The sequence below is a fragment of the Proteus hauseri genome (assembly GCF_004116975.1).
GTDB classification, from domain to species: Bacteria; Pseudomonadota; Gammaproteobacteria; order Enterobacterales; family Enterobacteriaceae; genus Proteus; species Proteus hauseri.
The window spans coordinates 1,499,459-1,557,129 of record NZ_CP026364.1 but is presented as its reverse complement, the minus strand read 5'-3'; the positions used below and the strand labels follow the sequence as shown (position 1 = coordinate 1,557,129).

Here is a 57,671-nt window from a genome sequence, read left to right as displayed (position 1 = left end):
TTTAAAAATTGCCATTAGCCCTTCATCTCTACCTATCAACAAACCTTTAAGCTGTATTAATTATCAAGATTTAAAAGACGGTATGTTGGATATGATTAATAGTAACAACGACACGTTACCTTCCATTGTGGAAGATTTTAATCAGCAAGATCCTCTTAATGCCCCCATTGTTGTGGGTGAGGTTGTCGTTGGTCATATTATTGGTTTAATTCCTGTTGCTGGTGGCGTGTTATCAAAAATAACCTCAGCCCTCTTTGGTATGATTAATAAAAATATGAAAGATGATTCATTAGCAGAACAGATCATTGCACATATTTCTCAAATTATTGATGCCGAAATCACACAAAATAACATTAAGATTATTAAACTTTCTATTGAAGGTATTACTAGCGTTTATCAGCTTTTTTCTGACTCACTCAATAATTATCTTGAACCTAAAGTCTATTATTAAAATAAACAACAACAAGATTTAAGAGATCAAGTTCTTAATCGATTTGATGATGTAATAGCTGCAATTATTGCGCAGCAACCATTAATTTTGAATTTAGCGCAATCGGCTGGATTACCTTTTTATTGCCACAGTTGTGCACTGTTTGTTGCGGCACATAGTGATATTTTAACTAATAAGAAAGCGCTTGACCTTAAAGATGATTATTTTACAAGTAATTTAAAAACCCTAAGAGATAACATCGACAAATTTAATACCAATATTCATAAAGCAATTTATCAACAAACCTCACTCATATTTAAAGACGATTACACAAAATGTAATACATTTTTATCCAGTATTTATACATCGGGGCTCTCTTTTTACCAATCTTGGATAAAACGTAGTTTTGAAATTGAATTTTCAACACCATTAACGCGTTGGAATAGTCTAGAACTTTATGGCAAAGATTATAATTTTGATTATCAAAAAAGCTATTATCAAATGTATTTAGATATGGGACGAGATATGTTGCAACGAACATCGATGTTACAAAGTATTGAAACCTATTCGCATATTGATGCTGTTATTCGTATTAAACAAAACTATTTAACGACTGAAAAACAGCCTAATCATATTCAATATGAAGGTTGCTATGGTGTAACGGGTGATAGCCAAGATGTATTAAAAACAGAAATATTTTTCCAAGCTGATAGTAATAAAAGCTATTTATCACCCACTCAATTTTTGCCTTCGGTACGTTATATTTCAGACACCCCTTGGGGGGCATTAAAATATATGGTGCTTGATGATGTCAATAATCAAAGTTTTTCCATTGGACAAGGTAACCGAGAGAATAAGTCCTATTTTAATCTTCCTGGCTATTGTTTTAATGGCCTTAATCTTTATATGAGTCGACATAATGGCAAGCAATGTCACGATGACTCTGGTGCATGGCTAACAGAATCAGGGCCTATTTTTCGTTTTTATGATGGCTATGGAGCCATGTCATTAGAAATGGAGAACAATTTACCCATTAAACAAAAAAGCTATGAATTGGATTTAAACCATGGTTTTGACCCACAGCTCAGTAATGCACAATTTGCCTATGTCGATATGCTTGTAGGTAAAAACTGTATCCTACTTCATCAAGATGCTGTTTTTTGCCTACCTTCTGATGGCATTATAGGAAAAAGCAGTACACCACAACCTTTGATTATTTTATTGCAATGCGCAAATGAAAGTGAACAGTTACTATCACTATCAATTAGAACAGGCAATGCTTCAAAAGGTACACTTGTTGCTTCTGGTGATTTTTCTTTAGGCCAAAATCAAGACAATATTATCTATAAATTAACGCCACTTATTAATCATCCTATCAGTAATAACAAAACGTATTTTCGCACTTATCAATTAGCGTTAACTTACACTTTAACAGGTAGCCAAGAATCAAATCTGTATCTTCATTTACATTTTTCCAAGCCTGATACCTTATTAGCCGATATAACATTGCTATTTTAAATCGCAATCTCACTAAGAAATACACCTAGACAAATTGCAATATGTTTAGGTGTTACTTAACAAAATAATTAACGTAAATTAAAGTGAAGAGTGACGATGAGTGAATTATTTACATCGTCTGGCTTAGGGCCTATTGGCTTAACGCGTCTTACCGCAGCAATAGCAGCACTATCTAACGAAGGAATACCTGAAGTATTTTCAACAGCAACGGTTGAAATAATACCTTCATTAGTTAAAGACAGGCGCACCACAACATCGCCTTCGAGTAACATACGCTTTGCTTTGGGTGGATAACGTTTATGCCGTTCTATTTCTTTACGCAATAAGCTCATATAATCACTTTCAGATTCACCTTGCCCAATACTATTTTCGTTTAATGCTCGGCTTTTTCCCGCTTGAGAACTCGCACTATACTCTGTAAAGCTGGCTAAAGTAGGTGGAATCTGGGTTTGTAACTGCTCACTTTTGGGATCAGCTTTTTCAAGCGGTCGGGGTTTGGCTTGTTCCTCTTTAGCTGGCCGCTGCTTTTTAATTTCTGTTTGTTGTGGTTGTAACTGTGGTAACGGTTTTTCCTTTGGCAATATTTCTGGTTTTTTGTATTGTTGAAGAAGTTCTCCTGTCTCAACCACGGGCATAATAACTGGCAAGTTATCAGAGTGATATTCAATAATTTCTTCTTTTATTATCGCGGATTGTTGCTGAGGCGCTGAAAATGTTACTTGATACACGGATAACGAATTTTGTTGCTGCTGAGTAATATGATGTGCACTTTCTGTCACCAAAGCAGTACGTAATAACTCACTAAAGAACATCATGTAGATAAACGTGACGCCAATTAGCCAATAATTAAGATTAAGTGGTTGCCTAACAGAAAGTGCAAACATCAAAAAGCTCCTAATATATTTTCATTAAAATTGTGCGGTAACACCTAATTTAATTGTACGTCCTGGTGCTGGCATACCCGAACGCGTTAATGGGTCGATGTAATATTCGTTTAGTAAATTACTACCTACAATTTCAAAAGATAAATTGGGGGTATGTTGATATTTTAAATAAGCATCAACAGTAAACACACTAGCCCAACGCATTGGATTATTATTATTTCCATAAAATATATGGGGTAATTTTTCTTTTAACCATTTCTCATCTTTATTTTCCACTTCAGAGGAATATAAAAATCGACTACCTATTTCTAGTGTATTATTAAACCAACGAGTACCAATATGAAGATTAGCCGCATATTTTGGTTGAATAGAAGTACGTAAAAACCCACCTGGATATCCTCCGGTCATGCAGGTTTTTATATCTAATAAACCTGAAGGATCAAAGGAGCTATATGCATTTTTATCGCATACTTTATTTTTATGGTTATAAACTAAAGCTGCATCCATAAAAATAAAACCATTATCGAAACGTGCTTGTAATTCTAAACCTTCTAATATTTGCTTTTCTAATTGCCTCATTTGCCAAAATGAATCTCTATCGAATACATTTTCAATGTTGGTTTTAAAATAATTAAGTTTAATATCAGCATGATGCTCTACATTGAGCCAATCAGATAAATCAAGCACAACACCAAGCTCAGTACTTTTTGCTCGTTCCGGCTTTAATTTAAAACCGTAATAACTCGCTTTAGAGCCTGAAAAACCACTCGTATCTTCAAATAAACTAGGTAAACGTAGTTGTTCAGTATAACGTCCGTAAAAACGCAACATATCACTGGCATAAATAGTCGCTGAAATTAGTGGTGAAAATGCGCCATGATGATAAGCAGGTTGAGGTGAAAAACTATTTTCTATTTTCTCTTCAATATAAATTTCTTGTGGTTTTATTAACTCTATCTCATATTTATAAACAAGTTCTCCTGTTGTTGGATGAGAAACCTTTTCTTGCATATCTAAATAACCATTTAAAAGGATATTTTTACTTTTTAATAGATCACCATTTTTATTATATAGCCAAACAGTATATTCCGTTATCATAGGGATCTTGTTTGATGACTCTATTTGCATATTTCCTTGCGCATCGCGAATATAATCATTACGTAAAAAATCCACCTGTACTCTTCTTACTTGATTATAATTAGCAACAGCATTATTTATCTCTTCTGATAACTTTTCATACTCTGAATAAACAAACTTTGATTGTTGAAAATTACGTATTTTTTCATTTAACTCAGGGTGACGCCTATAATTTTTAAACTCTTCAGGTAATGTTTCCACATCAATTTTATTAATAGCACGGTAATATAAATATTCTTCAGAATTTAAAACTCGCTTATAAGAGACAATATAACCTCGAACTGGTGTTTTTTTCTCATAACCTGTTACTCTATTACGACGTTTATTATTTAAAAAATCATCGTTTAACCGATAATAGTTATATTTTCCACCCGCATTAACAGCTAACCAAGAAAGCGGTTTCCAATCGGTAGATAATGCTAAATTAATTTCATGACGTTGCCCGCCACGCCCAGCGGTAACAAAATCAAAACCTGCTGGCACATCAATTTCATCATTATCTAATTTTTCAAATTGATAGTTACTTGAAAATGAAATGGAAATTTGAGGTGATAATTTAAATATCGAAGATAAATCAATACCATAACGATTATTTTCTTGGTAAAGAGAAGCTGTATCAATAAAACGGACGTCTACTTTTGTATCCCATTTAGATAAATATTTTTCATCATAATCAATTTGCCGAGATACTCTAGGTTCACCACCACGAGTATTTGTATGTCCAGATGTTAAGTTACCCCATAGCCGTAACAGTAAATCCGCTTTATTATCTTCTGGTTTATATTGATAGGTTAATATTCCCGCCTGTTGATTAATCGTTGCTAATGGCCATTGAGTTACTAAATTTTTTTCATAACGAGCCCACTCTAATCGTAACGGCATAATATCGCCAAACAGTAAGTCAGTGTATCGGTAATTAATGGAAAAACGGTGTGCTGATTCAGGGAATAATGTCCCTTTGACTAAAAAAGAACGATTACGACTAGAGGTATTAGGAACTTCATTACCGGGACGATAAATATGGGCAATAAAAGGAACATAAGGTGTTAACCTTACTTTATAATCTATTGAATGGATAGATTCCATTTTATCGGTTTCGAGATAGGCTTTTGTATTTCTTTTTCCTGCTAAATAATTTCCTTTTTCTCGTAATGCATAAGCAAATAATAAATTAAAATTTTCTTTTTCAAATCCAACGCCTAGACGAAATGAGTGATCGCGAAAACTCAAAGCTTTATTTTTTTGAGGTGTTATTTCTAAGGCAGGATCAATAACTCTTGAACCATAATGATAAAAATAAGGATGATTACGGTAATCTCCTAGCATATCTAAATAAACTTCTTTATATCGTGTAGCGTTATTACTAATATCCCCTTTAAAGTTAATCCCAAAAGAGTCACCAATAGGCACAATATCTCGAATATCTAGGGTTTTTATTGCAATACCACCACCAATACCTGTTTTCATATCTGGGGTTAATGAAGGGCCTTTTTCAATATAGATACTACTAATCAGATTAGAATCAATATAGTTACGATTAGAGGCACCACTATACCCACGATAAACAGTAATCGCTTGCTCTGTCCCATCAACAGTAACAGGGATTCGCCCTTGTCCTTGAATACCGCGAATATTTGGGTCAAGTGCCCCACCATTACGTGCTTCACCACTATAAATCCCTATCGCACTTTTCAATAAATCAGCGGGAGAAACACCTTGGTAACGTTCTAGAAGCTCTTTGCCTAAATAAACGTTAGAGACATCTTTTTCATAAACTTGCGCATAACCTTGTTTATCTTCTTCTGATTTACTTTTCTCATTATTATCTGAAATTTGAATATGCCCTAAATCTGATTTTTTATCTTCTGCGCGTAGATAAAAACTAGGAGTTATCAGTGATATCGCAATCACTAAAGGTAACAATTTTCGTTTCCGAAAAAGCATTGGGTACATTATTTTAACCTATCCTTTTAGTTAATGAAGTTATTTATTTAATTAAAATTGTTTTTCTAATTTAAATATAACTTCCTGCTGCTGATAGCTATATAACCACGCTACATTGCTTAAATTTCGGGTATAACGTAATTCCGTTACAGGATAAAAACCCCAGAAAATAGGTACTTGTTTTTTAACAACAGCAGATAATGTAATTTCATTATCTTTTCTTTTTTTCTTTAATAATGGATTATAGTTATTAAAATAATTAATTCGATAGCGTAAAGATAAATCTATATGCCATTGCAAAGGCAGCTGTGAACTAACCCCTATTTTTATACCATATTGATGGTGATTTAATAAATTGTTTTTTTTCCTATTTTCTTGATAATTTATTTGACTGAGTAATAGTGAATTTTTGTTTAGATTATATTTAAGAGTAACAATAGCAGATAATTCTTTTGTGTTTAAATTCATTAAATTATCTCTATACTTTATATTTTTATAATTACCAGAAATATTAATAGCATGATTTCTTAATAAAGGGATAAATAAACTTGAATTTAATCCTATCGATTGATACTCATGCTGTTTATCTCGCATTTTTATTTTATAAAGTGGTGATAATTTAAATTGATAATGACTATATTGATACTGATAATTAAATTGAGTATAAAAATTAACATAATTATTGTCACGATAAGAGAGGTAATCCATATATTGAGCATGAAAATAAATAGAAACTGAGTGTATACGGTTAATAATATAAGGCTGATAAAGTGAAAAAAAATGTGAAATACCTACAGAGCCTTTTGCTCTTCCCCCTTTTCGAGTTACTTTAGCAAAAGGTATATCAAAAACTATCTGCTCTTGATAATCTGAGGCAAGATTAATGTTGTCATTATATATAAAACCAAGTTGATAGAACCTAGTACTATAAAAATAAGGTGATAACTTAGCTTGGTAATAAGCTACTTTATTATTAATGCTTTTTGACAAATTATCTGTTTCAGCTAATTTTTTTAGTTGGTTTTTAGCTTTAATATAATCTTGTTGATAGAAATAGAGATAAATTAATCCTATTTGTGCTGGAATAAAATCAGCTTTTTGTTTTAATTGCTGCTGATAATAAAATTCCGCCAATGAGAAATGATTTTCAGCCAATGCTAGCTGCGCTTTAGCGTAATAAACCAACAGTACTTCATGCCGTGGTAGCTGCTGATAATGTTGTAATAATACTTCTGCATCAATCCAACGTTGTTGCTGTAGGTTATAATAAAGTTGTTCACCTATAATGGATACATCATGATTAATTAACAAGTCTAAAATAGGATTATTTAATCTCTGCTTCGCCTCTCCTATTAATGGAAAAAATATAATGCTAGTTATAAAAAAAAACCTTATTAATTGCCACAAATAATGCATAGCATTTCCTTATTATTAAATATTCTTATTCCATTAAACCCATATTTTTATAAAAAAAACAGATAACCTTATTCAGATTATCTGTTGCTAATAGACAGCCTAATAACCACTAATACCACTTTAAGAAAACAGATTTCAATACTTAAAATAAGAACACCTTATTGAACGGAATTAATTACAATATCATTTCTATTACTCTGTTGATTCTGTTGATTCTACACTTTCAGTACTATTTTTAGCTCCACCAAAACCAATATCTTTAGTATGGTCTGAACTAAACACCACAATCCCGGCTAATACATTAGCTTCTTCACCAAAAAAGGCACCTTCAACACCTCCGGATGTTGTACCTTCTTTTGCAGCAGCAGAAAACGTAACTTGGTTATTGGTGGTATAAAGATTTCCACCTTCTAACTCAACCGTGCGTTGGCTATTCGCCAATGAACCTTCGATTTTCTTTTGTGAAAAATCAACATCAAACGTACCTGAAAGTAGGTTACTACCGCTGTATTGGCTAATACCCGTCACCGTATAAGTGGCGCTATCTGTCGGTAATGTGGTTGTCACATCTTTACCAACATAATAGGTTTGATGAGTGGCATCTGTTACTGAGGTAGTTTTTGCCCAGTCACCAAAATAGACATTAGCATCCGTGATTTTAGCAAAATGAAAAACGCCCATATTACTGTGACTTGAGGGAGAATTAGCATTAGGTTGGATAGTATAAACACCATGAGTATCCGCTCCACCACTCATTCTTGGCGATGTTAGCGAAACAAAACCAATTTTTTTTCCACCTCCTACTGTACTAATACCAACACCAGGTTCTCCACCAGGCATTTGATGATCACCACGTTGGATAGGATCACTTGCCCCCACTTCCATCGTTGTTAAAGAACCACTTTGATTAGAGTGAATGCCTGCCTGTACAGCACTGACGCTAAATAATATAATTAATGTAATTGATACTTTATTCAATATATCCATAGTAATTTCCTTATTATCTTTAGGGCATAATCACTTATTTTAAAATAAAAAAAGTAATTATATAATTAACCTATTTCTTAGGTTTTATTTTTAATAAAATTAATACCCACCTCCGTTTCTGATTTAATTAAAAACCAACAAACCCAAATTGTAAATAACTTTTTTAATAACGTACCTTTTAATTAACCCTGCTTAAGTTATGGTGATAAACTTAATTCTATGTTTTAAATTATCTTTTATTAAAACAGTTAATAAATAGATTATTTATTTATTTTTATTTTTGTGATTAAACTCGCAATTGTTATTTATAATTACTTTTATTAACAATGAAAAATAATACAAATCAAAAACAAAGCATTAATAAATTAAATAAGTAAATTAATTTAAAATTAAATAATCATAAAATATCTATTTCTCTGAATATTAATTCAATAAAGATATCACGCTCTTTATTTTCAATGTTATCATTCCAAATAACACCTATTTTACATTGAGTATACATACCAGAAAGTGGTAATAAGGTGACTCTTTTTTTGTCACATAATAGCGCTGCGCTTTTAGGCACAAATGCCACACCTAACCCAGCAGCAACAAGAGATAGCTGAGTTTGAATATTTGGTGACTGCTGCAATACGCAAGACGTAACTTGATGATATGTTAAATAATTATCTATTTGCTGATAAAATCGTCTCCCTTTTTCTGGCATTAATTTAATAAGCCCCAGTTTTTCAACATAATGTAATGGATGATAATCAATCTCTAGCACCGTAATATTTTGCGTAGGTATTGCTAACATTAATCGCTCTTCAGCTAATGCTATACCTTTTAATGGTTTTGGTACTGGTAACTGAGAACAGGCCAGATCAAGTGTGCCAGCGATAAGTTTCGCTTCCATATAATTAGAAGGCATATCTTTAATATTTACAACAGCATCAGGGTAACGCAGATTAAATTTATCTAATAAGGGTGTGATAAAACTTAATGCACAAAGTCCAAAGCCAACATTTAGAACTACTTTTTCAGGTGATGCTAATTGATAGGCTTTTTTTTCTAGAATATTTACTTCACGTAATACTGATAATGACTGGTTTAATAAATATTGTCCTTCTTGAGTTAATTTAGTCCCTTGTCTTCCACGCTGAAATAACACCACACCAAGTTGAGATTCTAATGTTTTAATCTGTTTAGTAAGTGCAGGTTGACTAATAAAAAGACGCGATGATGCTTCACCAAAATGTCCTATTTCTGCCAATACAACAAATGCATTCAATAAACGAGTATCCATTAATTATCAACCTTAAACTATTTGGTATTTTATTATTTTATCACAAAATAAATAAATAAAATTTATATCTAATAACATCATATCAATAAAATACAGGCGGCGAATAATGTTAAAAATATTTTCTCGCTAAAAATACGTCTTTCGATAACCATTTGGAATGAAATATATTGACGGCTAGAAATAAAGGGATTCTTCCGCTTTATTTCAGGGAATAACAACTTTATTTTCTGGCATCATAATGACAATAAAGGAGTGTTTATGTCAGCTAAGTCCCTATTTATAATTCTTTCATTATTAGGATTATCTTTCTTCTGTTTTGCAGAAAATGGTCTTGTGGATAGAACATGGACAGCATCTGGCTTAGATTCTCAAAGTTATCGACAAGCATTAAGACAACCCACAGCAAGTTCTCGTTACACACTTTTCAATATCACGCCGGATATGCCCGTTCCTGGTGGTTCTAGTCATGCAGAACCTCAAGGTATTCGTTATATTGCAATGAAATATGGCCCTTATGGCCAACCTGAATATTATAAAACCTACCAAATTATGTTTACTCACTATTCCAGCAACGGCACTCGTAAAATTCGCTATTTAGGTGAGTTATATACTGTCGTTGGTGATATTTATTTAGTCGATCCTTTTGCTACCACTAATGAATGGCAACGTGGACGTAGCCAAATTATTGAAGAATATTATGAGATATTAGATAGCCACGGAAATAGAACCGGGAAAGGGTTACGTTTTCATAGCTGGGATAGACCTATTAGCGTAACCAAATGGTCTACCAATTAATATACTCTTAATTTATATTTTTTTATTAATCATATCTTAATGTGATTACATTTTTTTATTTTACAATAAAAACATTGATAACATTCGAATATGACTCTAAATATTAAACTGATAAAAAACTTAGAATAAAAACTAATAAAAATATTTTTAAATATAAGGTTAACTAAATTTTCCACCAACACTTGGTTTTTATTTTAAATCATTTTTAAATCTTTTTTTATATAAAGCACATCTATTATCAACATATTAATTTACTTATATATTAAAATAAATATTAACCTATGAAACTATTAGAGTATTATTTCAAACAACTACGTACTGTTTTAGTATCTGATCAAAGCTATTTAAAATATAAATTTATACGTAATTTAGGCTATCAACCAAATTTCATTATACCTATTTCCCTTAATGAAAAAATTAACGCTCGTATGCTTTATGATAGAAATCCTATTTATACTCAATTAGCCAACAAGATAAAAGTACGAGATTATGTTACTGAAAAAATAGGTAAACAGTATCTTGTTCCTATTATTAAAATCTACGCCCATCCAAATGAAATAATATTAGATGAACTCCCTCCTCGCTTTGTTTTAAAATGTAATCATGACAGCGGTAGTGCGATTATTTGTCTTGATAAAAATAACTTTTCATTAGAAAAAGCAAAACAAAAGCTCGCATTTCATTTAAAACGCAATCTTTATCATGTTACTCGCGAATGGCATTATAAAAATATCAAACCACAAATAATTTGTGAAGAGTATATCGACCTCTTTAACACTCAGAGACCAATGGTGCCAACAACTTGCCGAATTCACTGTTTTCAGGGAAATACGCACTATGCTGAAATCGATATCAGCGATACAAAAGGCCATGAATATATCAATGTGTATAATACTCTTTGGCAGCTACAGCCCTTTACTTTAGAAGCGCCTAATACGCCAGTGCACATTGAAGTACCTTCTCAATTTAACAAAATGCTCTCACTAGCAGAAAAGTTAGCACAAGGTTTTATTTATTGTCGGGTAGATTTTTTAATGTCAGAACATACGTTGCTGTTTAGCGAAATAACATTTACTCCAAATGCAGGACGTATGCCGATTAAACCCAAAGAGTGGGATTATAAATTAGGTGAACTATGGTGATAAAAAATCAAATAGGTGCGAAGCGATTACATTAAGCCATTACACCTATTTATAAATCTGTCATTCGCTTTAATCACTCAGTCGTTGAGGATGAGTAAATATCGTTGCTCGCCCACGACGACAGAACCCCACCAGCGTGACATTATATTGATTGGCAACTTCGACAGCTAAAGAGGTTGCAGCCGAAACAGCAAATAGAATTTCCGCACCACACATAGCTGCTTTTTGTACCATTTCATAACTTGCTCGACTTGAAACCAATACCGCACCATCAGTCCATTCTTTTTGTGCTTTTAATCCTATCAGTTTATCAAGCGCCACATGACGACCCACATCTTCACATCCACCTTGCATTTCACCTTCTGGTGATAACCAAACAGCAGCATGAGTACAGCCGGTTAATTCACCGATCTCTTGTACTGTTTTCATCTGCTCTAGCGCTTTATCAAGATGAGAAAGTGAAAAAGTTTGTGTAAAAGGTAATGGCGTAATTGGACGAAAAATCTCTTCTAACTGTTCTGTTCCACAGATGCCACAGCCCGTACGTCCTGTCATATTGCGGCGGCGCGCTTTTAATCCCATAAAGCGCCGGCTCGATAGTTCAACCTGAACTTCAATACCACCGTTACAACTTTCAACAATTTCGATACTGCGAATTTCATTAGAAGACTCTATAATGCCTTCGGATAATGAAAATCCGACAGCAAACAACTCTAAATTTTTAGGGCTTGCCATCATAACAACGTGAGAAATTCCGTTGTACACTAATGCAACAGGAACTTCGAGTGCAATAAAATCACCCTCTTGTCTGTTAAGAGATCCTTTGTGTTGCACAATTGTTTGATCTACGCCAATGATTACACGTTTAGTTAACAATTCTGTCGATTTTGTTTCATCCATAAGATGAATTCCTAAATTTATTAATACATAATAACAATACGGGTAAAAGGATTTTACACTACCTTGCAGGCAATGAACCTGATCCTGTTAATGATAACGGGAATAAAACAAGAATCAGCTCCATTTTCGTGAAGAAAATCAGAGTCAGTAAAAGCAATGTATGATAAGGAGAGACCCCATGCAGGTCAGCAGAAGACAGTTCTTTAAGATCTGTGCTGGCGGTATGGCAGGTACAACGGCGGCTGCACTTGGTTTTGCACCAGCGGTTGCGTTAGCAGGTTCACGCCAGTATAAATTACTACGTGCCCGCGAAACCCGAAATACCTGTACGTACTGTTCTGTCGGTTGTGGACTATTAATGTATAGTCTGGGCGATGGCGCGAAAAACGCAAAAGAAACAATTTTCCATATTGAAGGTGACTCAGACCACCCAGTAAACCGTGGTGCACTTTGTCCTAAAGGTGCAGGTCTGGTGGATTACATCCACAGTAAAGGTCGCTTACAACACCCAGAATACCGTGCACCCGGCTCGGATAAATGGGTGAAATTATCATGGGAAGAAACTTTTGACCGCATTGCGCGCTTAATCAAAAAAGACCGCGACGCCAATTTCCAGAAACTCAACAAAGAAGGTGTTGAAGTCAACCGTTGGTTAACAACAGGTATGCTTTGCGCCTCAGCAGCAAGTAACGAAACTGGGTTTTTAACTCAGAAGTTCTCTAGAGCACTCGGTATGCTCGCTGTTGATAACCAAGCGCGTGTCTGACACGGACCAACGGTAGCAAGTCTTGCTCCAACATTTGGTCGCGGTGCGATGACCAACCACTGGGTTGATATGAAAAATGCCAATCTTATCGTCGTTATGGGCGGTAATGCGGCAGAAGCTCACCCTGTAGGTTTCCGCTGGGCGATGGAAGCTAAAATCCATAATAAAGCCAAATTAATTGTTGTCGATCCACGCTTCACCCGTACTGCGGCTGTTGCGGATTTCTATACGCCTATTCGCTCTGGTACTGATATCACTTTCTTATCTGGCGTGATTTTATATCTGCTAGAAAATAAGAAGTATCAAAAAGAGTATGTAGAGGCTTATACCAACGCCAGCTTGATTGTGCGTGAAGATTATCACTTTGATGATGGTCTATTCAGTGGTTACGACCCAGAAAAACGTCAATATGACAAAACGACTTGGAACTACGAGATGGATGAAAATGGTTTCGCAAAACGCGACACCACATTACAACATCCTCGTTGTGTCTGGAATCTGTTAAAACAGCATGTTAGCCGTTATACGCCTGATGTTGTAACTCAGATTTGTGGCACACCAAAAGAAGATTTCTTAAAAGTTTGTGAATATATTGCAGAGACCGCAGCGAAAGATAAAACAGCGTCTTTCCTGTATGCATTAGGCTGGACTCAGCACACCGTGGGTGCGCAAAATATTCGTACCATGGCGATGATCCAATTACTGTTAGGTAATATGGGTATGGCTGGTGGTGGTGTTAACGCACTGCGTGGTCACTCAAATATTCAAGGCTTAACTGACCTTGGTCTGTTATCTCAAAGCTTACCAGGCTATATGACGCTGCCATCTGAAAAGCAGACTTCATTAGAAACCTACTTAGCAGCGAATACGCCAAAAGCAACAGTACCAGGACAAGTAAACTATTGGGGTAATTATCCGAAATTCTTCGTCAGTTTAATGAAGACTTTCTATGGCGATAAAGCCCAAAAAGATAACGAATGGGGCTTCTCACTGTTACCTAAGTGGGATAAAGCATACGACGTTCTACAATATTTCGAGATGATGGATAAAGGGGAAGTGAATGGCTATATCTGCCAAGGCTTTAACCCTGTAGCGTCATTCCCGAATAAGAACAAAGTGATTCGTTCATTATCAAAACTGAAATTCCTTATCACCATGGATCCGCTCAATACTGAAACTTCTTGTTTCTGGCAAAACCACGGTGAAGAGAACGACGTTAAAACAGAAGAGATCCAGACTGAAGTATTCCGTCTGCCTACTGGCTGTTTTGCTGAAGAAAACGGTTCTATCGTTAACTCAGGTCGTTGGTTACAGTGGCACTGGAAAGGTGCAGATGCCCCAGGTATCGCACTGAGTGATGGTGAAATTCTATCTGGTATTTTCCATCGTTTACGCCAGCTTTATAAAGATGAAGGCGGCGCAATGCCAGAACAAGTGTTGAGTATGACTTGGGATTATTTTGATCCTGATAATCCAACACCAGAAGAAGTGGCTCAAGAGAGTAATGGTAAAGCCTTAGTAGACTTAAAAGATGCTGATGGCAATATCATTGTTAAGAAAGGTCAACAACTTAGCTCGTTTGCTCAGTTACGCGATGACGGTACAACTGCAAGTGGTTGCTGGATCTTCGCAGGTAGCTGGACGCCAGCGGGTAACCAGATGGCTAACCGTGATAACTCAGATCCATCTGGATTGGGTAACACATTAGGTTGGGCATGGGCATGGCCTCTTAACCGCCGTATTATTTATAACCGTGCATCGGCAGACCCACAAGGTCAACCATGGGATCCTAAACGTAAGTTAATCGAATGGGATGGCAGCAAATGGACGGGTATTGATGTACCTGACTATAGCAATGCTGCACCGGGTTCTGATGTTGGTCCGTTTATTATGCAACCTGAAGGTATGGGTCGCTTGTTTGCTATCGATAAGATGGCAGAAGGTCCATTCCCAGAACACTATGAGCCAATTGAAACACCATTAGGTACTAATCCATTGCACCCTAATGTCGTTTCTAACCCAGCTGCCCGTATCTTTAAAGATGACTGGAAAGACATGGGTAAAGCAGAAGAGTTCCCTTATGTTGGTACGACTTATCGTCTGACTGAACACTTCCACTTCTGGACTAAACACGCATTGTTAAATGCAATTATTCAGCCACAACAATTTATCGAAATCGGTGAGCGTTTAGCGGCAGAAAAAGGCATTGTTCAAGGCGATACGGTTAGAGTCAGCTCAAAACGTGGTTATATCAAAGCGAAAGCGGTAGTCACAAAACGTATTAGAACCCTACAAGTCGATGGTCGTAATGTGGATACCATTGGTATTCCTATTCACTGGGGCTTTGAAGGTGTTGCAGTTAAAGGTTTTATTGCGAATACGTTAACGCCATTCGTGGGTGATGCAAATACACAAACGCCTGAGTTTAAAGCGTTCCTTGTTAATGTGGAAAAGGTGTAAGGAGATAAATTATGTCACTGCAATCTCAAGACATTATTCGTCGCTCTGCTACCAATTCTCTTACTCCCGCACCTCATGTGCGGGATTACAAGGAAGAAGTAGCAAAACTTATCGACGTAACAACGTGTATCGGCTGTAAAGCCTGTCAGGTTGCTTGTTCTGAATGGAACGATATTCGCGATAAAATTGGCACTAACGTTGGGGTTTATGATAACCCAACAGATTTAACGGCCAAATCATGGACAGTCATGCGTTTTTCTGAAGTTGAAGAAAACGGCAAACTGGAATGGTTAATTCGTAAAGATGGCTGTATGCACTGTGCAGATCCGGGCTGTTTAAAAGCCTGTCCTGCTGAAGGCGCGATAGTTCAATACGCTAACGGTATTGTGGATTTCCAATCTGAACACTGTATTGGTTGTGGTTATTGTATTGCAGGCTGTCCTTTCGATGTGCCTCGCATTAACGAAGAAGATAACCGCGCTTATAAATGCACATTATGCGTTGATCGTGTTGAAGTTGGTCAAGAACCTGCGTGTGTAAAAACATGCCCAACAGGTGCGATTCATTTTGGTTCTAAAGAATCAATGATCAATCTGGCTAATGAGCGTGTGGAAGAACTTAACACTCGTGGTTATGAAAACGCGGGTTTGTATGATCCACAAGGTGTAGGTGGTACACACGTAATGTACGTACTTCATCATGCTGATAAACCTAATTTGTATCATGGTTTACCAGAAAATCCAGAAATTAGCTCAACGGTTAAATTCTGGAAAGGCATTTGGAAACCACTGGCTGCAGTTGGTTTTGCTGCCACTTTTGCAGGTGCAATCTTCCACTACTTAGGTGTCGGCCCTAACCGAACGACTGAAGAAGACGAAGAAGAAGCGCTTAAAGAGATGGAAGCATCTTCTAAAACACAGGACTCTGTGAATAAAGAGGAGCAAAAATGATGAAGAAGAAAAGTGATAAAATTCTTCGCCATACCGCATCAGAGCGTATTAACCACTGGTTAGTGGCGATAGTTTTCGTATTCACTGCAATCAGCGGATTGGGTTTCTTCTTCCCATCACTGAACTGGTTTATGAATATTTTAGGAACGCCAGAATTATCACGTTTACTCCACCCATTTGTGGGTAGTGTGATGGCATTCCTCTTTATCTTTATGTTCTTCAGATACTTGAAGCACAACTTTATTGATAAAGACGATTTAGTTTGGGCTAAAAATATTCACAAAGTACTGCAAAATGAAGAAGCGGGTGATATTGGTCACTACAACCTTGGTCAGAAAGGAATTTACTGGACATTAAGTATCAGTCTTATTCTGCTGACAGTAAGTGGTGTTATCATTTGGCGTCCTTATTTTGCTGATTATTTCTCTATTCCAGTTATTCGTATTGCATTGCTAGTGCATTCACTCTCAGCAATCTTACTGATTATTACTGTTATTGTTCATGCCTATGCGGCGTTTTGGGTTAAAGGCTCGATTCGTAGCATGATTGAAGGCTGGGTTACACGCGGTTGGGCTAAAAAGCACCATCCACGCTGGTACCGTGAAGTACTAGAAGAAGAGAAAAAAGAAGAAGAGAACAAGCAGTCACAGAAATAAGGTACCAATACTCATTTCTGAACAAACGGAGGCTGAAGTATGCCTCCGTTTTTTTTATTTTATTCTCGTGTTTTTTCATTTTTTTTCGGCGTTAATAATTAATCGTGAAAAAAAACAATAACATGATCTCATCATTACCTACTGTAATGGCTTCAAGTAAGTTTTTGATTTATCCTGATGCCAACAAAAGTAAGTAATAAACTATAAAATTAATGATTATAGGAAGATAGAACGTTATGAGTATTCGCATCGTTCCTAAAGAGCAATTAGGCAAAGAGCAATCAGAGAAAAGTATTAGTTTTATTCCACCAGTACTGTTTCCTAATCTAAAAAATCTCTATCAACGCCGTGCTGAACGTTTTCAAACACTCGCAAAAGATAACCCATTCGCGGATTACCTTGAATTTGCCGCTGAGGTTGCTAACGCGCAAGAAAAAGCGCTACATGATAATCCTCTAGAGCTCGACTTAGCACCACTGTTAACGCAGCAAGCCAATAAAGCACCTTTGGATAGAAAAACATTTCAGCGCACTAAACACTGGCATAAATTACTAACATCTATCATAGCGGAACTTATCACCGTAGTGCCTGAAAATGCGAAAGTTGCATTAGAAAATCTGTCAAAAGCCTCTGAAAATGAGCTTGAAGAGATGGCAACGGCATTACTCAACGATGAATATTCAAAAGTTTCAGCAGATAAATCTGTTTTTATCTGGGCTGCTTTATCTCTTTATTGGGCACAGCTTGCGGCCAATATTCCGGGGAAAGCGAAAACAGAATATGGCGAAAATCGTCAATTCTGCCCAGTTTGTAACAGTATGCCTGTTGCTAGCATGGTACAAATCGGCACCACCCAAGGTTTACGCTATTTACACTGTAATTTATGTGAAACCGAGTGGCATGTTGTGCGCATTAAATGCACCAACTGTGAACTCACAGGTCAACTAAACTACTGGTCGCTTGATAGTGAAAAAGCGGCGGTGAAAGCAGAAAGCTGTGGTGATTGCGGCAGTTATCTGAAGATTTTATATCAAGAAAAAGATGCCAATGTTGATGCGGTAGCTGATGATCTGGCATCAATTATTCTTGATGCAAAAATGGAAGAAGAGGGCTTTGCCCGCAGTAGTATTAACCCATTATTATTTCCGAATGAATAATTATTAGGTAATAGCATGACAAATGATACGCGCTCACTCTACAGCCAACTGCCATCTATCGATAAATTACTGCATCAAGCCGATATTCAAGCGCTCATCGCTTCTTATGGGCAGACATTTATTGCAGAGCACTTACGAAAATTACAAGAAGAAGCGCGTATCATTATTCGCCAAGAAGGTAGCCTTCCTCAGTGGCATAGCCATTGGGCTGATGAATTACAAAACCGTATTTTTCAACAGCGAAAATCATCGATTAAACCAGTATTTAATTTAACAGGCACTGTACTACACACAAATTTGGGTCGTGCATTAATGGCAGAGTCCGCTATTGAAGCAGTAAACCAAGTTATGCGCTCAGCTGCCACGTTAGAATATTCACTTGATGGCGCTTCGCGGGGTCATCGAGACCGCGCTGTTGCTGATTTGCTTTGTGAATTAACAGGTGCGGAAGATGCTTGTATCGTTAATAACAATGCAGCAGCTGTTTTACTGATGTTAGCAACCGTTGCCCCAAATAAAGAAGTCGTGGTTTCTAGGGGAGAACTCGTTGAAATTGGCGGTGCTTTTCGTATTCCTGATGTAATGACACAAGCAGGTTGTACTTTAAAAGAAGTGGGCACAACCAACCGCACACACTTAAAAGATTACCGCAACGCGATTAATGAAAATACGGGATTACTGATGAAGGTACACACCAGTAATTACTGTATTCAAGGATTTACTGCCGAAGTCCATGGTGAAGAACTCGCGACACTAGGTAAAGAATTGGGTCTCCCTACTGCTATCGATTTAGGTAGTGGCTCTATGACCGATTTATCACGCTTAGGTTTACCCGCTGAACCTATGCCGCAAGACTATTTACAACAAGGCATTGATCTAGTGACTTTTTCGGGTGATAAGTTATTAGGTGGTCCACAAGCGGGGATCATTTTAGGTAAAAAAACGTGGATTGAGGCTATTCAGCGTCATCCTCTTAAACGTGCATTACGGGTTGATAAAATGACATTAGCTGCATTAGATGCCACTTTACGCCTGTATCAACAGCCAGAAAAAATGGCTATTGAAATTCCGACATTACGTTTGTTGACTCGGACACAAACAGAAATTAATGATATGGCGCAACGGTTACTGCCTTATTTTCAGGCATATTATGGGGAATATTACCATATCAACATCTCCTCATGCGCTTCACAAATAGGTAGTGGTTCATTACCTATTGAAAGCTTACCGAGTGTAGCACTGACATTTGAAGCCAAAGAAGGAAAAGGCAGCCAATTAGAAGCATTAGCTGCGCAGTGGCGTCATCTAGAAAAGCCCATTATTGGCCGTATTACAGAGGGTCGCTTGTGGCTTGATCTACGCTGTCTTGAGGATGAAAATGCATTAATACAGGCACTTTTACTATGATTTTTGCTACAGCAGGTCACGTTGACCACGGAAAAACCACATTAATACAAGCTATTACTGGCGTAGATACGACTCACTTACCTGAAGAAAAAAAACGTGGCATGACAATAGATTTAGGTTATGCCTATTGGCCTCAACCTGATGGTACATCTATTGGTTTTGTTGACGTTCCTGGGCATGAGAAATTTCTCTCTAATATGCTTGCGGGTGTTGGTGGTATTTCTCACGCTTTACTTATTGTGGCTTGTGACGATGGTGTTATGGCACAAACCATCGAACATGTTTCTATTCTTCGCCTTGCTGGTTGCCCTCAAGTTACCGTTATTCTTACAAAAGCAGATCGCGTCTCAACACAACGTATTGACGAAGTTCGCCAACAAGTTAGTGATTTTTTAGCAAATTTAGGTTGGCATGATGTTTCTATGTTTATGACGTCGGCACCCACTGGCGAAGGAATTGCTGAATTACGCGATTACTTAGTTACCTTGCACCAGCAAGAGCAACAACACCCTCAATGGCATAAACGTTTTCGATTAGCGATAGACCGTGTCTTTAGTATTAAAGGGGCGGGATTGGTGGTTACAGGTACCGCACTTGCTGGACAAATCTCCGTTGGTGAAACTTTCTGGTTAACTGGTGCGGATAAACCCGTCAGAATAAGAGCTCTTCATGCTCAAAATCAGCCTGTAGAAAGTGCGGGAGCAGGTCATCGTATTGCCATCAATATCACAGGAGATATTAGTAAAGATAATGTCTCTCGTGGTGATTGGTTACTATCACAAGAACCTAATTATCAGGCTCACAAAGTATTAGTGAGTTTAATAACAGATGAACCATTAAAACATTGGCAATCTGTTCATGTTCACCACGGAACACGCCATATTACGGGACGAGTTTCGCTGCTTAATGACGAAAATGATACGCCACAATTAGCTGAGCTTATTCTCGATACACCACTTTGGTTGGTGGATAACGACCGCCTTATTCTTCGAGATATTGGTGCACAACGCACTTTAGCGGCTGCAAAAGTTTTACATTTACATTCTCCACGCCGAGGGAAGCGCCAAGATGAATTTTTAACCTGGCTACATGCGCTTGATAATGCAGCTGATGAGCGTGAATATTTACAATTATGTTTACCCAAAGGTGAATTATTACTCAGTCAATTTTCTTGGGCTCAACAATTAACAGAGACGGCACTTAATCAACTTTTATCTACTGTAGATATAGTGTCAGCGGCAGGCGTTATTCTTTCTCAACAAAATGCGCAAAATGCTAAACAAAAACTATTAAATACCCTTGAAGAATATCACCAACAACATAATGATCAGATGGGTGTAGGTCGTTCACGATTAAAACGTATGGCGTTGCCAACTTATCACGATGAAATTGTCTACAGCTTAATTGAGCAGTTGTTAAACGCTGGAGCCATCAATCAAAGTCGTGGCTGGCTTCATTTGCCATCACATGGTTTAGCTTTTTCAGCAGAACAAGATGCGTTGTGGCAAATAGCTAAAGTTTACTTTGAGCAATCAGAGCCTTGGTGGGTACGTGATCTTGCTGATAAAATGAAAAATGATGAAAAAATCGTGCGTTCTTTATTACGCAAAGCCGCACAGTTAGGATTAATAATTCCTATTATCGCAGATCGTTACTATACTCATAAGTCCATAGAACAATTTGCATCCATCATCATCAAATATAATGAAACCAATGGTAGTGTGACAGCGGCAGATTTTCGTGATGAATTATCTGTTGGGCGCAAATTAGCAGTACAAATTTTAGAGTATTTTGATCGCACTGGATTTACCCGTCGTAAAAAAGACCTCCATATTCTACGGGATAAAGGATTATTCTAATTACTGGTTTTATCCTCTTTGGCTGAATACCCTATTCAGCCAATTTAAGGTAATCCCCTGCGATATTTGTAATAATCTCATCATAATAACTTGTTACTATGCTCGGAAAGAGATATGAAAAAACTATCAGGGTACACATACCTTGCACTAATTCTTATTGCTTCTCTATTTATTGTCTTTGAGAAAGCTAATCTCATTTATACCGCTTTACTTTCTGTTAGTGCTTATTTCATCCTATTCGCCATCTTTTTTATATTATCAGCTCGTTACTTATTTGCCGCAGTAACAACAGGCACACTGTTTATTATCATTAAATTTATTAGCCAACTTAAGGTGCATTATTATAAAGAACCCTTAATGTTCTCAGATATTAACCTAGCCCTTGATAGCTCGAATCTGGGTACCTTAGGCCATTATTGGGAAGCTGGTGTTGCATTAATTGTAATGCTAATTTGGTTACTGATTAATATGTTGGTTTCTTGGCGCTTCTCTAAAAAATCTAATTTAAAATTACGTATTAGTGCAATCTTACTAATAGTTATTGGATTAATATCAGCACATTTTACAGTGGAAAAATGGCAAACAACATGGGAAGGAACATTACCTGGCGGTAAAGGAACGGTAACTAATTTAATCATGTCTGGTTATCAAACAACCTATTCTCCTCCTTATTACAATGAAAAGGCAGATTACTTTCTTGAAAAAGCGGCCAATATCAACCTGCCAGAAACACAAACAGCAATAAAGCCAGATATTGTTGTCTTGCTACAAGAATCCACCGTAAATCCAGCTATTTATCAATTCAATAAAGATGTGACTTTACCCGATCTGTTTATGTTTAAAAAAGATGTGGGCGTTAGTGCACAAAGCCCATTACGTGTACAAACCTTTGGCGGCGGCACTTGGCTTTCTGAATTTTCTGTATTAACAGGATTAAATACAGATGACTTTGGTTCACGTAAAAACTCCGTTTTCTATTTTGTTGTAGATAACTTAAATGAAAGTCTATTTCGCCAACTAAAATCTGAAGGTTACTACACTGTATTGCTTACACCATTTAATCGTAGCGCTTATCATGCTGGATATGCTTACGGAGAAATGGGAATTGATGAAATTATTCAACCTCAAGAACTAGGATATCCCGGAAGTTTAGAAGAGAATTTATGGACTATCTCCACAAAAGATATGTTGGGTTATCTTAAAGAGGTATTAAAAACACACACAGATAAACCACTATTTGTGTTCTCATTAACCATGTATGAACATGGCCCTTATAATGAATCTCATAGTGATGATTATCAAATCACAGGCCAAACTGAAAGTCGTAATGCACCAGGTAAATTTAGCCACTATATGGAAAAAATCATCAATAGTGATCCAGCTATAGAAGATTTCGCTCACTTTGTTGCTCAACGAGAAAGACCAACGTTATTTCTCTATTTTGGTGATCATCAACCTAATATTGAGTTAAAAAACTATCAATCTCAATTTTCAGATCCTGCACATATTACTCAATTCACATTACGCGATAATTTAACCCAAGGTGCTACTTTATCGACAGGTGAATTAACAGATATCAGTTTCCTTGGTGGAATGTTACTTGAGCGTGCGCGTTTACCTTTATCACCTTTCTATAAAGCAAACATCCAAATGCGCCATTTATGTGAAGGTAAATTAAATGACTGTGAAGATGAAAAACTGATTAATAGTTATAAAAACTATATTTACCAACAACTCAAAGTTGCAGGTGAAAAAGATTAATAGGTTCCTACGCCTTTATTTAAAAAGGTGATCGAGGCTATAAATCTTAAATGATTCATATTTTTCACATTAAACCAAATAAAAAGAGAGGCCAATGATTAGCCTCTCTTTTTTAATCTGACATTTTTTTACTCAATAAAACCTAAAACATTTTATTTTCGAGTTGCTACAATCACACTAGATGCTTTAACTAATGCTAATACATCGCTGCCTTTGGCTAATTTCATCTCTTGTAGACTTTCATTAGTAATGACCGCTGTTAATTCTAATCCTTTAGCAGTTTCTAAATGAATAGTTGAATTAACAGCACCTTGTGTAATTTGAGTAACTTTACCCGCAAACTGATTACGAGCAGAGAAATTTAAACCACAATCAGGCAGGGCAAGTACAACCCAAGGGGCTTTAATTATCGCAATAGCTTCACCTTCTTTTTTTATTTTTAAGCTATCACAGCTTTCTTTAGTGATAATTGTTGCTAGTTTTTCACCATGAGCTAACGATAAAATCACTTCGCTATTTACCGCACCTTCAATAATATCAACAACTTTACCCACTAACTGATTACGTGCTGAAACTTTCATTTATCCACCTTGATTATTGATGAAGAATAACTTTAAAGTTTATTCCTAAAATTTAAAGTTACTTTAGCATAGATAATATTAAATAAAGTATTCGTGGATCATGATTTTTAATAAAAAGATACTTAATAAAACATAACGTTATAAAAACAAAGAAACAGCGAGACATATATTTTGATTAAAAAAACAATACTAATTTTATTTTTTATTATATTTATTCTTTAACTCGTTAATAATTTTTGTTTCAGCTATCTATCTTTTATAAATAAAAAATAGATAGCTGAAATAACCTTATTATTAAATACATTTCAAGCTGTCTATTAATTAATCTATTGATATAACTATATTTATTGCCCATTCTGCGCAAATGCAGCCAATAAATGTAGTGCAGAAGAGTAATAATCTGTATCTTTACTTAAATCAACATCTTCAATTACTGCTTTCATAGTTAAATCACGTACAGCTTGCATACCTGGGGTTAGGTTATATTCCGCTTTTTCTTTGCCATCAATACTTACCCATGCAGGTGTAGTGTATCGATCAAACTGCTGCCAATATTGTATAAAAGGCTGTAACGCTAATTCATCGTGTGCCCATGCTAAATAAAGAGGAATACGAATAGCATCAAAACTAAAACGAGCAGGCCATTTTTCGCTGGGCATTATTTTTCCATCAGCTTGCAAACTAACCCAATCCGTTGGTAATTGATAATCACCAAACTGCATATTTCTTAATAAAGATTGGCCATCATTAATTAATTGTTTCCAACGAAGATCATCGCTATGGCGGTAAAAATCCTTCCAAGCAGGAAAAATAAAATACGAAGGATTTATCGTAATTTCTTCTGGTGTTTTAAATCCATTAATACCTGGAAGTAACATCGTATAATTTTGTGCATTAATTAATGTATGTTCTAAAATAGCATGTTGAATAGAATCTGATGCCGAAAGATAACTTTCATCATTCCATTTCTCACCCGCTTTTAATAATGCCCAAGCAATTAGAATATCACCATCTGTTGCATTATTAGGATCTGGTGTATGTTCGCTATTTTCAGGCTCATAGCGCCATTTAAATAAACCTAAATCACCTCGATAAAGTGATGTTCTCGTCCAATGCCATAATTTAGTAAAAGTTTCACGATCATTACTCATTACCGCCATCAACATGCCGTAACCTTGACCTTCTGAATGAGATATATTTTGGTTAGCGCTATCGATAACACGCCCATCATCCGTAATATAACGCGCTTTAAACTGTTGCCATCCTGCCGAGGTTTCGACTGCTTGTGATATTGGGGAAACAACAAACAACACCCCAAAAACCAAAAAGGAAAAGAATAAATAATTTAAACGAGATAAGTGCCTAATGGACATGGTTTCCAGCTCCTGCTATTGCCGACCGTATATTAATTTCGGTCGGCATATTGCATGTTATTTCAAGATAAAATTAAAAGATTGCGACTACATTTTTTTCGCTACTGATATCTTCAGTATCTTCTATCGCTTGTGGTAACAGCGTTTTTTGGCAAAAGTCCTGCATCCAAGCAGTAAACTCTTCTTTTAATACTGAGTTGTGTAATCCATATTCTACAAATGCTTTCATATAACCTAATTTATTACCACAGTCGTGAGATTTACCCACTAAGGTATAAGCTTCAGCGACTTCTTTTTTCAATAATAATTCAATAGCATCAGTTAACTGAATTTCACCGCCGACACCTGCTGGTAAACCATCTAATAGCTCCCAAATTGCCGCAGAAAAGACATAACGACCAACAACAGAAAGATTAGAAGGTGCATCTTCAGGATTTGGTTTTTCAACAATACGACGCATTGGAGCCCAATTTCCTTGTGGACAAAAAACACCTTTACAGTCCACAACACCATATTGCTGTACTTGGCTCATAGGTACAGGTTCAACCATAATTTGGCTACGTTCTATTTTCTTAAAACGTTTTATCATTGCTGATAAGTTGTCATGTTTAGGATCACAATAATGTGGATCCAACAAAACATCAGGCAGTAAAACAATAAAAGGATTGTCACCAATAATAGGGTGAGCGCAGCAAATAGCATGGCCTAAGCCTAATGCATGACCTTGACGAACTTGTATAATCTTAACGTTCTCAGGACAAATAGAGCGAACCTCTTCTAATAATTTATTCTTAATACGCTGCTCTAGCATATTTTCTAATTCAAAACTGGTATCAAAATGATCCGCAATTGAATTTTTAGAAGAATGAGTCACCAAAATAATTTCTTCTACACCCGCTTGAGCACACTCATCTACGATATATTGAATTAATGGACGATCAACAATAGGGAGCATCTCTTTTGGGATTGATTTTGTTGCAGGTAACATACGTGTACCTAATCCAGCAACGGGGATAACTGCTTTCATCATAATATAATCCTCAAATAAATATTTTATAAACTTAATAGATCTGTATTTTTAAATGACATTATAAAAATTCAGTAATAAAACTGTGACGTAATTTTAAATATACTTATCCCTCTCTAAATAGAGATAAAAAATACATCACATAAATTATAAATAGAGATTAATTTAGATTAACTTAAAAACCAGAATAAAACCCATATTTACCCCCACCTTTTTCTTTAATAGAATACAATGTTTTATCCGCAGATTTTAATAATTCAGAAAGTGTTTTTCCATCTTTTGGATATTCAGCAACACCTAAGCTAATTGATGGCGTTAGTATTTTATCTGAATTAATTTTTATTGGTTTATCTATTGAATTCCATAGTGATTCTATTATTTCTAATAGAACAATAGAACACGAACGCAATCCAGATGGAAAAAGAATAGCAAATTCATCGCCACCTAATCGGCCACAATAAACTTCTTTTGATTCTAATTTTAATAATATATTTGATATTTCACACAGTACTTTATCACCTGCATGATGGCCAAATTGATCATTAATTAATTTAAAATTATCACAATCAATAATACCGAGACAAAAAGAAGATGGATTTTTAATATTTAATCGCTCATTTTCAATTTTTTCGACAATACTTAATCGGTTAGATATTCCTGTTAATGAGTCAATATAGCTTTTACTAAATAACTCTTCTCTCAACTCTACCTTATCAGTAATATCCAAACTAATAAATACATAATGAGAAATTATATTCACCATATCAAAAACAGGAATAATACTAATATCTTCCCATTTATCTTTTTGCTGATTACTACTATTGTTTGCTTCTAATCTAAACACACCTTTTGTTTTATTTTTCTTACATTTATTTATTTTATTCTCATCAATTAAATAAAATAAATTATATTTTTTATCTTTGATGTTTTCGAAACAAACATTATTAAAATGACAATATTTTTCATTGGCATAAACAATATTACCTGCTGTATCTGTCACTATCATCATAAAAACATCATTGGTAAATTGCTTCATCAATAAGCATTTAGAATTATCATCATTAAATATTATTTCATTCATTTTTAACCTCCAATGCTTATTAATAAAGCATACGATCTATTACTCAGCAGATATTTGATGCGCATAACGGAAAATAAACACATCTTTTGCATCTGTAGATTGGCGATGAACTTGCATTTTTTCATTACCGCCTTGGTGCGATAACCAGCCTTCATATAATCCTTCTAATACGCTTGCACTTGCTGCTCGCCACTGTGGATCATCTTTACTTTGTGTAAAATGAGGCCATGCACAATGCACTAATAACAGTTCACTCATTGCGGGTGAAATAGTGACAAATCCCCATTTAAATAACGTTAATACACGATTAATATGAGATTCAAGCAATTGAATATTTTCACTTTCAGGTAAAGGATAACGTAATGCCATTTCCTTACCGATAGTTTTTAATTTATTTTCTGCGGTTGAAATATCGTTATCATTTAGCACTTGGAAAAATAATAACTGAGTTAAATCTTGCCAGCCGCTTTCAAAAGGTAATTGTAAAATATCACTATCATGCTTATTCATTATTTATCTCCTCTATTATTTAGATAGAAAATCTGGTGTATATTTTAGGTGTAACCACATATTATCTTCGGCATAATCACCTGAAGTATCATGTGAAATACTGATACCTAATTCAGATTCTTTAGTGAGATAATATTTTGCATCTAAACCTAATCGATAGGTTATATTTGTTTCATCTTGTTCTTCATAATGCGATTTAATACGAGGATCTGAAGCGTTATGTTGATTTAAATTATCTTGCATATAAGAGTGTGTAGGAAAATAGTCGCTACCTTTTTGTTTGTAACTTTGTACACCAATAGCACCATTTAATGAGACTTCCCCCTTATCAAAATGACGCGTATAAGCAACAGGTAATGAAACTGATACATAATCTTGTGGACTGAAATATCCACCATGACCTAATGAGAAATAGTTTTGGTTATTGCTAAAGTTCATATAATCAACATGAACACCTGCTTTTAACTCTTGCTGATCGTCTTGATAAAATTTTGCATATGAACCGATCCAAGCTTTGACTTCCTCGTTACTTGAAACACTTTTACCGTCATAACTGTAAAAGCCACCACCAGCATAAGCACCAACTTTACCATCATCCCACGCATATTGAGCACTTGCGCCATTACGTGTTACGCGACCCCAGCTTTCTCCTGTTAATGGATCAGTACGCCCCATATAAGAAAGTAAACTGTCTTTAATCGCTCTGCGTTCAGCGGTTAATGTTAACTGTCCATTTTGACCAATTTTAGGTGAATAAGTAACCCCCCCAACAACCGTAGCTGAGTCTTGATTGATTGGCGTTGAGCCAACATCAAAGCTGACATCATCTTGTGATAAGCGTAAACCTAATTCAACGCCTGATGCACGTTGGCTTCCTGCTTCATCCGCATTAATTTTGGCTTTTTCATTATTGTTATCACTGTTTTTCGCAAAGCGCTCAGCATGTTGTAATTGCCCCGAACCAAAGCGGTTTGCTCGTTCTCCAGAGACAGCGCCACTGGTCATAGAAATGGGGGTAACATTAAATTCCCAACGGAACTCTTCACCTGGAACGCTAGAGATACTGATTGGCGCAGCTATTTCGGTAACATTAGATAATCCTTTATCACCATTACGATGACGAACAGCAACCCCCCCTTGAACCCAAGGGGAAACTTTTTCTTCTAATTCATGAATAGAACGTTGAACAGAAACCATCTCTTTACGTTCATAAATGGAATTCGCGATGACACTATTATCGCCATGAATATCGCTAAGCTGCCCTGCCGAAGTTTTAATTACACCTGTATTTGAGGCTCCTCCCGCTGTATTTTGCCATTGTGCACTACGCAACAAAGTAAGGGCTTTGCGGTTTTCACCGTTTAATTGTGCAATTTGAGCTGCTTGCAACAAATAAGCAGGTTGTGAAGATGCAGGAAGTTGTTGCAATAATTGTTGTGCTTTTCGGCCATCTTTTTGTGCTAGTGCAACTTCTATTTGAGCCTGAATAAGTTTGCTGTCTTTGCCTTGCTCTTTTTCTAAATAAGAGAGAATTTTATTAAATTGATCCGGCATTGATTGTGATAAATAAACGCGACTTAATGCCATTAATAAATCAGGATCATTCGGCGAGGTATTTAATGCGCCAACTAACGTATCGTAAGCGGCTTTAATTTCACCTTTTTCACGTAAATTATCGGCTTGTGCAATTTTAGTGTTCACTTCTAAACGTTTTTTATCAGCAATAGATGTTTCTTGCTGTAATGCAGGATCATTAATCAAGCTAGTTGCTTGCGCATAATGACCTAACTCATTGAAAACATTAATATGACCAGCGTAGTTACCAACTGAACCTTTTGTTCCTTTGGCAATATCATTTTCAATAAGTTGTAACGCTTCATCATTTAAGCCGCTGTTAACCAATTTTTCTGCTAATTCGCCAACATCATTTGGATAATCAGCAACCTGATTAATCAATGGACGCAATGTATTACGCACCGCAACAATATTACCTGATTGACGATAATGTTCTGCTTGCGTCAATTGACGATAAAAACGAGCACGTTGTAGTAACTCTTTTTCAGCTTCAGTTTGTTGATTATGACTATTTAGCAAATTAAAAACTTTATCCCACTGTTTTTGTTCAGCATAAAATAGTGATGCGACATAATCGGTATCTCTATTTTTGCGATTTTCTAACTGTGAAATAATATTTTTTGCACCAGCACTATCACCATCAGCAGCCATTAAACGCGCTAAATCCAAATACACCCAATTATTTTGTGGGCTTTTGCGTTGAGCCTGAACAAGTAATTGTCTAGCTTGAACACGATGACCATTTTCTAATGCTTTTTGTGCTTCACGACGTAGTTTTTCTGAAGGATCAGTATTCGCCGTTAATTTTTGTCGTAAAGAAGCTGATTGCTGAGTAACTAACTGCTCTGCTTTACTATTTTGGCCTTCTTGTACCAATAAATAATAGTAAGCTGAAACTACTTTTTCATTACGACTATTTTGTTGATATAAACCCGCAAGCAATTGATGAGCCGCAGGCAAGTTTCCTTGTTTACGCAATAAATCGGCTTGTAATAAGTTAGCTGATAATCCTTTCTCACCGCTTGCTCCAGTGAGAGGCGATAACTTATCTAAAGCCTGTTGGATTTGTCCTTGTTTGGCATGTTGTTGTGCATTACGCAGCTGAGCGTAAAAACCCGCATCATCAGCTTGTTGTTTCCATTTGCTACCTTGATCACCACCAGAAAGTGCCGCTTGATTCAATAAACGCTGCCCTGTTGCTAAGTCGCCAGAGCGTAAAGCGGTATAACCTAATCCAGCCAGAGCTTGTGCATCTTTATTGTCAGCAGATAAAGCCTGTTTGAAATAATTTTCGGCATCTTTCAATTTACCTTTATTTAATGCTTCATAACCGGCTTGACGAGCATTACCTTGAATTGCACTTTGGAAATGCTCTGCAATTGCAGTATCTTTAGGGTTGGCTTGTAAATACGCTTTATATAATCCTTCATCATCAGGACGAACATTAAGCCATAATAATGCTTGGCGAAGCCCTTTATTTGCAGACTCATCACCTGAGATCTTACTTAAAACAGCAATCCCTTCACGGCGAGTCTCTTCGTTATAAGTTAATGTTAGTCCTAATGCTTTCTGCGTTTCTTTATTATCTGGCATTAATGCAGCACGTTGTTTTAATCCAGCAATAGCTTGTGGCAACATTGCAGGAATACCCGCCATCGTTTGATAATATTCAAGAGCCACAGTTTCAGGAGGTTCATTACTCACAAATAAACGCTGATAGGCTTTTATCGCTTCTTCATGTTGCCCTTTTTTAGCTAACTCTCTGGCATAACCTAATTGCTGATCATTAAATTGTGATGATCGGATGTTTTTTAATCCCTCAATACGCGGATCTTGAGGCGCTATTTGTACAAGCTTTTCACGCCAATAAGTCGCTTGCTTTTCATTACCTTGTTGTGCAGTAAAGAAAGCCATTAAATAGAGCGCATCCTGATTATTACTTTCCATAATCAGTACTTTTTGCAACGCCTCTACTGCACGTTCATCGTGTGCTTTACCATGCCAATAGTTAGCTTGTTCAATTAAAGAACTAACAATATTAGGATCTGTTGCTGTTGCTTGTACTTGGCTTGTTACACCAAGAATACAACTCGCATAAATCACTTTTACTATTATATTCAGCGCATGATTTTTCATTATTAGTCCCCCCTATTTATCTGAATGATGCTGTGATATTTGAGCTAAACGACGCGCAGAACGACGTTGTAACCAGCAATAGGTCACCATTCCCGTCAATGCACAAAAACCGACAGCTAAAAATCCTAACAAGTACACATGTCGAGAGCTGTACCAAAGAAATTGCTGTAATAGAGGTAAATCGCCCTGAGAAAAGTGTTCACCTAAATGAAAACTTCTAACGGTATCTTTTCCACTTATTAGCGTGATATCGCCTTTAATCGCCGCATTAATATCAGCTAAATTTAAATCGCCAATAATAGTGTTTATTGATGTATTACCCTTTGCCGTAACTAACACAACAACACGATCTTTAGCCCAAGGAGAGACAAAACTCACCATACCTCGCCAATCATTAAGTGAAGACAAATAATTAGCAGCATCACCACCTTGTGATAAGACATCACCAGCAAGCCAGCCTTTGGCTTTATCGATAATAGATTGTGACTTGATTTCGATATTTTTATTCACAAATGAAAATGCCTGTTGAGAAAAACGAGCAGGCAAAAAGCCATCACTATTTAATGAACCAATAGCTAACACATCATGTTGAGTTAAATTACTTTTCTCTAACGCTTTCGCGCCTAAAAAAACAGAGGCATATGAAATAGGTGTTCCTGTGGAATAACCTGATCTCGCCATTAAATTCACTAAAGTATAAAGCTCTTCAACTGTTGGATTTTCTGGTAATAACAATGTGGTTTGTGAAAAATCAGCACGACGGCTAAATGGAAATGAAGCACCTGAAAAATAAGCTAAATTAGGCATTCTTGAGTAGTGCCAAGTATTTTTAAATTGCAGTGTTGACTGCGGTTCAATACGACTAATCAAATTACTGCCATCAGCCAAAATGCAAGGAGAATCATCAGGCTCACGCAAATCAAAATAGAACTGTAATTGATTTTGGCTATAAATCTGATGGGGACTTAAATAAAGAGTGCTACTTTGCTGTTCACTCTCTATGCCTAACCACTGTCTTAGCATACCTAAAGGCTCTGAACGAGCAGGATATAAAGAACCAATAAATTGGTTATTTAAAGATACAATTAATGATGAATTACGATTATTAAGTTTATCGGAATGAGGAAATACATATTTTAGTTCTAACGGTAATGCATCGCCATCCCACCAAAATAGATCGGGTGATACACGAAACGAGAACTGATTAGGCGCATGATTGATACCTTGGCGGGTAAAATCATCACTACCATTGGCTATTTGCCCTAACGTAACGGGTTTATCTGTATTTAACCAACGTGGTGCATCGTAATCTTTGCGAGTAACGAGATTTTGTGTAGGGACATCTAAATGATCATTTTGCGGTAATTTACCGCTATTTAAAGCCCAAACAGCTTGGCGTAATGATTTTTCATCATCACCACTAATAAGTAATAATTTAAAAACAGGATCAACAGGGTTATCAACAATGGTGAGTTGCCCATTATTACCCGATGGTAATGTAATACCAGCAATAGTTTGCCCAGCATAACCAATTAATATGCCATCACTTTCCGGTAATTGATTCATAAGAACAGGTAAATCAACCTGTCTAATATCATGGCTTAAACTACCAAACCATGATGCGGCAATTGCTGCTGTTGTCACTTCTGCGTGATCTGGTTTATCTGACAATATTATTGGTAACGAGGTCGCTGTCATTCTGTCGGGATCAAAGAACGGTAGGGGCAATCGCTCTAAACTATACCCGCCATTAATCCAACGACCCCGGTAATCTAATGATGATTCAGGGGAAATAGTCAGGCTTAATCCATCAGCTAACGGTGGCGTACATTGGTTTTCGTCAAGTGCATCACGATTGGCCAAACGAAAACTAAGGTTATTCACATTAGTAAGCATCATTTCAGGAATTTCTAGAATATATTCATGTTCTTTATCGCCTTCTTCTAAAGGCAGAAATCCCATAGGTTGACCATTTAACATTAAGTGTAACGTCTGATCAGATTCCACTAATCCTTGTGATACTTTGACTTTCATCGTTAATGTGGCGTTATCAATAAATAAATCATTTGCCATATTAAAAGTGACACCTGAAAGTAAACGTCTACCAGATAACACTATCGGCGATGGGCTCCCCATTTGCGATAATGTAAGTTGCTCTTCAATATTGCGCGCTTCAGAAAGCGATAAATTATCAAGTTGTCCATCAAGCTGATTAGCTTCATTTTTTTGTTGAGATGGTGAATGGGAATATGATATTGGGTCAGGCAATGCTTCACCATTTAGTTCAAACATACCTGTCGCGGCTTGAGATAAATTAATGCTAGCAATAGCCATTGCTGTCAGGCTTAGCATCAAAGTCAGTTTCTTTTTCATTCTTAGTCATCTCCGTGAATTGATTGAACAGAGAGCGATGACTTAGCATTAGAGCGCACAGCCGGTGCTTTTATTTTTTGGCGACGACCAAAGAACAATTCAAAAATACAACGCGTAATACCACCAAGCTCTCTTACTGGGCTATCTTTGTAATCTGCTTGATTAATCCATGCATCAGCGCGACCAAATATAATACGGACTAATTTACGGCGTAGATTTAAATCAATAGGTAGAAATTCGAGCCGTAATTGATTATTTTCCAAACTAACTTGATCGACAGGCAGAGTAACGATATCTCGTTGAACACTTAAGGTAATGGAAGTGACATTATGTTGACGAACTTCAGCCATTTTATTTATCGCAATGCATACCCCCCCCATTGAAATATCTTCTGTTGTCGTTGCTAATTCAGCACCGTCATCAAAATGTAATGTAATAGGTAAATTTGCTTTAATACGAGTGTGTTTGCGAATTTGGCGCATCTCTTTCCCTACAGCTATTGATGCTAAAATAATAAATAAGCTGTAAGTTGCCCAAACAAGGTTTAAAACAATAACGAGCGGATCGATACCTTGGAAATCATTTAATAAATAACGAACAACTACCCATGAAATACCTGCAATCAGAAAAAGTGCAGTAATAATCAAAGGACGTACAGTTAAATAATCCATAAAACTTTTATCAAGCAGATCACCTTTATCCGTTACATTAAATTTACCAAGTTTTGGTGAAATTAAGCTTAATAATGTAGGTAATACCAAACTAAATGCCATAACCGTTTCATATACTTCTCCCCAGAAAGAATAACGATATTTACCAATATTTCTCGAGTTCACATATACCGACATAATTAAATGAGGCAATGCGTACGCAAAAATCATACTTGCTGAAGAGGCAATAATATTGAGGTTAAATAACATAAACAGTAAGGGGGCAGTTAAGAATATAATCCGAGGTAAACCATACTGAAAATGCATCATCGCATTGAGATAACATAAGCGCTGAGGAAAGGTTAGCCCTCGACCTAACATGGGATTATCAACCCTAAATATTTGAGTCATCCCTCTAGCCCAACGAATACGTTGGTTAACATGTAAGGCTAAACGCTCTGTTGCCAAACCCGCAGCCAAAGGAATATCAATAAATGCGGAGTTCCATCCTAAGCGCTGTAGTTTTAACGCTGTATGTGCATCTTCTGTCACTGTTTCAACAGCAATACCATCGATTTCATCAAGAGCACTACGTCGCATAACGGCACAAGAGCCACAGAAAAACGTTGCATTCCAGTTGTCATTTCCACGTTGAACTGGACCATAAAATAGAGCACCTTCATGGGGAGCATCTTTCGCAGCACTTAAGTTGCGTTCAAAAGGATCTGATGAATAAAAATAGTGTGGAGTTTGAATCAGCGCAAGTTTAGGGTCTTGCAAAAAGCTTCCTACTGTAGCTTGTAAAAAGACGCGTGTTGCTATGTGATCGCAGTCAAATACACAGATTAATTCACCATCCGTCAATGCCATAGCATGATTCAAATTACCTGCTTTTGCGTGATCATGAACTTCACGCTCAATATAAGTGACACCGACATCACCTGCGAATTGTTTAAATTCTTCACGACTACCATCATCCAATAAATAAACCTTCATTTTATCTTGTGGATAATCGATAGCTTGAGCCGCTAAAACAGTATCACGAACAACATCAAGGCTTTCGTTATATGTTGGAATATAAATATCTACTGTTGGCCATTGAGAAATATCTTTTGGTAGTGGTGCAATTTTTCTATTTAATGGCCACGATGTTTGGAAATAACCCAGAACTAAAATCATCCAAGAGTAAATCTCTGCCATAAATAAACCACTACCTAAAATAGCTTCAATAGTAGTATTAAAATTAAGAGTGTTTGTTGCTCGCCAATAGAGATAACGCGTAGACATTAGCAACGATAAAAAAACCATTGTTAATAATCGCTTTTTGGATTTTTTAAAACCAATAACAAGTAGCAACAATATATTTATTATACCAAAGATATATTGTTGCTCAGCACTCATCGGCATAACAATTAATGAAAACATTGTTATTAACAGAAAGGCTGTAATTAGCATTTTTAATATTTTATTCATAAATCCCATACCTTTGTCATCGCCATATATTTTTTTAAGACAAAGGTTCCCTATCCGGAAAATAAATTCCGAAAGAATTAATTAGGTCTTAAAAAAACAACAATGGCTATAAATTGACACCAGTCAATATTATTTATAAAAATAACTAGCTTATTTAAACAGATGCAATAAATGACAATATATCTTTTAATGATATTTTTTCATTTGCATGATTCTTATCTGTTTTTTCATTATCAAATATTTGATTATCAGATAAAATGGTAGATTGTCTCTTAATAAGATCGTTTTTTTCTGCTTTGTTTGCTGCCAATGCATTCTGGTGATAAGAAGGGATAGACTTAGTAACAGGCTGTTTTGGTATGTTTTTCACCACAGATGAAGTTTCTGAAAACGTTTTATTAGTTAAAGAACGGCTAACTAAATTATTATTTTTTTTATTATCTTCTTTAATTATATTGTTTGATTCTTTTTTATTCACAACTTCTTGTGTAATAGAGGAAGAAAAATCTTGAAAAGAAAATTCATCTTCCTGAAATTTATCTTTTAGGTTGCTTATATCATCATACATAGTGTGGCCCCTTTAATAACTATACACTTAACCTTGTTCAATTATTAGATGCTCTTTAAAAAGAGATAACCATTAGAGATAACTTTCATTACAATAAAAATGGATATTTATAAATTCATATTAGAACTCTCATCTATTAATGGATATTAACTATGTAAGGTAATTTCATTTTATAAATATTTTTCATTTAATAAAAAATAATCACTAACGTTTTACGAGTAATGTTTATTTAATTTGAATTGTATAATTATTTTAATGTAAAGCACAACCTCAAAAAAATCTAAAAAATAAGATTTAACACACTCTTATTTATAAATTTATGTATTTATACTTACCGCAAAGTTAGGGATAATAATCTCTAAAAAAGTACCTATTTAACGTAGAAAAAAACTTTCATGCCTTTTTAATAACAAAGCTAAATTAATAACATTTTATATAAATACTACAAATATAAAATTCTAAAATAATTACTTTATAATATTATTTCTTCTAAAAAGAAAATATTTGGTAGAGATCAATTTAAAAAAAGTGACTTATTTCTATTCAATTCTTGATATAAAACTAGAGTAAAAAAATAGAGAAGATTAATTATCTATATTGATCATCATCAAATGAGCGTTACCTTTTACCTAAAAAAAGGGTACTTATTGTTTTTTATCATAAGATAGCCTTATGATTTCATCATCAAAAAAATCAATACATCATATTTGGTTAAGTTTTAAAAAAAATCACCTATCAAATAAAACAAAAATAGATAATCAATCTACGATACCGAACATCCCACACTTATAGTAAATATCGCTAATAGATACCAGTTTTTTAGAATAATTAACTAAGAAAATATTTTACTCTTTAAATAATATTGTTAATTTAACTTAACAAAATAACAATCGTGATAGAGTTCAAATTGCGAATGTAATAGTGAAAAAACACAATAAAAAAACTTAACTGCATAATAAATATATGATTATCTATATTTGTTAGTTATAAATACCAATAACAAGTATAAATACCAATATTGATAAATTTTTGTATTGAAAACACTTACCTTAATACGTTTTTATACTAGGGTGGTTAAATCTATTTTTGACAATCGTTTTTCGAATCAATGTTAACGATAACAGTATATAGACTTCTTTTTTTAAGAACATTCTTAGCATTTTCAGTTGTATTTTCTTTATTAATAAGCGAAAAAATATCATTTTATGATGTTTTTTTAGATACATTTTCTTACTAGCGGAATCGCTTCACCTCCTCACATAAATGAAAAAATGCACTCAATCCTTCTTTACTTCTATGCTATCTTTATTAAATCCAATGAAATCCCTGCTATAAATAGAAAAAATATGGATTTACAACAATTACAAAAAGATTTCCGAGCGAATAAGAAAATTAAATTTATCTTCTTTTGGGGACATAAAACCAAGAGTGATGAAGTGAGCAAAAGCTGCTTTAGCCAGTGGTATCCAGCACCTTTTATATTAGATGATGTACGTTACTCATCTGCTGAACACTATATGATGGCTGAAAAAGCGAGAATTTTTAATGATATGGAAATTAGAGCGCGCATTATTGCCACCTCAAATCCAGGTACAGCGAAAGCATTAGGTAGAGAAGTTAAAGGATTTGACCAATCTATTTGGGAGCAACAGCGCATAGAGATTGTTATCCGCGCTAATGAAGCTAAATTTTCGCAAAATAAAAATCTGAGCCAATTTCTTATTTCAACAGGCACTCGAGTTCTGGTTGAAGCAAGCCCCGTAGATAAAATATGGGGAATAGGTTTAAGTGAACAAGATAAAGAAGCTAATAACCCACTGCTTTGGCGTGGTTTGAACTTATTAGGCTTTGCATTAATGAAAGTACGTAGTAAGTTAATTGAAAAGAACACTTAATAGATAAAAAAATCTCAACTGTTATAAGCCACTATTTTTATTCACATCCATAAGCGGTAAAAATAGGTAGAAGTTATTTAGCGCTATAACGATAAATTCGTTGTAGATAATATTTACAGGATAATTAAGAGACTGATATGTATTATGGTTTTGATATGGGCGGCACAAAAATTGAGCTAGCCGTTTTCGATAAAAATCTGACACAAATCTGGCAAAAACGCGTTCCTACTCCCAAAAATGACTACCTAGCACTGTTAAATGCCTTTAAAGAGCTAACTTTAGAGGCTGATAAGAATTTAGGCTGTAAAGGTAAAATTGGGGTCGGTATTCCTGGAATTGTAAATGCTAAAGAAGGCACTGTGTTTACAACTAATGTGCCAGCAGCTAAATATAAACCAATGGTTCATGATCTCTGCCAAATATTAGATAGGCCAGTGAAAGTAGAAAATGATGCTAACTGCTTTGCATTATCTGAAGCTTGGGATCCTGAATTTCGTCATCACCCTTCAGTATTAGGTCTTATTCTTGGTACTGGCGTTGGTGGTGGTTTTGTTATTGATGGAAAAGTACTATCAGGTAAAAACGGCATTGCTGGTGAAATAGGTCACATGAATCTTAATGTTGATGCTGATAATATTATTGGCGAAACAATGCCTAAAATATTATGTGGCTGCGGCAAAAAAGCCTGCTTTGAAACTTATCTATCTGGTCGTGGTTTTGAACGAATGTATAAAGCGTTTAATGGTGAGCCACAAAGAGCGGTTGATATTGTTACTCAATATTATGCAGGTGATGAAAAAACAATAGAACATGTAGATCGCTATATGAAAGTACTCGCTGTTTATCTAAGTAATATTCTGACTGTTCTTGATCCTCATTTAATCGTTATCGGTGGAGGTTTGTCACAGTTTAATGCACTTTATGAGCTATTACCTGACTATATTGCCAAGTGTGTTTATGGCAATGTACAAATTCCAGCAATAGAAAAAGCGCGTCATGGGGATGCTGGTGGTGCTCGTGGCGCTGCTTGTCTTAACTTATTAGACTGATGTAATAAAATAAGTAGACCTAAATTAATCTCATTACTTTACTAAGGCTAATGCTATGAGAAGTGCAGGATTGAAAAAAAGATTTTATTTTCTTTGTGGCTTAACTCTCACATTAATCCTACTTCAATTAATAGGCAGTATTTTACCTATTCCTTTACTTGAATGGGGTGTTATTCCCCGAACAGGAGAAGGATTTATTGGGATTTTTATCGCGCCTTTTGTTCATGGTTCTTGGTCTCATCTTTTTAGCAATTTACTGCCTTTGCTTATTCTCAGTTTTTTATCTATGACTCAATCTTTGCGAGAATATGTCACTGCTAGCATATTTATTATTTTTTTTAGTGGGTTGCTCGTTTGGATATTTGGCCGTCATGCTATCCATGTGGGTGCTAGTGGCTGGATTTTTGGATTATGGGCACTACTTATTGCACATGCTTTTACCCGTCATAAAGTTATCGATATAGTGATTGCTCTATTTGTATTGTTCTATTATGGAACTATGGCCTATGGCTTAATTCCCGGACAATTAGGGGTATCAACTGAATCTCATATTGCAGGTGTAATAGCAGGGTTACTTTATGCGTGGTGTGCAAGGCGGGTCGTTAAACGTAAAAGTCGAGTGATAGAAGTGGCTAAATAATTATTAGCCACTTCTATTAATAAAACTATTTATGCCCAATAGGCAACACGGTTTTACCATACATCTCATTTAATACTTCAGCCATTGCAAGATAAAAAGCACTGGCTCCACAAATAATACCTTCAAAACCTGCAATTTTTAAAATCAATGCATTTCCACTGATATTACCAATAGCTAGTAAAGCAAATAAAATAGTTAAGCTTAAAAAGACAAACTGTAATGCTCTATTGGCTTTTAGTGTGCCAATAAACATAAAGAGTGTAAAAATTCCCCATAACGCTAAAAAAACACCAAGGAAAAGAGGTGTTGTAGGTTCACTTAATCCCATAATAGGGAGTAACCAAATACCAACAAGTGTTATCCAGAAAAAACCATAAGAAGTGAATGCGGTAGCACCAAAAGTATTACCTTTTTTAAATTCAAAAATTCCAGCAATAACTTGGGCAATTCCACCATAAAAAATACCCATACTCATGATGACAGAAACAACAGGAAAAAAACCGGCATTATGTATGTTCAACAAAATCGTTGTCATACCAAAACCCATTAAACCTAATGGACCAGGATTGGCAATGCGTTCGTTAGTCATAAAACCTAAAACCTCTAAAAATAATAGGGGAAAATTAAAAAAAATTTGAAAGCGCTGGATAATAAGAGGTTATACATCTAAAAACAATGATCCTAAGCGGTATATTTTTGAATAACCGCCTACACTGATACAAAGGGGAAATAACTAGTAGGTTTAACTTAAAGAAAACAAAAACATAGTTATAGATGCTTATTTCACAGATAAGGATAAAACGAAATAAAAAAACCGCTGATGAAATAACAATCTCAAACAGTTGATACATTAATACTTAGATTTACCTTAATATACTGTTTTATAAAAATAACTGAAATAGAATTAGGGACTATAATTAGTTATATTTTAACCAAAAGGTGAGCTTGTTATGAAAAAAATTCTAGTATTATTAATTGGTAGTACGTTGGCTTTTGCATCTCAAGCAAATACCAACCAACATAATAATGGTGGTTTTATTTCGCCTCAAGGAAGTATTCAAGAAAATACGACTCAAGGTGGGTTCAAAGGTCCTTCTATTAGTGAAACAACCGTAAATAAAGCAAAAGAGTTATCTGATGATACCTGGGTTATTTTAACTGGAAAAATCACTAAAAAGATTGGCGGTGAGCTATATGTTTTTGAAGATAGCACAGGTGGAATAAACGTTGATATCGACCATAAAAGATGGCGAGGACAAACTGTCACTCCTGAAAATACCGTAAGAATTGAAGGTAAAATAGATAAAGAGTGGACTAGTACTGAAATTGATGTGAAGCAGATTACTATTATCAAATAATTTGTATTTTATTTCACTGACTCTTTTACTAAAACCAATATATTGAATATATTGGTTTTTTTATTCTCTCTTTTTATTGTTCTATTTTTCATCAATAAAACTGAATCCTTTATACAAAATTATCCGCTTTAACCTAAGGTAAGGTTTAGGTTTATACTATTCATAAGTTAAACATAAGCTATTGTTGATTAGAAATGATTTAACCCATGAGTAATACCCTCTCATAATCTTTTATACCCTAACTCTAAATTACCCTGTTTTCTCCATTTTAAGCCTGCTATACAGGCTTTTTTCTTATAAAAACAACATGTATTACAATTAATAATAAGAAAATAACCATATAAAACAAATTATATATGTTTGTTTTATATAAATATTATTTTACAAATTTCTACAAGTTTATACTTTTATTGAATTGACCTTCCAGTAAGGGGAAAGATTATTGTTTCGTCTATCAACTTAATGAAAGGAATTGATGATGAAAAAATTATTATTACCTACTATTTTGGCTCTTTCAGCATTTACAGGTGCAACTCATGCCGCAACTAAAAATATCGTTGAGGTTTATAAAACAGAAACTTGTGGATGCTGCACTTTATGGGCTGATGGTATAGAAGAGGCAGGGTTTAACGTTAAAGTTAACATTGTGTCAGAAGCACAATTAATGCAGAAATATAAGCAAGCAGGTGTGCCGGCTAATTTATTAAGTTGCCATTTAGCCACTTATAAAGGTAAAGATTTAGTGGGCCATATTCCTGTTGATAGCTTAAAAAATATCGATTTAGTAGACAAAAGTAAAACCGGGATTGCCGTTGCTGGTATGCCAGCAGGCAGCTTAGGAATGTATGCAGGTGATTACAAAGAACCTTACCAAGTTATCGCCTTTGATAAAGCAGGCGATCAGGCGGTATTTAAATCCTATAACTAAAATTCCACTAAAAATTAGATATAAAAAAATCCGGTTAAATATAATTGATAACCGGATTTTCTTTATTTAATTATTTTAATAATCAGTTAACTTACTCAACGGTTACTGATTTTGCCAAGTTACGCGGTTGGTCTACATCCGTTCCTTTAATTAAGGCAACATGATAAGAAAGTAGCTGTAATGGCACAGTGTAGAAAATAGGTGCAATTAATTCTTCTACATGAGGTAGAGAAATTAATTTCATAGTTTCGTTTTCTTCAAAACCAGCATCTTGATCTGCAAATACATATAGCAAACCTCCACGAGCACGAACCTCTTCAATATTAGATTTTAATTTTTCTAATAATTCGTTATTTGGTGCAATGATAATAACCGGCATATCTGCATCAATTAACGCAAGTGGACCATGTTTTAACTCACCCGCGGCATAAGCCTCAGCATGAATATAAGAGATCTCTTTAAGTTTCAGCGCACCTTCTACCGCAATAGGATATTGATCACCACGACCTAAAAATAAAGCATGACTTTTTTCAGAGAAGTCTTCTGCTAATGCTTCAATCACTTTATCTTTAGATAACATACTTTCAATACGACTTGGCAATGCATGTAATGCGGTTGAAACTTCTTTTTCTAATGTAGTGATACCTTTAATGCGTCCCATATATGCCACCAGCATTAATAGAACGGTTAATTGGGTGGTAAAAGCTTTAGTTGAAGCAACACCAATTTCAGCACCCGCTTTTGTCATCAATACAAATTCTGATTCACGAACTAAAGAAGACCCAGCAACGTTACAAATAGCCAGTGACGATAAATAACCTAACTCTTTTGATAAACGCAATGCCGCTAAAGTATCCGCGGTTTCGCCAGATTGAGATAACGTAATAAGTAAGCTATTACGGCGAGTTGCAGGTTTACGATAGCGATATTCTGAAGCAATTTCGACATCGCAAGGAATGCCAGCTAAAGATTCAAACCAATAACGTGAAACCATACCCGCATTATAAGAAGTACCACAAGCAACAATTTGAATGTGTTCTACTTTAGATAAGATATCTTCCGCTTTAGAGCCTAGTTCACTCAGATCAATGCTTTCTGCTTTTAAGCGATTTTCCAACGTATTTTTAATCGCTAAAGGCTGCTCATAGATCTCTTTTTGCATGTAATGACGATAAATACCTTTGTCACCAGCATCATATTGAACATTAGATTCAATAACATCACGGTCAACTTCTTCACCATCAACAGAAAAAATATGAACGTGACGACGAGTAATCTCGACAATATCCCCTTCTTCAAGGTAGATAAACCGGCGAGTAACAGGCAATAATGCCAATTGGTCAGAAGCAAGAAAGTTTTCACCAACACCAAGACCTACCACCAGCGGACTACCTGAACGTGCTGCAACTAATAAATCAGGAGTGCGACTATCCATAATAACGGTGCCATATGCACCACGTAATTGAGGAATAACACGTTGTACAACTTCACGTAAAGTGCCGCCTTTGTGCTGCTCCCAATTAACTAAGTGAGCAATAACTTCGGTGTCAGTTTGAGAGGTAAACTGATAACCTTTTTTAATTAAATCAGCTTTTAGTTCTTGGTAGTTTTCAATAATGCCATTATGTACCACTGCAATTGAGCCAGATACATGAGGATGCGCATTATCTTCACAAGGTTCACCATGTGTTGCCCAACGAGTATGAGCAATACCTGTTCCACCAATAACTTGCGTTTTTTCTGCTTCATCAGCCAGCATTTGAACTTTGCCTGCTTCACGCAGACGCGTCATTTTACAGTCATTATCAACAACCGCTAAACCCGCAGAATCATAACCACGGTATTCTAAGCGACGTAAACCTTCAATTAAGATCTCTGCGATATCGCGTTGTGCAACTGCACCTACTATTCCACACATTGTGTTATTCCTAAAACCGTGCGTTTATTCGCACTTAGATGTCTTATGCCTGATTGTTTTGTTCCCCAAGCCTTGTAGAGAGCGGGGATATTTTTTGTTTTTAGAATAATAGCGTACAAGAAAAGGGCGATGATTTAACATACGCCCTTTTCTTAAAATTATTACTTTTTCTTCACTGGACGTTTCCATCCACTAATATGAGTTTGCTTAACACGACTTATCACTAATTCGTTTTCACCCACATTTTTAGTCACTGTTGTGCCAGCACCAATTGTTGCACCATTAGCAACAGTAACTGGAGCAACTAACTGTGTATCAGAGCCAATAAATACATCATCGCCAATGATAGTTTGGAATTTATTTGCACCATCATAGTTACAAGTAATCGTACCTGCACCAATATTCACATTAGCACCAACATCAGTATCGCCAAGATAAGTTAAGTGACCCGCTTTTGAGCCAATACCTAAGCTTGCTTTTTTCATCTCAACAAAGTTACCAACGTGTGCTTTATCTGCTAATTGCGTACCTGGACGAAGGCGAGCAAATGGGCCAACCGTACATTCTTGCGCTAGATTAGCATCTTCGATCACCGTATACGGGCTAATGATAGTATGATCACCAATAGTGCAGTTTTTTAGTACACAGCCTGTCCCTATTTCAACGTTATTTCCTAAAACAACATCACCTTCAATAATTACATTAGTATCAATAACGACATCTTTACCATGAGTTAAAGTACCACGTAAATCAAAACGGGCAGGATCCAACAGCATGACGCCTTCGAGTAATAGGCGCTCAGCTTGTTCTGTTTGATAAATACGTTCTAACGCTGCTAACTGTAAACGGTTATTCACCCCTTCCATTTCACTATGGCGACGTGGATGAGCCGTTTCAATTTTACGGCCTTCTTTATGTGCTAAAGCAATAATATCGGTAATGTAATACTCTTTTTGTGCATTGTTATTATTGAGTTTACCTAACCAACGTTTTAAATCTGCGCCATTAGCAACCAAAATACCCGTATTGATTTCATTAATTTTAAGTTGCTCTTCTGAAGCATCTTTTTGTTCAATAATGCCCGTAACTTCACCATTTTCACGAACAATACGACCATAACCTGTTGGGTTATCCAAAATAACGGTTAATAAACCAATACCACCTTCTGGTTTTACTTTAATTAAGCGCTCTAGTGTTTCTTGGGTGATAAGTGGAACATCACCATAAAGCATCAGAATATCTTCATCATCAGCAAAAAAAGGGGCTGCTTGTTGCATTGCATGACCCGTTCCTAACTGCTCTGCTTGCAATACCCAATTAACCGGCTGAGAGCCTAATTTTTCTTTCATTAACTCACCACCATGCCCATAAACTAAATGTATTTGTTGGGCACCAAGGGATTTGGCAGTATCAATCACATGTTGAACCATGGATTTACCTGCAAGCTTATGAAGAACCTTAGGTAACTGTGAATACATGCGAGTACCTTTACCCGCAGCAAGAATAACAACGCTTTTCGCTGAACTAGACATAATTAACCCGATAACTCCCGTAAAGAATGGCAAGTAAACCTGTTTATGATAAATAATACTACATATTTCGCCACTCAAAATATTTCACAACGCAAAAAAGCCAGTTAGTGAATACCAACTGGCTTTTTTATTCATAGACTGCCTGTTTACATCAACGTCTAGTCAATTCGATTACACGTAATTTCGCAATCGCTTTGGCTAATTCCGCAGATGCCTGAGCATAATCAACATCGCCATGAGAGGACTGAATGTGTTCTTCAGCTTTACGCTTAGATTCCAACGCTTTCGCTTCATCCAAATCACGACCACGGATCGCTGTATCTGCCAGTACAATGACGCCAGTCGGCTGAACTTCGAGAATACCACCTGAAAGGTAGATAACCTCTTCTTCGCCCGATGTTTTTACGACACGTACCATGCCCGGTTTTATGGCAGTTAATAACGGGGTATGCTGCGGATAAATACCGAGCTCACCTTCGCTACCAGTTACCTGAATTCGTTTTACTTCGCCGTCATATAACTGTTTTTCAGCGCTGACAACTTTCAGGTGGAACGATGTATCGGCCATATCAACCTCCCGTCAGCCGTATTAAAGCTTTTTAGCTTTTTCTACTGCTTCTTCGATAGTACCAACCATGTAGAACGCCTGCTCTGGCAGGTGGTCATAATCACCGTTCAGAATTCCTTTAAAGCCACGAATAGTGTCTTTCAGGGAAACGAACTTACCTGGTGAACCGGTAAATACTTCAGCAACGAAGAATGGCTGAGATAGGAAGCGCTGGATCTTACGCGCACGCGCAACAACCAGTTTATCTTCTTCTGACAGTTCATCCATACCTAAGATAGCGATGATGTCTTTCAGTTCCTGATAACGTTGCAGGATAGACTGAACACCACGAGCAACATCATAATGCTCTTGGCCAACTACCAGTGGGTCTAACTGACGACTGGTTGAATCCAGTGGGTCAACCGCAGGGTAGATACCTAATGAAGCAATTTGACGGCTCAGTACAACTGTCGCATCTAAGTGAGCAAACGTAGTTGCTGGAGATGGGTCAGTTAAGTCATCCGCTGGTACGTATACTGCTTGAACAGAGGTGATTGAACCTGTTTTGGTTGAAGTGATACGTTCTTGCAGAACACCCATCTCTTCAGCCAATGTTGGTTGGTAACCTACTGCTGATGGCATACGGCCTAACAGTGCTGATACTTCGGTACCGGCTAAGGTGTAACGATAGATGTTATCGACGAATAACAGTACGTCACGGCCTTCATCACGGAATTTTTCCGCCATGGTTAAACCAGTCAGTGCTACACGCAGACGGTTTCCTGGTGGCTCATTCATCTGACCATAAACTAACGATACTTTGTCAAGAACGTTAGAATCTGTCATTTCATGATAGAAGTCGTTACCCTCACGAGTACGCTCACCAACACCTGCAAATACAGAATAACCTGAGTGCTCAATCGCGATGTTACGGATCAATTCCATCATGTTAACTGTTTTACCAACACCCGCACCACCAAACAGACCTACTTTACCACCTTTAGCGAACGGACAGATTAAGTCCATTACTTTGATACCGGTTTCTAGTAGTTCTTGAGAGCTTGATAACTCTTCATAAGTTGGTGCTTCACGGTGAATAGACCAACGTTCTTCAGTTGCAATATCACCTTTCATATCGATAGGTGTACCCAGAACGTTCATGATACGTCCCAGTGTTGCTTTACCTACTGGTACTTCAATTGGGTGGCCTAAGTTTTCAACTTTTAAGCCACGGCTTAAACCGTCTGATGTACCCATTGCGATACAACGAACGATACCACCGCCTAACTGTTGCTGAACTTCTAGCACCAGTTTCTCTTTACCATTCATAACCTCAAGAGCGTCGTATACTTTAGGGACGCTATCCTGAGGGAACTCGGCGTCCACTACGGCGCCGATTACCTGGACAATCTTTCCAGTAGCCATCTTGAATCCTCTACGTAATTCGTAAACCTAGCTGTTATACCGCGGCTGCACCAGACACAATTTCTGTAAGTTCCTGAGTAATACTTGCTTGGCGTGCTTTGTTGTACACCAATTGCAATTCTTTAATCAGGTTACCACCGTTATCTGTAGCGGCTTTCATCGCGACCATTCGGGCGGCCTGCTCACTCGCTAAGTTCTCTACGACGCTCTGGTAAACCTGCGATTCGATATAACGACGCAGTAAAGTATCCAGTAACGCCTTAGGATCAGGTTCGTACAGATAATCCCAAGATTTTTCTTTCAGCTCTTCATCATCACCCGCTGGTAATGGTAAAACCTGAAGGATTTTAGGCTCTTGAGCCATGGTATTGATGAACTTATTTGCCACCACATACAGTTTATCTAAACGACCTTCGTCATAAGCCTGCAACATGATATTAACTGGACCGATAAGGTCTGACAGTTTTGGATCATCGCCCATGCCGGTTACTTGACCTACAACATTCCCGCCCACAGAGCCAAAGAATGACGTAGCTTTAGAACCCACTAGTGCTAAATCTACCTGTACACCTTTTTCAGACCACTCTTTCATGTCTGCCAGTAGTTTTTTGAACAAGTTAATGTTCAAACCACCACACAAACCACGGTCGGTCGAAACAACCAGGTACCCGACACGTTTAACTTCCCGCTCTTCGAGGTATGGATGTTTGTATTCCAGATTCCCTAGCGCAAGGTGACCAATCACGCTGCGCATGGTTTCTGCATAAGGACGGCTGGCTGCCATGCGTTCCTGCGTTTTACGCATTTTCGACGCGGCGACCATCTCCATCGCTTTAGTGATCTTCTGTGTGTTTTGCACACTGGCGATCTTCGAACGTATCTCTTTTGCGCCGGCCATTTCTGCTTCTCCTCATGAACCAGACGGCCCAATATTACTATCAGGCCGAATAGTTATTACCAGGACTGAGTCGCTTTGAAGTTTTCGAGCACGCCTTTCAGCTTAGCTTCGATCTCTTCGTTATAAGTACCGGTCTGGTTGATTTCTTTCAGTAAATCAGCATGTTCACGAGAAGCATAAGCTAATAATGCAGCTTCAAATGGCACAACTTGTGAAATTTCAACATCTTCCAGATAACCACGTTCTGCTGCATACAGTGCTAAAGACTGTTGTGCGACAGACATTGGTTCGTACTGTTTCTGTTTCAGCAATTCAGTCACTTTCTGACCGTGGTTCAATTGTTTACGGGTAGCATCATCCAGATCTGAAGCGAACTGTGAGAATGCTGCCAGCTCACGATACTGCGCAAGTGCAGTACGGATACCACCAGAAAGTTTCTTCATAATCTTAGTCTGAGCTGCACCACCAACACGAGATACAGAGATCCCTGGGTTAACAGCTGGACGAATACCTGCGTTAAACAGGTTAGATTCTAAGAAGATCTGACCATCAGTAATAGAGATTACGTTCGTTGGAACGAATGCAGAAACGTCCCCTGCTTGCGTTTCGATAATAGGTAACGCAGTCAGAGAGCCGGTTTTACCTTTAACTTCACCGTTAGTGAAAGCTTCTACGTACTCAGCATTTACACGAGCAGCACGCTCAAGTAAACGGGAGTGCAGATAGAAAACGTCACCTGGGTATGCTTCACGTCCTGGTGGACGACGAAGTAACAGTGAAATTTGACGGTATGCGACAGCCTGTTTAGACAAGTCATCATAAATAATCAGGGCATCTTCACCACGGTCACGGAAGTATTCACCCATTGCGCAACCTGAATAAGGAGCTAGGTATTGCAGTGCTGCTGATTCTGATGCAGAAGCAACAACAACAATGGTGTTTTCTAACGCGCCATGCTCTTCTAATTTACGAACAACGTTCGAAATAGTAGAGGCTTTCTGACCAATAGCGACATAGATACATTTAATGCCAGAGTCACGTTGGTTGATAATCGCATCGACAGCCAGAGCAGTTTTACCTGTTTGACGGTCACCGATGATCAATTCACGTTGTCCACGACCGATAGGGATCATGGCATCGACTGATTTGTAACCCGTTTGCACTGGCTGGTCTACTGATTGACGGTCGATAACACCAGGAGCAATCATCTCAACAGGTGAGAAACCATCATGCTCTACAGCGCCTTTACCATCTATCGGCTCACCCAGTGTGTTAACCACACGGCCAAGCAGACCACGGCCAACAGGTACTTCCAGAATACGACCTGTACATTTAACTTTCATGCCTTCTGCTAAGTCAGCATAAGGTCCCATCACAACCGCACCAACAGAGTCACGCTCTAAGTTCAGTGCGATAGCGAAACGGTTACCCGGCAGTGCGATCATCTCACCCTGCATAACTTCGGCTAAACCGTGGATACGAATGATACCGTCACTAACGGAAACAATCGTACCTTCATTGTGAGCTTCACTCACTACATTGAACTGAGCAATGCGCTGCTTGATCAGTTCGCTGATTTCAGTGGAATTCAGTTGCATATGCTCCAGTCCCCTTAAGACTGCAAGACGTCTGTTAAACGCTCTAAACGGCCACGAATACTGCCATCGATGACGAGGTCACCGGCGCGTATAATCATGCCTGCGATAACAGACTTATCAATTTTGCAATTCAGCTTCACTTTGCGTGATAGACGTTTTTCCATCGCTGCAGAAATGTTAGCTAGCTGCTGTTTAGTTAGCTCAATGGCAGAAGTTACTTCAACGTCAACCGTTGATTCGAGTATTGCGCGTAATTGGTTAAATTGGCTCAATACTTCGGGCAACGTTGATAAACGGCCATTATCAGCCATAACACGAATTAAATTCTGAGCATGCTCATCTAGTTGTTCGCCACAAAGGTCGATGAAGATGGTTGCCAGTTTTTCTGATGCTAAAGAACCAGAAAGTAATTCGGTTACCTGCTCATTGCGTGCTACTTCAGCGGTGAACGCCAGCATTACCTGCCATTTATCGACAGTCTGGGTTTCCACAGCAAAGTCAAAAGCTGCTTTGGCGTAGGGGCGAGCTACCGTTGCAATTTCAGACATGCCCCTCCCTCCTTACAGTTCAGCGACCAGTTTATCAACGATGTCGCTATTAGCAGCTTCATCCACGGAACGTTCAATAATTTTCTCGGCACCTGCGATAGCCAGCATTGCGACTTGTTTACGCAGTTCTTCACGAGCACGTTTACGCTCTGCATCCAGTTCGGATTGAGCTTGTGCAACGATCTTACTACGTTCTAGCTCTGCTTCTGCTTTAGCTTCTTCAATCATTTGAGTGCGTTGTTTATTCGCTGATTCAATGATTACTTGGGCTTCTGCTTTTGCTTTCGCTAGCTGTTCGCCTGCATCGGCTTTCGCTAAATCTAAATCCTTTTTAGCTCGTTCTGCAGATGATAAACCGTCAGCAATTTCTTTTTGACGTTTCTCAATGGCCGCCATAATTGGTGGCCATACAAATTTCATACAGAACAGAACAAACAGGACAAATGCGATGGCCTGGCCGAGGATTGTTGCATTTAAATTCACAGCACAATACCTCTTTCTTGGTTATAAACTAACTTGATGCATTTACTGCTAGTTACCTTCATTAGGCAACAGCAAACATCACGTAAAGACCCAGACCCACAGCAATCATAGGGATGGCGTCAACCAGACCCATAACGATAAAAAACTGTGTACGCAGAAGAGGGATCAGATCAGGCTGACGAGCAGCACCTTCTAAAAATTTACCACCGAGGATTCCGATACCGATTGCAGCACCGATTGCAGCTAACCCCATCATAATCGCGGCAGCCATGTACAGCAGATCCATACTCAGGTTTTCCATGACAGTCTCCAGTTTGTTTCAGTTATTTCTTCAAAGAGTTAATAATTAATGTTCTTCAGATGCCATCGATAGATAAACAATCGTTAGAACCATGAAAATAAAGGCTTGTAGCGTAATAATCAGTATGTGGAATATCGCCCAAGGGAGGCTTAATAACCACTGTGACCACCACGGTAACAGACCAGCAATAAGAATAAAGATCAGTTCACCTGCATACATGTTACCAAACAGTCGAAGACCGAGTGAAACAGGTTTTGATAGCAGGCTTACCCCTTCCAGAATCAAGTTTACAGGAATAAAAATTGGGTGATTAAAAGGCTGTAACGTCAGCTCTTTAGTAAACCCTTTTATGCCCTTCATCTTAATGCTGTAGAAGAGAATCAGGATAAATACACCAATAGCCATCGAAAGAGTAATACTTACGTCAGCAGTTGGAACTATGCGCAACGCAGGTAACCCTAAGATGTGTTCACCGATATAAGGGATGAAGTCGATTGGTAATAAATCCAGGGCATTCATTAACAGCACCCAAACGAACACAGTCAATGCCAAAGGTGCAATGACCTTGCTCTTTCCGTGATACATATCACGGACGCTGCTATCAACGAAACCGATGATCATTTCTACTGCAGTCTGGAATTTTCCCGGTACGCCGCTGGTTGCTCTTACTGCTACTTTTCTAAACAGCCACAGGAATAGAGCTCCCATTAGTACTGAAAAGAAAAGTGAGTCAATATTTAACACCCAGAATGATGGCGTATTTTCAGCAAGGGGATTGACCAACTCGAAAGTACGCAGGTCCAACTGAAGGTTATTCAGGTGGTGACCTATGTAGTCTCTAGTGGTTAATGCTTCTCCTGATGCAGACATGATGCCAATTACCCTTTTGTTGTTAAAAACGCTAACCGTTTATGACGGCTGGTGCAACGACCTGCATAACAAGCACCGCTAAGTAGGTCATGACCAGAGGTGCAAATGCCGCTTTAAACACTCCTAAAGCAACTATCAGCAAGGCTATTGATAGTATAACCTTCAACCCTTCACTGAAAGCAAAAAGCCAGTTTATGCGAACTGGAGCATCTTCTTCAGTCGCTTCTTGTAAACGGATTAATAATAAAAAAGCAATATTGGGTAACCAACATGCTATTCCGCCTAAAAAAGCTGAAAAGCTCCAGTCTGTACTCTTTAAGTAGAAACCCGCACTGAGAATAACAAAAGTCATAAACTGCAAAAATAACAGTTTCAGTGCAACTTTCCCGCTGTAGAGGGAGACAGACATGACGTTTGTATTCTCCAGACTAGCTATCGTAAAAGGTATTGCTGAATGATGTATCAAACTGTCTTTGCTATAAAGTGTCAAGTGACAAAAACGAGCAAATTATACGGGGCGTGGCAATGAATTCAATCAATAAGTAGCGAAAAAGTGAAGATTAATTTAAATTTTTTACGAAGGTTCCATTTATGAAAAATGATTAAGGACAAAAAGAGTCAAAATAATAAAATTTAAAGAAATAAATAATGTGATCTAGCGCGCAAATAAAGAAGTAAAAATAAAGGTTATTTCATAAATAATATAATGGAGTTAACAAATAACTGCCTATTTTTGAACAATTTCATGCTAATTGAAAAATAAATAGCGTATTTTTAATTAAATAAATTAATAATTTTTCTAATGCATAAAATGACTAATTTATTTTAGAAATAAAAATAAAAAAATAGTGGTTGCATTGTTAATTAAATCAAAAAACACAAATATGTTAATTAATTGTAATGAATAGGTAAAAATTAAAATTTTATTACCTCATCACTAAAGCAAATGGCGATAACATTGTAAATGTTATCGCCAGAGCACAAATAACGAAAAAATATCCGAAAAAAAACAAAAGAGCAGGTTAAATAATCACCAAATGACGTTGTTCATTCAATTCAGGTATTGCCAAAGCAATAACTTTTTCAGGCGCTTTTAATCCATTTTCTATTAGTTCATCTAATTCTTCTTGGTGGATTTGCCCTTTGAGTGCATAAAAATGACCATGCTCTTTTGCGACTAAATGAGAACACCAAGAAAGCATATCTTTCATTGATGCAAAAGCTCGGCTAATAACACCATCAAAAGATTGCTCAGGTTGATATTCTTCAACACGATATTGTACAGGTTCGATATTGCTGAGATTTAACTCATGCTGTACCTGTTTCATAAAGCGTACGCGTTTACCTAAGCTATCAAGCAAGACAAAGTGGTGATCGGGGCGCATTATCGCAAGTGGTATTCCTGGTAAACCAGGGCCAGTCCCAACATCAATAAAACGCTCACCTTCAAGATATTGACTTACTATAATGCTATCTAAAATATGACGGATAAGCATTTGCTGAGGATCTCGAACCGACGTTAAATTGTATGCTTTATTCCACTTATCCAGCATTGCAACATAACCCGTTAGCTTTTCAGCTTGGATATCTGTTAGCTCAATATTAGCTTGCTTAGCCAGCTTCTTTAGCCGATTAAGTAAGTTACTCATGATGCACTCCTGCGTAGTAAACCTTGCTTTTTCAACCAAACAAGTAAAATGGAGATAGCAGCAGGTGTAACACCTGAGATCCTTGAAGCCTGACCTATTGATGTTGGCTTGTGATCGTTAAGCTTAGCGATCACTTCGTTAGATAATCCGCTAACTTGTTTATAGTCCAGATCAATAGGTAACGCGGCATTTTCGTTACGTAATTGCTTTTCGATCTCTTCTTGCTGACGATTGATATAACCTTCGTATTTTACTTGAATTTCAACTTGTTCAGCTGCTTGTGGTTTTGAATCATCAATACCAGGCGCAAAACGAGATAGTTTTTTCAATACGTCGTAAGTCATTTCAGGACGACGAAGCAAATCTTCACCATTAGCTTCTTTAGACAGCGGTGCTTTTAGTAGTCCATTGATTTCTGAAATATTATCAGCTTGAGGATGTACCCAAATATTTCTTAAACGCTGACGTTCTTTTTCAACTAGTTCAACTTTTTCACTAAATTGAGCCCAGCGCTCATCATCAACCATACCTAATTCACGACCAATTTCTGTTAAGCGTAAATCTGCATTATCTTCACGTAGCATCAAGCGATATTCAGCACGAGAAGTAAACATACGATATGGTTCTTTTGTTCCAAGTGTACAAAGGTCGTCAACAAGAACACCAATGTATGCTTGATCACGACGAGGGAACCAACCTTCTTGATCAAAGGCATAACGGGCTGCATTAAGTCCAGCTAACATGCCTTGTGCTGCGGCTTCTTCGTAACCTGTTGTACCGTTAATTTGTCCAGCAAAAAACAAACCGTTGATAAATTTACTTTCTAGTGTTTGTTTTAGATCTCGTGGATCGAAAAAGTCATATTCAATAGCATAGCCAGGTCTGATGATCCTGGCATTTTCCATGCCTTTCATTGAATTAACTATCTGCATTTGAACATCAAAAGGAAGACTTGTTGAAATACCATTAGGGTATATTTCATTACTCGTTAAGCCCTCAGGCTCTAAAAAGATCTGATGTGAATTACGATCCGCAAATCTCATCACTTTATCTTCAATAGACGGGCAATAACGAGGTCCTATTCCTTCGATGATCCCAGCGTACATTGGGCTACGATCTAAATTATTACGAATAACTTCATGTGTTTTTTCGTTAGTGTATGTGATGTGGCAAGGCATTTGTTCAGGATGCTGATCTACATTACCTAAAAACGAAAAAACAGGCATTGGATCATCGCCTAATTGAGGCGCTAATTGGCTAAAATCAATAGTTCTTGCATCAATACGAGGTGGTGTGCCTGTTTTTAGTCGGCCAACTCGTAACGGTAATTCACGTAAACGGTGTGATAGAGATACTGAAGGCGGATCACCGGCTCGACCACCACTGTAGTTTTCTAAACCAATGTGGATTTTACCATCGAGGAAAGTACCAACCGTTAATACCACTGATTTAGCATGAAATTTTAATCCCATGCGAGTTACAGCACCCGTTACTTGATCATTTTCAACAATAAGATCTTCAACTGGTTGTTGAAAAATCATTAAGTTAGGTTGATTTTCTAGTGTTGTACGTATTGCTTGACGATAAAGAACTCTGTCAGCTTGTGCCCTGGTTGCTCTAACTGCTGGGCCTTTGCTAGCGTTTAATGTTCTGAACTGAATACCAGCATGATCAATGGCGGTTGCCATTAATCCACCCATAGCATCAATCTCTTTTACCAGATGCCCTTTACCTATCCCACCAATAGCTGGGTTACAAGACATTTGGCCCAAAGTATCAATATTGTGGGTCAGTAATAGGGTTTGACGCCCCATACGAGCTGCAGCCATAGCGGCTTCTGTACCGGCGTGACCACCACCGATCACAATGACGTCAAAGTGTTCTGGATAAAACATGTGTGAACCTTAAATGTTACGAATGCTAAATGTGTTGCATTGGGAAAACGAATTCTACTCAACTTTTTCAGAGATACAAGTTAACGAATCCGTAGGTAATTATTTAAAGATCTTTTTATTTAAAGATCTCTTTATTAGATCTTTTATTAAGGAAGCGATCCTCTGTGGATAAGTGGATTTTCCATTTAAAGATCATAAAACTGTAAAGGATCATATACTGTGAATGACCCGTGATCTATCTGCTGATAAGCTGGGATCAAAAAGGCTAGTTATGCACAGGTCATTTATTGATAGAGGCTTATACAATGGATAACTACCGGTTAACCCCTGCTTTTAAGCATAGTTATCCACATCTGACTGCTGTTTTTTTGTTCGATTTATAGTAAATTTATCCAAGATGCCAACCATTCTTCAGCTGGATCTTCAGGAATGTCATATTTCTGTATATCGATTTCTAGGGTAGATCCTAAACGAATAGCCCCTTTTTCCGTTAATTTCTGATCCAGTGTTCTTATTGCACCACAAAAAGTGTCATATTCACTGCTACCTATTCCAATAGCACCAAATTTCACCTTACTTAGATCAAGAGAACTAGCAGATATTTCATCAGCAAAAGGCTGTAAGTTGTCGGGAAGATCGCCTGCACCATGTGTTGAGGTGACCACCAGCCAGATCCCTTCATGTGGAAGATCATTAAGTGAAGGTCCATGATGCAGTGAAGTCTCAAAACCACTTTCAGATAAGATCTCAGAAAGGTGTTCTGCGACATATTCAGCATTACCCATGGTGCTGCCACTAATTAGAGTGACTTTTTTCATTTATGATCTCCTTATGTTCAAGACGCGCTATTGTACGCTGTGAATCACTTGGGATCTACCTGTGGATAATATGGTTATAAAAAAAAATAAGAATTTACCCTTATGGCTTGATCGTCCTTATTATCGGGTTTTGCAAAGAGATCAGGGTTTCTGTTGATTGGATTTCGTCTATTGTCTGAATTTTGTTGATAAGTACGTCTTGCAATGCCTCAATGCTTTTACACATTACCTTAATAAAAATACTGTATTGTCCGGTTGTATAATAAACTTCAACGACTTCGTCTAACTTATCTAACTTATCTAATGCAGTATGGTAATCTTTGGCGCTTTTTAAAATAATGCCAATAAAGCAACAAACATCAAATCCAAGCTGCTTTTCACTAATATCTACTCGTGTACCTGTAATTATTCCTGCCTGCTTCATTTTTTCAACACGAACATGAATTGTTCCAGGGCTAACTGCGAATTTTTTAGCTAATTCGGCATAAGGTGTTCTCGCATTCGCCATTAATGCGTGA

At 36.9% G+C, this 57,671-nt stretch carries 47 protein-coding genes (2 of these 47 running past the window's edge); 16 read left to right on the top strand and 31 right to left on the bottom strand.

Annotation, left to right across the window (positions count from 1 at the left end; all coding sequences use genetic code 11):
• Together PH4a_RS18255 and PH4a_RS07010 are read left to right on the top strand one after the other, a co-directional pair.
• On the top strand, window positions 1–451 hold the 3' portion of the coding sequence (locus tag PH4a_RS18255) for an insecticidal delta-endotoxin Cry8Ea1 family protein (RefSeq protein WP_244212947.1). The gene continues 23 nt to the left of window position 1, outside the view; only the last 451 of its 474 coding nucleotides appear in the window; the start codon falls outside the window, past its left edge; its stop codon occupies window positions 449–451.
• Window positions 452–538: 87 nt separating this feature from the next.
• Complete coding sequence (locus PH4a_RS07010; RefSeq protein WP_244212946.1) at window positions 539–1,948, top strand: hypothetical protein; 1,410 nt, start codon at window positions 539–541, stop codon at window positions 1,946–1,948.
• Between the two features lie 68 nt (window positions 1,949–2,016).
• On the opposite strand, the gene PH4a_RS07005 is transcribed toward PH4a_RS07010, so the two are convergent.
• From PH4a_RS07005 to PH4a_RS06985, 5 genes are all read right to left on the bottom strand, one after another.
• Window positions 2,017–2,832: a TonB family protein gene (locus tag PH4a_RS07005; RefSeq protein WP_129038815.1), complete on the bottom strand. Its 816-nt coding sequence runs from the start codon at window positions 2,830–2,832 to the stop codon at window positions 2,017–2,019.
• Window positions 2,833–2,856: 24 nt separating this feature from the next.
• Window positions 2,857–5,922, bottom strand: coding sequence for a TonB-dependent receptor domain-containing protein (locus tag PH4a_RS07000; protein ID WP_129038813.1), 3,066 nt, complete (start codon window positions 5,920–5,922; stop codon window positions 2,857–2,859).
• Window positions 5,923–5,964: 42 nt separating this feature from the next.
• The gene (locus PH4a_RS06995) at window positions 5,965–7,329 is read right to left on the bottom strand and encodes a surface lipoprotein assembly modifier (RefSeq protein ID WP_129038811.1); all 1,365 of its coding nucleotides are present in this window, start codon (window positions 7,327–7,329) and stop codon (window positions 5,965–5,967) included.
• 192 nt (window positions 7,330–7,521) lie between these two features.
• Entirely contained in the window at window positions 7,522–8,316 is a 795-nt protein-coding gene (locus PH4a_RS06990) for a Slam-dependent surface lipoprotein (RefSeq protein WP_129038809.1), read from the bottom strand.
• 397 nt (window positions 8,317–8,713) lie between these two features.
• Window positions 8,714–9,601, bottom strand: a complete 888-nt coding sequence (locus tag PH4a_RS06985) for a LysR family transcriptional regulator (protein ID WP_129038807.1) — start codon at window positions 9,599–9,601, stop codon at window positions 8,714–8,716.
• Window positions 9,602–9,859: 258 nt separating this feature from the next.
• Between PH4a_RS06985 and umoA the strand changes: the two genes are divergently transcribed.
• Together umoA and PH4a_RS06975 are read left to right on the top strand one after the other, a co-directional pair.
• Window positions 9,860–10,396: a UmoA family flagellar biogenesis regulator gene (gene umoA / locus PH4a_RS06980; RefSeq protein WP_064718384.1), complete on the top strand. Its 537-nt coding sequence runs from the start codon at window positions 9,860–9,862 to the stop codon at window positions 10,394–10,396.
• Between the two features lie 281 nt (window positions 10,397–10,677).
• Window positions 10,678–11,538: an ATP-grasp fold amidoligase family protein gene (locus PH4a_RS06975; RefSeq protein ID WP_129038805.1), complete on the top strand. Its 861-nt coding sequence runs from the start codon at window positions 10,678–10,680 to the stop codon at window positions 11,536–11,538.
• 69 nt (window positions 11,539–11,607) lie between these two features.
• Here the strand turns inward: PH4a_RS06975 and fdhD are convergent, their stop codons facing one another.
• Entirely contained in the window at window positions 11,608–12,438 is an 831-nt protein-coding gene (gene fdhD, locus PH4a_RS06970; RefSeq protein WP_129038803.1) for a formate dehydrogenase accessory sulfurtransferase FdhD, read from the bottom strand.
• Window positions 12,439–12,616: 178 nt separating this feature from the next.
• Here fdhD and fdnG point away from each other — a divergent pair, with 178 nt between their 5' ends.
• The 7 genes from fdnG to PH4a_RS06935 all read left to right on the top strand — a co-directional run bounded on the left by fdnG (window position 12,617) and on the right by PH4a_RS06935 (window position 23,454).
• Complete coding sequence (gene fdnG, locus PH4a_RS06965) at window positions 12,617–15,664, top strand: formate dehydrogenase-N subunit alpha (protein ID WP_129038801.1); 3,048 nt, start codon at window positions 12,617–12,619, stop codon at window positions 15,662–15,664.
• 11 nt (window positions 15,665–15,675) lie between these two features.
• Window positions 15,676–16,614: a formate dehydrogenase subunit beta gene (gene fdxH, locus PH4a_RS06960; RefSeq protein ID WP_129038799.1), complete on the top strand. Its 939-nt coding sequence runs from the start codon at window positions 15,676–15,678 to the stop codon at window positions 16,612–16,614.
• The gene (fdoI, locus tag PH4a_RS06955; RefSeq protein WP_129038797.1) at window positions 16,611–17,270 is read left to right on the top strand and encodes a formate dehydrogenase cytochrome b556 subunit; all 660 of its coding nucleotides are present in this window, start codon (window positions 16,611–16,613) and stop codon (window positions 17,268–17,270) included. The genes fdxH and fdoI overlap by 4 nt, the downstream gene beginning before the upstream one ends.
• A gap of 236 nt (window positions 17,271–17,506) precedes the next feature.
• Window positions 17,507–18,427, top strand: a complete 921-nt coding sequence (gene fdhE / locus PH4a_RS06950) for a formate dehydrogenase accessory protein FdhE (RefSeq protein ID WP_064718378.1) — start codon at window positions 17,507–17,509, stop codon at window positions 18,425–18,427.
• A gap of 15 nt (window positions 18,428–18,442) precedes the next feature.
• Window positions 18,443–19,834 carry an L-seryl-tRNA(Sec) selenium transferase gene (gene selA, locus PH4a_RS06945; RefSeq protein WP_129038794.1) on the top strand — a complete coding sequence of 464 codons (1,392 nt, stop codon included), beginning with the start codon at window positions 18,443–18,445 and terminating at the stop codon, window positions 19,832–19,834.
• Window positions 19,831–21,693: a selenocysteine-specific translation elongation factor gene (selB, locus tag PH4a_RS06940; RefSeq protein WP_129038791.1), complete on the top strand. Its 1,863-nt coding sequence runs from the start codon at window positions 19,831–19,833 to the stop codon at window positions 21,691–21,693. The genes selA and selB overlap by 4 nt, the downstream gene beginning before the upstream one ends.
• A 114-nt stretch (window positions 21,694–21,807) precedes the next feature.
• On the top strand, window positions 21,808–23,454 hold the full coding sequence (locus PH4a_RS06935; protein WP_129038789.1) for an LTA synthase family protein: 1,647 nt from the start codon (window positions 21,808–21,810) through the stop codon (window positions 23,452–23,454).
• A 152-nt stretch (window positions 23,455–23,606) separates the two neighbouring features.
• Here the strand turns inward: PH4a_RS06935 and PH4a_RS06930 are convergent, their stop codons facing one another.
• The 9 genes from PH4a_RS06930 to PH4a_RS06890 all read right to left on the bottom strand — a co-directional run bounded on the left by PH4a_RS06930 (window position 23,607) and on the right by PH4a_RS06890 (window position 36,801).
• Window positions 23,607–24,035, bottom strand: coding sequence for a TOBE domain-containing protein (locus tag PH4a_RS06930; RefSeq protein WP_064718374.1), 429 nt, complete (start codon window positions 24,033–24,035; stop codon window positions 23,607–23,609).
• A gap of 344 nt (window positions 24,036–24,379) precedes the next feature.
• Window positions 24,380–25,408: a family 8 glycosyl hydrolase gene (locus PH4a_RS06925; protein WP_129038787.1), complete on the bottom strand. Its 1,029-nt coding sequence runs from the start codon at window positions 25,406–25,408 to the stop codon at window positions 24,380–24,382.
• 73 nt (window positions 25,409–25,481) lie between these two features.
• Entirely contained in the window at window positions 25,482–26,438 is a 957-nt protein-coding gene (gene galU, locus PH4a_RS06920; protein ID WP_244212945.1) for a UTP--glucose-1-phosphate uridylyltransferase GalU, read from the bottom strand.
• Between the two features lie 172 nt (window positions 26,439–26,610).
• Window positions 26,611–27,516: a GGDEF domain-containing protein gene (locus tag PH4a_RS06915; RefSeq protein WP_129038785.1), complete on the bottom strand. Its 906-nt coding sequence runs from the start codon at window positions 27,514–27,516 to the stop codon at window positions 26,611–26,613.
• A 39-nt stretch (window positions 27,517–27,555) separates the two neighbouring features.
• Complete coding sequence (gene bcsD / locus PH4a_RS06910) at window positions 27,556–28,026, bottom strand: cellulose biosynthesis protein BcsD (protein WP_064718370.1); 471 nt, start codon at window positions 28,024–28,026, stop codon at window positions 27,556–27,558.
• 15 nt (window positions 28,027–28,041) lie between these two features.
• Window positions 28,042–31,737, bottom strand: a complete 3,696-nt coding sequence (locus PH4a_RS06905; RefSeq protein ID WP_129038783.1) for a cellulose biosynthesis protein BcsC — start codon at window positions 31,735–31,737, stop codon at window positions 28,042–28,044.
• Between the two features lie 12 nt (window positions 31,738–31,749).
• Window positions 31,750–34,110 (bottom strand): cellulose biosynthesis cyclic di-GMP-binding regulatory protein BcsB, encoded by a 2,361-nt coding sequence (gene bcsB, locus PH4a_RS06900; protein WP_129038780.1) that lies wholly within the window; start codon window positions 34,108–34,110, stop codon window positions 31,750–31,752.
• Window positions 34,111–34,112: 2 nt separating this feature from the next.
• A complete protein-coding gene (gene bcsA / locus PH4a_RS06895) occupies window positions 34,113–36,233 on the bottom strand; it encodes a UDP-forming cellulose synthase catalytic subunit (RefSeq protein ID WP_129038778.1) in 2,121 nt (706 codons plus the stop codon).
• Between the two features lie 154 nt (window positions 36,234–36,387).
• Window positions 36,388–36,801, bottom strand: coding sequence for a hypothetical protein (locus PH4a_RS06890; protein ID WP_129038776.1), 414 nt, complete (start codon window positions 36,799–36,801; stop codon window positions 36,388–36,390).
• A 1,346-nt stretch (window positions 36,802–38,147) separates the two neighbouring features.
• Between PH4a_RS06890 and PH4a_RS06885 the strand changes: the two genes are divergently transcribed.
• The 3 genes from PH4a_RS06885 to PH4a_RS06875 all read left to right on the top strand — a co-directional run bounded on the left by PH4a_RS06885 (window position 38,148) and on the right by PH4a_RS06875 (window position 40,385).
• Window positions 38,148–38,696: an NADAR family protein gene (locus PH4a_RS06885; RefSeq protein ID WP_129038774.1), complete on the top strand. Its 549-nt coding sequence runs from the start codon at window positions 38,148–38,150 to the stop codon at window positions 38,694–38,696.
• Between the two features lie 137 nt (window positions 38,697–38,833).
• Window positions 38,834–39,745, top strand: coding sequence for an N-acetylglucosamine kinase (nagK, locus tag PH4a_RS06880; protein WP_129038772.1), 912 nt, complete (start codon window positions 38,834–38,836; stop codon window positions 39,743–39,745).
• Window positions 39,746–39,800: 55 nt separating this feature from the next.
• Complete coding sequence (locus tag PH4a_RS06875) at window positions 39,801–40,385, top strand: rhomboid family intramembrane serine protease (RefSeq protein ID WP_129038770.1); 585 nt, start codon at window positions 39,801–39,803, stop codon at window positions 40,383–40,385.
• A 25-nt stretch (window positions 40,386–40,410) separates the two neighbouring features.
• Here the strand turns inward: PH4a_RS06875 and satP are convergent, their stop codons facing one another.
• Entirely contained in the window at window positions 40,411–40,974 is a 564-nt protein-coding gene (satP, locus tag PH4a_RS06870; RefSeq protein WP_129038768.1) for an acetate uptake transporter, read from the bottom strand.
• Window positions 40,975–41,335: 361 nt separating this feature from the next.
• On the opposite strand from satP, the gene PH4a_RS06865 reads away from it, so the two are divergent.
• A complete protein-coding gene (locus PH4a_RS06865) occupies window positions 41,336–41,743 on the top strand; it encodes a YgiW/YdeI family stress tolerance OB fold protein (protein ID WP_064718361.1) in 408 nt (135 codons plus the stop codon).
• Window positions 41,744–42,218: 475 nt separating this feature from the next.
• Entirely contained in the window at window positions 42,219–42,671 is a 453-nt protein-coding gene (locus tag PH4a_RS06860) for a DUF411 domain-containing protein (protein WP_244212944.1), read from the top strand.
• 91 nt (window positions 42,672–42,762) lie between these two features.
• Here PH4a_RS06860 and glmS read toward each other — a convergent pair whose 3' ends face one another.
• The 15 genes from glmS to asnC form a co-directional block, all read right to left on the bottom strand.
• The gene (gene glmS / locus PH4a_RS06855; RefSeq protein ID WP_129038766.1) at window positions 42,763–44,589 is read right to left on the bottom strand and encodes a glutamine--fructose-6-phosphate transaminase (isomerizing); all 1,827 of its coding nucleotides are present in this window, start codon (window positions 44,587–44,589) and stop codon (window positions 42,763–42,765) included.
• Window positions 44,590–44,750: 161 nt separating this feature from the next.
• Window positions 44,751–46,121, bottom strand: a complete 1,371-nt coding sequence (gene glmU, locus PH4a_RS06850; RefSeq protein WP_129038764.1) for a bifunctional UDP-N-acetylglucosamine diphosphorylase/glucosamine-1-phosphate N-acetyltransferase GlmU — start codon at window positions 46,119–46,121, stop codon at window positions 44,751–44,753.
• A 151-nt stretch (window positions 46,122–46,272) separates the two neighbouring features.
• A complete protein-coding gene (locus PH4a_RS06845) occupies window positions 46,273–46,689 on the bottom strand; it encodes a F0F1 ATP synthase subunit epsilon (protein ID WP_006534340.1) in 417 nt (138 codons plus the stop codon).
• Window positions 46,690–46,710: 21 nt separating this feature from the next.
• Window positions 46,711–48,093, bottom strand: a complete 1,383-nt coding sequence (atpD, locus tag PH4a_RS06840; protein ID WP_064718357.1) for a F0F1 ATP synthase subunit beta — start codon at window positions 48,091–48,093, stop codon at window positions 46,711–46,713.
• Between the two features lie 34 nt (window positions 48,094–48,127).
• Window positions 48,128–48,991 (bottom strand): F0F1 ATP synthase subunit gamma, encoded by an 864-nt coding sequence (atpG, locus tag PH4a_RS06835; RefSeq protein WP_064718355.1) that lies wholly within the window; start codon window positions 48,989–48,991, stop codon window positions 48,128–48,130.
• 56 nt (window positions 48,992–49,047) lie between these two features.
• A complete protein-coding gene (atpA, locus tag PH4a_RS06830; protein WP_064718353.1) occupies window positions 49,048–50,589 on the bottom strand; it encodes a F0F1 ATP synthase subunit alpha in 1,542 nt (513 codons plus the stop codon).
• A gap of 14 nt (window positions 50,590–50,603) precedes the next feature.
• On the bottom strand, window positions 50,604–51,137 hold the full coding sequence (gene atpH, locus PH4a_RS06825; RefSeq protein WP_129038762.1) for a F0F1 ATP synthase subunit delta: 534 nt from the start codon (window positions 51,135–51,137) through the stop codon (window positions 50,604–50,606).
• A 12-nt stretch (window positions 51,138–51,149) separates the two neighbouring features.
• Complete coding sequence (gene atpF, locus PH4a_RS06820; RefSeq protein WP_064718348.1) at window positions 51,150–51,620, bottom strand: F0F1 ATP synthase subunit B; 471 nt, start codon at window positions 51,618–51,620, stop codon at window positions 51,150–51,152.
• 61 nt (window positions 51,621–51,681) lie between these two features.
• Window positions 51,682–51,921 carry a F0F1 ATP synthase subunit C gene (gene atpE, locus PH4a_RS06815; protein WP_004246596.1) on the bottom strand — a complete coding sequence of 80 codons (240 nt, stop codon included), beginning with the start codon at window positions 51,919–51,921 and terminating at the stop codon, window positions 51,682–51,684.
• 45 nt (window positions 51,922–51,966) lie between these two features.
• Complete coding sequence (gene atpB, locus PH4a_RS06810; protein WP_064718346.1) at window positions 51,967–52,791, bottom strand: F0F1 ATP synthase subunit A; 825 nt, start codon at window positions 52,789–52,791, stop codon at window positions 51,967–51,969.
• Window positions 52,792–52,822: 31 nt separating this feature from the next.
• Window positions 52,823–53,200, bottom strand: coding sequence for a F0F1 ATP synthase subunit I (atpI, locus tag PH4a_RS06805; protein WP_129038760.1), 378 nt, complete (start codon window positions 53,198–53,200; stop codon window positions 52,823–52,825).
• Window positions 53,201–53,813: 613 nt separating this feature from the next.
• Window positions 53,814–54,440, bottom strand: coding sequence for a 16S rRNA (guanine(527)-N(7))-methyltransferase RsmG (gene rsmG, locus PH4a_RS06800; protein WP_129038758.1), 627 nt, complete (start codon window positions 54,438–54,440; stop codon window positions 53,814–53,816).
• The gene (gene mnmG / locus PH4a_RS06795; RefSeq protein ID WP_129038756.1) at window positions 54,437–56,335 is read right to left on the bottom strand and encodes a tRNA uridine-5-carboxymethylaminomethyl(34) synthesis enzyme MnmG; all 1,899 of its coding nucleotides are present in this window, start codon (window positions 56,333–56,335) and stop codon (window positions 54,437–54,439) included. Before mnmG ends, rsmG begins: the two co-directional genes overlap by 4 nt.
• Before the next feature lie 377 nt (window positions 56,336–56,712).
• Entirely contained in the window at window positions 56,713–57,153 is a 441-nt protein-coding gene (mioC, locus tag PH4a_RS06790) for an FMN-binding protein MioC (protein ID WP_129038754.1), read from the bottom strand.
• Window positions 57,154–57,253: 100 nt separating this feature from the next.
• A protein-coding gene (gene asnC, locus PH4a_RS06785) for a transcriptional regulator AsnC (protein ID WP_129038752.1) crosses the window boundary here: on the bottom strand, window positions 57,254–57,671 show its 3' portion. The gene runs 44 nt beyond the window's last position; the window shows 418 of its 462 coding nt (coding positions 45–462); the start codon falls outside the window, past its right edge — the gene reads right to left on this strand; it ends in the stop codon at window positions 57,254–57,256.

Coding starts and splice junctions, on each gene's coding strand:
- bcsA (WP_129038778.1), bottom strand. CDS start 36,233: ATGAATAAAATATTAAAAATGCTAATTACAGCCTTTCTGTTAATAACA.
- atpG (WP_064718355.1), bottom strand. CDS start 48,991: ATGGCCGGCGCAAAAGAGATACGTTCGAAGATCGCCAGTGTGCAAAAC.
- mnmG (WP_129038756.1), bottom strand. CDS start 56,335: ATGTTTTATCCAGAACACTTTGACGTCATTGTGATCGGTGGTGGTCAC.
- PH4a_RS06915 (WP_129038785.1), bottom strand. CDS start 27,516: ATGAATGAAATAATATTTAATGATGATAATTCTAAATGCTTATTGATG.
- atpD (WP_064718357.1), bottom strand. CDS start 48,093: ATGGCTACTGGAAAGATTGTCCAGGTAATCGGCGCCGTAGTGGACGCC.
- atpE (WP_004246596.1), bottom strand. CDS start 51,921: ATGGAAAACCTGAGTATGGATCTGCTGTACATGGCTGCCGCGATTATG.
- PH4a_RS06905 (WP_129038783.1), bottom strand. CDS start 31,737: ATGAAAAATCATGCGCTGAATATAATAGTAAAAGTGATTTATGCGAGT.
- PH4a_RS06985 (WP_129038807.1), bottom strand. CDS start 9,601: ATGGATACTCGTTTATTGAATGCATTTGTTGTATTGGCAGAAATAGGA.
- rsmG (WP_129038758.1), bottom strand. CDS start 54,440: ATGAGTAACTTACTTAATCGGCTAAAGAAGCTGGCTAAGCAAGCTAAT.
- fdhE (WP_064718378.1), top strand. CDS start 17,507: ATGAGTATTCGCATCGTTCCTAAAGAGCAATTAGGCAAAGAGCAATCA.
- glmU (WP_129038764.1), bottom strand. CDS start 46,121: ATGTCTAGTTCAGCGAAAAGCGTTGTTATTCTTGCTGCGGGTAAAGGT.
- bcsD (WP_064718370.1), bottom strand. CDS start 28,026: ATGAATAAGCATGATAGTGATATTTTACAATTACCTTTTGAAAGCGGC.
- PH4a_RS07005 (WP_129038815.1), bottom strand. CDS start 2,832: ATGTTTGCACTTTCTGTTAGGCAACCACTTAATCTTAATTATTGGCTA.
- atpH (WP_129038762.1), bottom strand. CDS start 51,137: ATGTCTGAAATTGCAACGGTAGCTCGCCCCTACGCCAAAGCAGCTTTT.
- selA (WP_129038794.1), top strand. CDS start 18,443: ATGACAAATGATACGCGCTCACTCTACAGCCAACTGCCATCTATCGAT.
- selB (WP_129038791.1), top strand. CDS start 19,831: ATGATTTTTGCTACAGCAGGTCACGTTGACCACGGAAAAACCACATTA.
- PH4a_RS06875 (WP_129038770.1), top strand. CDS start 39,801: ATGAGAAGTGCAGGATTGAAAAAAAGATTTTATTTTCTTTGTGGCTTA.
- galU (WP_244212945.1), bottom strand. CDS start 26,438: ATGATGAAAGCAGTTATCCCCGTTGCTGGATTAGGTACACGTATGTTA.
- PH4a_RS06975 (WP_129038805.1), top strand. CDS start 10,678: ATGAAACTATTAGAGTATTATTTCAAACAACTACGTACTGTTTTAGTA.
- fdxH (WP_129038799.1), top strand. CDS start 15,676: ATGTCACTGCAATCTCAAGACATTATTCGTCGCTCTGCTACCAATTCT.
- PH4a_RS06860 (WP_244212944.1), top strand. CDS start 42,219: ATGATGAAAAAATTATTATTACCTACTATTTTGGCTCTTTCAGCATTT.
- satP (WP_129038768.1), bottom strand. CDS start 40,974: ATGACTAACGAACGCATTGCCAATCCTGGTCCATTAGGTTTAATGGGT.
- PH4a_RS06885 (WP_129038774.1), top strand. CDS start 38,148: ATGGATTTACAACAATTACAAAAAGATTTCCGAGCGAATAAGAAAATT.
- PH4a_RS06990 (WP_129038809.1), bottom strand. CDS start 8,316: ATGGATATATTGAATAAAGTATCAATTACATTAATTATATTATTTAGC.
- PH4a_RS06995 (WP_129038811.1), bottom strand. CDS start 7,329: ATGCATTATTTGTGGCAATTAATAAGGTTTTTTTTTATAACTAGCATT.
- nagK (WP_129038772.1), top strand. CDS start 38,834: ATGTATTATGGTTTTGATATGGGCGGCACAAAAATTGAGCTAGCCGTT.
- PH4a_RS06845 (WP_006534340.1), bottom strand. CDS start 46,689: ATGGCCGATACATCGTTCCACCTGAAAGTTGTCAGCGCTGAAAAACAG.
- atpA (WP_064718353.1), bottom strand. CDS start 50,589: ATGCAACTGAATTCCACTGAAATCAGCGAACTGATCAAGCAGCGCATT.
- PH4a_RS06935 (WP_129038789.1), top strand. CDS start 21,808: ATGAAAAAACTATCAGGGTACACATACCTTGCACTAATTCTTATTGCT.
- fdhD (WP_129038803.1), bottom strand. CDS start 12,438: ATGGATGAAACAAAATCGACAGAATTGTTAACTAAACGTGTAATCATT.
- PH4a_RS06865 (WP_064718361.1), top strand. CDS start 41,336: ATGAAAAAAATTCTAGTATTATTAATTGGTAGTACGTTGGCTTTTGCA.
- umoA (WP_064718384.1), top strand. CDS start 9,860: ATGTCAGCTAAGTCCCTATTTATAATTCTTTCATTATTAGGATTATCT.
- atpI (WP_129038760.1), bottom strand. CDS start 53,200: ATGTCTGTCTCCCTCTACAGCGGGAAAGTTGCACTGAAACTGTTATTT.
- PH4a_RS07000 (WP_129038813.1), bottom strand. CDS start 5,922: ATGTACCCAATGCTTTTTCGGAAACGAAAATTGTTACCTTTAGTGATT.
- atpB (WP_064718346.1), bottom strand. CDS start 52,791: ATGTCTGCATCAGGAGAAGCATTAACCACTAGAGACTACATAGGTCAC.
- mioC (WP_129038754.1), bottom strand. CDS start 57,153: ATGAAAAAAGTCACTCTAATTAGTGGCAGCACCATGGGTAATGCTGAA.
- glmS (WP_129038766.1), bottom strand. CDS start 44,589: ATGTGTGGAATAGTAGGTGCAGTTGCACAACGCGATATCGCAGAGATC.
- fdoI (WP_129038797.1), top strand. CDS start 16,611: ATGATGAAGAAGAAAAGTGATAAAATTCTTCGCCATACCGCATCAGAG.
- PH4a_RS06930 (WP_064718374.1), bottom strand. CDS start 24,035: ATGAAAGTTTCAGCACGTAATCAGTTAGTGGGTAAAGTTGTTGATATT.
- bcsB (WP_129038780.1), bottom strand. CDS start 34,110: ATGAAAAAGAAACTGACTTTGATGCTAAGCCTGACAGCAATGGCTATT.
- PH4a_RS06925 (WP_129038787.1), bottom strand. CDS start 25,408: ATGTCCATTAGGCACTTATCTCGTTTAAATTATTTATTCTTTTCCTTT.
- PH4a_RS06890 (WP_129038776.1), bottom strand. CDS start 36,801: ATGTATGATGATATAAGCAACCTAAAAGATAAATTTCAGGAAGATGAA.